The organism is Bradyrhizobium sp. WSM2793, from assembly GCF_000379585.1.
Taxonomy (GTDB): domain Bacteria; phylum Pseudomonadota; class Alphaproteobacteria; order Rhizobiales; family Xanthobacteraceae; genus Bradyrhizobium.
This window is the reverse complement of sequence record NZ_KB902778.1, coordinates 114,733-172,403: the sequence shown is the minus strand read 5'-3', so window position 1 is coordinate 172,403 and position 57,671 is coordinate 114,733. Positions and strand designations below refer to the sequence as shown.

Annotated in this window: 47 protein-coding genes and 3 pseudogenes (1 of these 50 running past the window's edge); 31 read left to right on the top strand and 19 right to left on the bottom strand. The window is 60.8% G+C overall.

Annotated elements, in window-relative coordinates; genetic code table 11:
* Together A3AS_RS47205 and A3AS_RS0113920 are read left to right on the top strand one after the other, a co-directional pair.
* On the top strand, nt 1-105 hold the final stretch of the coding sequence (locus tag A3AS_RS47205; RefSeq protein ID WP_084674828.1) for a hypothetical protein. Its footprint begins 150 nt before the window's first position; only the last 105 of its 255 coding nucleotides appear in the window; its start codon lies off the left edge, out of view; the stop codon is at nt 103-105.
* Between the two features lie 569 nt (nt 106-674).
* Nucleotides 675-1,136, top strand: coding sequence for a MaoC/PaaZ C-terminal domain-containing protein (locus A3AS_RS0113920; RefSeq protein ID WP_018318194.1), 462 nt, complete (start codon nt 675-677; stop codon nt 1,134-1,136).
* A 162-nt stretch (nt 1,137-1,298) separates the two neighbouring features.
* Here A3AS_RS0113920 and A3AS_RS44620 read toward each other — a convergent pair whose 3' ends face one another.
* Entirely contained in the window at nt 1,299-1,826 is a 528-nt protein-coding gene (locus A3AS_RS44620) for a sulfite exporter TauE/SafE family protein (RefSeq protein ID WP_157644273.1), read from the bottom strand.
* A gap of 181 nt (nt 1,827-2,007) precedes the next feature.
* Between A3AS_RS44620 and A3AS_RS43435 the strand changes: the two genes are divergently transcribed.
* The 3 genes from A3AS_RS43435 to A3AS_RS0113900 all read left to right on the top strand — a co-directional run bounded on the left by A3AS_RS43435 (nt 2,008) and on the right by A3AS_RS0113900 (nt 4,394).
* Entirely contained in the window at nt 2,008-2,718 is a 711-nt protein-coding gene (locus tag A3AS_RS43435) for a sensor histidine kinase (protein ID WP_018318193.1), read from the top strand.
* Between the two features lie 586 nt (nt 2,719-3,304).
* Nucleotides 3,305-3,433, top strand: coding sequence for a hypothetical protein (locus A3AS_RS49785; RefSeq protein WP_256375088.1), 129 nt, complete (start codon nt 3,305-3,307; stop codon nt 3,431-3,433).
* A 7-nt stretch (nt 3,434-3,440) separates the two neighbouring features.
* Nucleotides 3,441-4,394 (top strand): hypothetical protein, encoded by a 954-nt coding sequence (locus A3AS_RS0113900; RefSeq protein WP_018318192.1) that lies wholly within the window; start codon nt 3,441-3,443, stop codon nt 4,392-4,394.
* 263 nt (nt 4,395-4,657) lie between these two features.
* On the opposite strand, the gene A3AS_RS0113895 is transcribed toward A3AS_RS0113900, so the two are convergent.
* Nucleotides 4,658-5,164, bottom strand: coding sequence for a lipocalin-like domain-containing protein (locus A3AS_RS0113895; protein WP_018318191.1), 507 nt, complete (start codon nt 5,162-5,164; stop codon nt 4,658-4,660).
* A 377-nt stretch (nt 5,165-5,541) separates the two neighbouring features.
* On the opposite strand from A3AS_RS0113895, the gene A3AS_RS0113890 reads away from it, so the two are divergent.
* From A3AS_RS0113890 to A3AS_RS50005, 6 genes are all read left to right on the top strand, one after another.
* Nucleotides 5,542-6,771 (top strand): hypothetical protein, encoded by a 1,230-nt coding sequence (locus tag A3AS_RS0113890; RefSeq protein WP_157644272.1) that lies wholly within the window; start codon nt 5,542-5,544, stop codon nt 6,769-6,771.
* 21 nt (nt 6,772-6,792) lie between these two features.
* Entirely contained in the window at nt 6,793-7,185 is a 393-nt protein-coding gene (locus A3AS_RS47200) for a tetratricopeptide repeat protein (RefSeq protein WP_157644271.1), read from the top strand.
* 414 nt (nt 7,186-7,599) lie between these two features.
* Entirely contained in the window at nt 7,600-8,628 is a 1,029-nt protein-coding gene (locus A3AS_RS0113875) for an OmpA family protein (RefSeq protein WP_049814879.1), read from the top strand.
* Nucleotides 8,629-8,662: 34 nt separating this feature from the next.
* Nucleotides 8,663-8,851, top strand: coding sequence for a hypothetical protein (locus tag A3AS_RS0113870; protein ID WP_018318186.1), 189 nt, complete (start codon nt 8,663-8,665; stop codon nt 8,849-8,851).
* A 66-nt stretch (nt 8,852-8,917) separates the two neighbouring features.
* Nucleotides 8,918-10,018 carry a hypothetical protein gene (locus A3AS_RS0113865; RefSeq protein ID WP_018318185.1) on the top strand — a complete coding sequence of 367 codons (1,101 nt, stop codon included), beginning with the start codon at nt 8,918-8,920 and terminating at the stop codon, nt 10,016-10,018.
* Complete coding sequence (locus tag A3AS_RS50005) at nt 9,912-10,145, top strand: matrixin family metalloprotease (RefSeq protein ID WP_371260669.1); 234 nt, start codon at nt 9,912-9,914, stop codon at nt 10,143-10,145. Before A3AS_RS0113865 ends, A3AS_RS50005 begins: the two co-directional genes overlap by 107 nt.
* A gap of 231 nt (nt 10,146-10,376) precedes the next feature.
* Here A3AS_RS50005 and A3AS_RS0113860 read toward each other — a convergent pair whose 3' ends face one another.
* From A3AS_RS0113860 to A3AS_RS0113820, 9 genes are all read right to left on the bottom strand, one after another.
* Nucleotides 10,377-11,963, bottom strand: coding sequence for a class I SAM-dependent methyltransferase (locus tag A3AS_RS0113860; protein ID WP_049814885.1), 1,587 nt, complete (start codon nt 11,961-11,963; stop codon nt 10,377-10,379).
* A 5-nt stretch (nt 11,964-11,968) separates the two neighbouring features.
* A complete protein-coding gene (tssH, locus tag A3AS_RS0113855; RefSeq protein ID WP_018318183.1) occupies nt 11,969-14,608 on the bottom strand; it encodes a type VI secretion system ATPase TssH in 2,640 nt (879 codons plus the stop codon).
* Between the two features lie 96 nt (nt 14,609-14,704).
* On the bottom strand, nt 14,705-15,769 hold the full coding sequence (gene tssG, locus A3AS_RS0113850; RefSeq protein WP_018318182.1) for a type VI secretion system baseplate subunit TssG: 1,065 nt from the start codon (nt 15,767-15,769) through the stop codon (nt 14,705-14,707).
* A complete protein-coding gene (tssF, locus tag A3AS_RS0113845; RefSeq protein WP_018318181.1) occupies nt 15,733-17,700 on the bottom strand; it encodes a type VI secretion system baseplate subunit TssF in 1,968 nt (655 codons plus the stop codon). Before tssF ends, tssG begins: the two co-directional genes overlap by 37 nt.
* Before the next feature lies 1 nt (nt 17,701).
* Nucleotides 17,702-18,250 carry a type VI secretion system baseplate subunit TssE gene (gene tssE / locus A3AS_RS0113840; RefSeq protein ID WP_018318180.1) on the bottom strand — a complete coding sequence of 183 codons (549 nt, stop codon included), beginning with the start codon at nt 18,248-18,250 and terminating at the stop codon, nt 17,702-17,704.
* Nucleotides 18,251-18,395: 145 nt separating this feature from the next.
* Nucleotides 18,396-18,881 (bottom strand): type VI secretion system tube protein Hcp, encoded by a 486-nt coding sequence (locus A3AS_RS0113835; RefSeq protein WP_018318179.1) that lies wholly within the window; start codon nt 18,879-18,881, stop codon nt 18,396-18,398.
* 50 nt (nt 18,882-18,931) lie between these two features.
* Nucleotides 18,932-20,434, bottom strand: a complete 1,503-nt coding sequence (tssC, locus tag A3AS_RS0113830; RefSeq protein WP_018318178.1) for a type VI secretion system contractile sheath large subunit — start codon at nt 20,432-20,434, stop codon at nt 18,932-18,934.
* A 17-nt stretch (nt 20,435-20,451) separates the two neighbouring features.
* The gene (gene tssB / locus A3AS_RS0113825) at nt 20,452-20,979 is read right to left on the bottom strand and encodes a type VI secretion system contractile sheath small subunit (RefSeq protein WP_018318177.1); all 528 of its coding nucleotides are present in this window, start codon (nt 20,977-20,979) and stop codon (nt 20,452-20,454) included.
* A gap of 114 nt (nt 20,980-21,093) precedes the next feature.
* On the bottom strand, nt 21,094-22,407 hold the full coding sequence (locus tag A3AS_RS0113820; RefSeq protein ID WP_018318176.1) for an ImpA family type VI secretion system protein: 1,314 nt from the start codon (nt 22,405-22,407) through the stop codon (nt 21,094-21,096).
* A 358-nt stretch (nt 22,408-22,765) separates the two neighbouring features.
* Between A3AS_RS0113820 and A3AS_RS0113815 the strand changes: the two genes are divergently transcribed.
* The 9 genes from A3AS_RS0113815 to A3AS_RS0113775 are packed head-to-tail and all read left to right on the top strand — an operon-like array spanning nt 22,766 to nt 36,389.
* The gene (locus tag A3AS_RS0113815; protein ID WP_018318175.1) at nt 22,766-24,634 is read left to right on the top strand and encodes a type VI secretion system Vgr family protein; all 1,869 of its coding nucleotides are present in this window, start codon (nt 22,766-22,768) and stop codon (nt 24,632-24,634) included.
* A gap of 56 nt (nt 24,635-24,690) precedes the next feature.
* A complete protein-coding gene (locus A3AS_RS0113810) occupies nt 24,691-25,203 on the top strand; it encodes a hypothetical protein (RefSeq protein WP_245283198.1) in 513 nt (170 codons plus the stop codon).
* A 12-nt stretch (nt 25,204-25,215) separates the two neighbouring features.
* Nucleotides 25,216-26,592, top strand: coding sequence for a type VI secretion system-associated FHA domain protein TagH (tagH, locus tag A3AS_RS0113805; protein ID WP_018318173.1), 1,377 nt, complete (start codon nt 25,216-25,218; stop codon nt 26,590-26,592).
* Between the two features lie 47 nt (nt 26,593-26,639).
* On the top strand, nt 26,640-27,977 hold the full coding sequence (gene tssK / locus A3AS_RS0113800) for a type VI secretion system baseplate subunit TssK (RefSeq protein ID WP_026201979.1): 1,338 nt from the start codon (nt 26,640-26,642) through the stop codon (nt 27,975-27,977).
* On the top strand, nt 27,974-29,506 hold the full coding sequence (gene tssL / locus A3AS_RS0113795; protein WP_018318171.1) for a type VI secretion system protein TssL, long form: 1,533 nt from the start codon (nt 27,974-27,976) through the stop codon (nt 29,504-29,506). Before tssK ends, tssL begins: the two co-directional genes overlap by 4 nt.
* A 42-nt stretch (nt 29,507-29,548) precedes the next feature.
* Nucleotides 29,549-33,100, top strand: a complete 3,552-nt coding sequence (gene tssM / locus A3AS_RS0113790; RefSeq protein WP_018318170.1) for a type VI secretion system membrane subunit TssM — start codon at nt 29,549-29,551, stop codon at nt 33,098-33,100.
* On the top strand, nt 33,097-33,798 hold the full coding sequence (tagF, locus tag A3AS_RS0113785) for a type VI secretion system-associated protein TagF (protein WP_018318169.1): 702 nt from the start codon (nt 33,097-33,099) through the stop codon (nt 33,796-33,798). Before tssM ends, tagF begins: the two co-directional genes overlap by 4 nt.
* Nucleotides 33,799-33,804: 6 nt before the next feature.
* Nucleotides 33,805-34,581, top strand: a complete 777-nt coding sequence (locus A3AS_RS0113780; protein WP_018318168.1) for a PP2C family serine/threonine-protein phosphatase — start codon at nt 33,805-33,807, stop codon at nt 34,579-34,581.
* Nucleotides 34,578-36,389 (top strand): serine/threonine-protein kinase, encoded by a 1,812-nt coding sequence (locus A3AS_RS0113775; RefSeq protein WP_018318167.1) that lies wholly within the window; start codon nt 34,578-34,580, stop codon nt 36,387-36,389. The genes A3AS_RS0113780 and A3AS_RS0113775 overlap by 4 nt, the downstream gene beginning before the upstream one ends.
* Nucleotides 36,390-36,396: 7 nt before the next feature.
* Here the strand turns inward: A3AS_RS0113775 and A3AS_RS0113770 are convergent, their stop codons facing one another.
* Both A3AS_RS0113770 and A3AS_RS0113765 read right to left on the bottom strand, forming a co-directional pair.
* A complete protein-coding gene (locus tag A3AS_RS0113770) occupies nt 36,397-37,377 on the bottom strand; it encodes a DUF4424 domain-containing protein (protein ID WP_026201978.1) in 981 nt (326 codons plus the stop codon).
* A 96-nt stretch (nt 37,378-37,473) separates the two neighbouring features.
* A complete protein-coding gene (locus tag A3AS_RS0113765; protein WP_245283197.1) occupies nt 37,474-37,782 on the bottom strand; it encodes a hypothetical protein in 309 nt (102 codons plus the stop codon).
* 131 nt (nt 37,783-37,913) lie between these two features.
* Between A3AS_RS0113765 and A3AS_RS0113760 the strand changes: the two genes are divergently transcribed.
* The 3 genes from A3AS_RS0113760 (at nt 37,914) to A3AS_RS0113750 (ending at nt 42,257) form a co-directional block, all read left to right on the top strand.
* Nucleotides 37,914-39,647: a hypothetical protein gene (locus tag A3AS_RS0113760; RefSeq protein WP_018318164.1), complete on the top strand. Its 1,734-nt coding sequence runs from the start codon at nt 37,914-37,916 to the stop codon at nt 39,645-39,647.
* Between the two features lie 141 nt (nt 39,648-39,788).
* The gene (locus A3AS_RS0113755) at nt 39,789-41,576 is read left to right on the top strand and encodes a caspase family protein (protein WP_049814877.1); all 1,788 of its coding nucleotides are present in this window, start codon (nt 39,789-39,791) and stop codon (nt 41,574-41,576) included.
* An 18-nt stretch (nt 41,577-41,594) separates the two neighbouring features.
* A complete protein-coding gene (locus A3AS_RS0113750) occupies nt 41,595-42,257 on the top strand; it encodes a DUF4384 domain-containing protein (protein ID WP_018318162.1) in 663 nt (220 codons plus the stop codon).
* Between the two features lie 19 nt (nt 42,258-42,276).
* Here the strand turns inward: A3AS_RS0113750 and A3AS_RS0113745 are convergent, their stop codons facing one another.
* The 4 genes from A3AS_RS0113745 to A3AS_RS0113730 form a co-directional block, all read right to left on the bottom strand.
* Nucleotides 42,277-43,455 carry a hypothetical protein gene (locus A3AS_RS0113745; RefSeq protein ID WP_018318161.1) on the bottom strand — a complete coding sequence of 393 codons (1,179 nt, stop codon included), beginning with the start codon at nt 43,453-43,455 and terminating at the stop codon, nt 42,277-42,279.
* A gap of 90 nt (nt 43,456-43,545) precedes the next feature.
* The gene (locus tag A3AS_RS0113740) at nt 43,546-44,556 is read right to left on the bottom strand and encodes a hypothetical protein (protein ID WP_018318160.1); all 1,011 of its coding nucleotides are present in this window, start codon (nt 44,554-44,556) and stop codon (nt 43,546-43,548) included.
* A gap of 36 nt (nt 44,557-44,592) precedes the next feature.
* Entirely contained in the window at nt 44,593-46,473 is a 1,881-nt protein-coding gene (locus A3AS_RS0113735; RefSeq protein ID WP_018318159.1) for a caspase family protein, read from the bottom strand.
* 368 nt (nt 46,474-46,841) lie between these two features.
* Complete coding sequence (locus A3AS_RS0113730) at nt 46,842-47,498, bottom strand: isoprenylcysteine carboxylmethyltransferase family protein (RefSeq protein WP_018318158.1); 657 nt, start codon at nt 47,496-47,498, stop codon at nt 46,842-46,844.
* Between the two features lie 286 nt (nt 47,499-47,784).
* On the opposite strand from A3AS_RS0113730, the gene A3AS_RS0113725 reads away from it, so the two are divergent.
* From A3AS_RS0113725 to A3AS_RS0113715, 3 genes and pseudogenes are all read left to right on the top strand, one after another.
* The gene (locus tag A3AS_RS0113725) at nt 47,785-49,569 is read left to right on the top strand and encodes a caspase family protein (RefSeq protein WP_018318157.1); all 1,785 of its coding nucleotides are present in this window, start codon (nt 47,785-47,787) and stop codon (nt 49,567-49,569) included.
* A 21-nt stretch (nt 49,570-49,590) separates the two neighbouring features.
* The gene (locus A3AS_RS0113720; protein ID WP_018318156.1) at nt 49,591-50,151 is read left to right on the top strand and encodes a hypothetical protein; all 561 of its coding nucleotides are present in this window, start codon (nt 49,591-49,593) and stop codon (nt 50,149-50,151) included.
* 246 nt (nt 50,152-50,397) lie between these two features.
* Nucleotides 50,398-50,680, top strand: a pseudogene (locus tag A3AS_RS0113715) (transposase); the annotation flags it as partial.
* 833 nt (nt 50,681-51,513) lie between these two features.
* On the opposite strand, the pseudogene A3AS_RS49020 reads toward A3AS_RS0113715, so the two are convergent.
* Together A3AS_RS49020 and A3AS_RS0113700 are read right to left on the bottom strand one after the other, a co-directional pair.
* Nucleotides 51,514-51,709, bottom strand: a pseudogene (locus A3AS_RS49020) (hypothetical protein); the annotation flags it as partial.
* A gap of 110 nt (nt 51,710-51,819) precedes the next feature.
* Nucleotides 51,820-52,050: pseudogene (locus A3AS_RS0113700) on the bottom strand (ABC transporter permease); the annotation flags it as partial.
* A 698-nt stretch (nt 52,051-52,748) separates the two neighbouring features.
* On the opposite strand from A3AS_RS0113700, the gene A3AS_RS0113695 reads away from it, so the two are divergent.
* From A3AS_RS0113695 to A3AS_RS0113675, 5 genes are all read left to right on the top strand, one after another.
* Complete coding sequence (locus A3AS_RS0113695; RefSeq protein WP_018318150.1) at nt 52,749-54,137, top strand: hypothetical protein; 1,389 nt, start codon at nt 52,749-52,751, stop codon at nt 54,135-54,137.
* Between the two features lie 682 nt (nt 54,138-54,819).
* Nucleotides 54,820-55,866 carry a hypothetical protein gene (locus tag A3AS_RS0113690; protein WP_018318149.1) on the top strand — a complete coding sequence of 349 codons (1,047 nt, stop codon included), beginning with the start codon at nt 54,820-54,822 and terminating at the stop codon, nt 55,864-55,866.
* 650 nt (nt 55,867-56,516) lie between these two features.
* Entirely contained in the window at nt 56,517-56,762 is a 246-nt protein-coding gene (locus A3AS_RS0113680; RefSeq protein ID WP_018318147.1) for a hypothetical protein, read from the top strand.
* Between the two features lie 33 nt (nt 56,763-56,795).
* Nucleotides 56,796-57,038, top strand: coding sequence for a hypothetical protein (locus A3AS_RS50000; protein ID WP_084674825.1), 243 nt, complete (start codon nt 56,796-56,798; stop codon nt 57,036-57,038).
* A 291-nt stretch (nt 57,039-57,329) separates the two neighbouring features.
* Nucleotides 57,330-57,668 (top strand): response regulator, encoded by a 339-nt coding sequence (locus A3AS_RS0113675; RefSeq protein ID WP_018318146.1) that lies wholly within the window; start codon nt 57,330-57,332, stop codon nt 57,666-57,668.
* The last annotated feature ends 3 nt before the right edge of the window (nt 57,669-57,671 follow it).

Genomic DNA, 57,671 nt, shown 5'->3' with positions numbered 1-57,671 from the left:
AGCGCCGCACCATCGGCCGCGCCGGATCGACAGGACGATGCGCCATCCCGGCCACTCTTGAAATTTGTGTCGGCGCTTTGGCGGGTCCTCCGAAGCGCAGCTTGAGACGCGGTTTACCTGGGCAACTACGGGGCCACGAAGATCGCCTAGCAAACGCGCGCGGGGCGCAGCCAGCGTGTCGCGCCATGCGGCGGCGATGATCCATTAAGGAATACCTCTGGCCTATCGGTAGAATTCGGGCCGAAAACGGCCCTGTGAGCTTTCCGCGACGCTTATGCCCGAGAACGCGAGGTTGTGGTGCGGCAGCATGCCCGCGGCGCCGATGGCGCGAGGGTATCAAGGCTCTCCGACCTGTCGCTCGATGAGGCGGACTTTCAACGGCCTCGGCCGTAAACGGCCACTGGTGAGGTTTTCGGCCGCCGCTACTTGGCCGAGGCCGCTTGCGCAAAAATCGCAGTGAACCAGATTTGCTCATCAGCCCTCGTGGGAATCGGGCGCGTGAGGTCCGCTGTGCCCCCGATAGCAGCGGAATACCGGACCTAACGGGAGGTCCGAGTGGGCCAATAAGCGACATTCCGGGCCTCCTTGCCAAAGTCCATTTGGTGCCGCCGTCTGAACCGTCTTACAATCTACCGTGGTGTTGGATTGCGGTCATGGTGCAGGAGGATTGACCAATGACCAGCAGGTATTTTGAAGAAATCGAAGTTGGCGACAGCTTCAAGGCTGGCCCCTATTTTGTCTCCAAGGACGAAATAATACAGTTCGCAAAGCAGTTCGATCCACGGCCGTTCCACCTCGATGAGGAAGCTGCGGCTCGTTCAGTTTTTGCGGGACTGTCGGCATCCGCTGCCCACACGTTCGCGATTTTCATATCGTTAACCAACAAGTTGCAGCCTCCGCGCCGTGTCCTTGCCGGACTGGGCTGGGACGAGCTGCGGCTGCCGAATCCGGTACGCCCAGGAGACGAGCTCGATCTTGAAGTGACCGCTTTGGAGAAACGGGAGTCGAAGTCGAAGCCAGATCGGGGCATCGTGCGCAACCAGGTCCGTTTGCGTAATCAAAGACGCGAAATCGTATTGCAGGCGATCGGCAACATTCTCGTTGCGAGGCGCCCGGATGCGAAAGCAGCCACGTAGGCCTTTGTCGGCTTGGTCGGCTGTCTGCTATGGATCAAAGGCAGCCCTCGTTGGCCAGCATGAACTTGGTCGGGTCACCTGTCGGAAGCGGACACCCTTGCCCTTCAGGCTAAGGTCAGCCACGGGCCACAAGCGGACGACCGCGCCGCTAATTGATCTCGCTCAGTACACGCCAATCAGCTTTAAGCCTGCGATTAGCAGCACGAAGCCAAGTGCCTTGAGGATCATCGGGGTGCGCCACTGTATGCCGAGCGCGGTCCCTAACAACGCGCCCATGCCGGCTCCAATTGCATAGACCCATAGATTTGGCGGCAATGCCTTCACGATGGCGATATTGCCGAGCAGCCCGGCGACGGAATTGCACAGGATAAATACAGCGGCCACGCCTGAAGCGGAGCGCGTGTCGGACCAGCCTAAGAACAGCAACAACGGGGAGAGGAAGATGCCGCCCCCGGTGCCGGTGAGACCAGATAGAAATCCGATTCCGATGCCGCATAGAACGCCGACCCAGATCGGCGGGTCTTCCGGTTGAAGGTTGGATTTCAGTTCGCGGGGCCAGAGCAGCCGCACACCGCTCATCAAAAGCACAACGCCAACTAGCGGTCGGTAATACGCGCCGGGCAGTTGGATTGATCCACCGACGAACGCAAATGGGATCGCACCCACAGCAAAGGCCAGAACACGCGCCACCGGAATAGACCAGCTCGCAGGAAGCGGAACGACGTGAACGCGGATACAAGGATGTTAAGCGCAAGCGCGGTCGGACGCATCACGGCGGCCTGTATGCCGAACAGCGCCATAAGGGCGATGTAGGCGGACGCGCCTGCGTGGCCTGCTGCGCGCAGTCCTTGCCCAACGCCGCGAGCGCGAGGTGCGTCTGCTGACGGGGGACGCGGTTTCAGCCACCGTTGCGCACGAGATCAAGCAGCCACTGTCAGCGATGATTATGAACGCCAGTACGGGCCTGCGCTGGCTTGATCGCGCGACGCCCAACATCGATGAGGCCAAAGCTGCATTACAAGCAATCGTGAACAGCGGGCACCGTGCGGACGCAGTGATCGAGAATATTCGGCCACTCTTCAAGAGGGATGCGCGAATCCGGACCTCGCTCGACGTCAACAGTCTGATCCGCGAAGCTCTGGATCTCGTGCGCGACGACCTGAAGACGCATCGGGTAGCGGTTCAAATCGACTACAACCAATCGCTTCCACCGATTGAGGGCAACCAGGTTCAGCTGCAGCAGGTGCTCGTGAATTTGATCACGAACGCGATCGATTCAATGGTCAGTGATGATGGGGACCGAGTACTTTCCTTAAGATCTAAGGTATACGAGTCCGGCAGTCTGATGGTGTCGGTGGAAGACGTGGGGAAGGGCGTCGAGGCGAGCGCGATGGATCTGATATTCAAACCGCAGTTTACGACTAAAGTGCACGGGATGGGGATGGGGCTATCGATTTGCCGGTCGATCATCGAGGCGCATGGGGGGCGGCTGTGGGTGACCGCAAATCTGCCCCGAGGCGCCATTTTTCAATTCACACTTCCCGCCCACCGGGAGCACTACCATGCGCAGTGTTACTCTTGAAAGATGCAGGAGGCTGAATTGCCTATCGGGACGCTGATCTCGATCATCAGGGCTTTCACGAGGCTATAGCGCGTCTGATGAGATCGCGGTGGTTCACGGTGGAGGCTTTCCCATACGCGCTAGACCAGCAGCCGGGTGTTAAGGTGCACCTCCAGATCAGCGACCTTCCGACTGATGGAAGGTAGGGGGGACGCCGAGCCGCTGACCCGCCGCGGAGAGACTGTCGGGTTCGGCCGAGTCTACCAAGATCGACATCCCTTCGAGCCGATCAGGTAACGCATCACAATGGAAAACGAGGCGAGGGCGCTCCGCGCCGCTAGCTCCTTCCCAGTCAGCGAGTCGGGCACGGCCGAGGACGAGGTCCGGGACAACGTGACATTAGTGCTCCGATCGGCGCGCAGCCGATGACCTGCTGTTATCGATTGCATGATCAAGAAAAATGACCGTCGCGGCGCGACCCGCCCTAGGCTGGCTGAGACGGCCGGGGTCTGTGATGGCACGCACCGTTACTGGTTAGATATTCGTTGCGGTCTACAGTTATCGGACAGCTCGAATACATGGTCTGCTTAGGTACAGGAGGACTATCATGACGAACCGTTCGCTTCTGATCGTGGCAGCAAGCTGCTTCATTTTCTTTGCACCAGCAGCATATGGACGCTCGGCGTATGACGGCTCCTGGGACCTTGTCTTCGTGACGCAAAGTTCGGAAGACTGACGACTCGGTGCGTATTGCCACGGAGCTCGCGAGGGCCGCAGACGGACAGCGGCTCTGGTCCGAAAAGTACGAATTTCAGCTGCTGAACATCTTCGACATTCAGGAAGAGATGGCAAGACAGATTGCCGCCACCATAGAGCCCGAGCTGTCGAAAGTGGAACAGCAGCTGGCGGCTCGCAAGCCGCCGGAAAGCCTTGATGCTTGGGACTGCTACCAGCGTTGCCTCTGGAATCTGTGGCGGTTTACGACGCCGGGTTTTGACATTGCGGAAGAATACTTTCAGAGGTCAATCGCCGCTGATCCGCGTTTCGCGAGAGGACACGGCGCGCTTAGCTATGTGAATATTCAACGTTCTCTCTACGATGCGCCGGAAGCCAGGGGCCCTCGGCTCAAGACCGCTTTGCACCAAGCCCGAACCGCCGTATCTCTCGACGAGTTGGATTGCTTCTGCCATTGCGCGCTGGGACGCGCTCTATGCCTCACTCGGCAGAACGAAGAAGCGTTCGCCGCGATCGGCTTGTCGTTGGAGCTCAATCCCAGCTTCGCACAAGGCTATTTTGCGCAAGGCTTCAACCTTCTATGGTGCGGACGCGAGATCGAAGCGGAAACACTGCTGGACCATGCCACGATCTTGAGTCCACGCGACAGCCATCTGTGGAGCTTCCACCACACCCGTTCATGGGCACACTTTTCCTTTGGAGAGTACGATATCGCTACGGAATTCGCCCGCAGAGCGACGCGCCAAGCGAACGCGACGTATCGTGCCTTTGCGACCTTGGCCGCTTCGCTAGGACGCCTTGGTGACGAGGCGCAAGCAAGCGCCGCCTTGTTAGATTTGATGGAGCGCAAGAGTGATTACACGACCGGAACTGCCCGGAGAGAGCTCTTCTTCTGTAGGGACGCCCGATTCTTGACCAAGTACACTGAAGGACTGCTCTCGGCCGGCGTTCGCGAAGACTAGCTGCTACGCATTAAGTTGCGGCACGGACCTCAACGCGCCCCGATGTACCTGACTCGTCCAGGTATTCGTTCAAAGTGAAAGTCAAAAATATGCGTGGGTGATCCGCTCGGCAACGATCGCGGGGGAGGCTTGATCGTCTTGTCTCTCCGGGTTCAAAGACTGCCCTCGTGGCCGGCATGAACTTGGTCTGGTTAGCCGACGGAAACGGACACGCTCGCGCTCTGGGTTAATGTCAGCCAAGGGCCACAAACGGAAGTCGATTGTTAGGGCGCTGCTGCGCGCTTCCACGCGGTTCGAAGCGTCATGCCGTTCGGCGTTCGGGGATTATCGAACTTGAGTTCGTCGGCGGATAGCAGCGTGATGGTTCTCTTCTGATTGGGAATAGCAGCAACGTTCGCGTAAGTACTGGCGGCAAGGTTGACCACCATCACCTTGGTCTGCTCGTCAATGGAGTAGGTGCCGTAATACGCGATGCTCGATGCGACGATGCTCTGAGCCTCTTCGGGCGTGGCCTTGGCACGGTCGTTGGCCGCAATCTTCGGGATTTCTGTACTTGATTGAAATAGGGAGAAGTGGCCGTCGTTCGAGAAGATGATTATGCCTTTTGGAGAGGGGCCGAACGGCTCTCCTTTTTTGCCGTCGTCCATCTCACTGGTAACAGACACTAGGGACCATGCGCCGACAATGGCGTCTTTAGCCGACTTCTGCTGACCAAATGCGGTCCCCGACAGGATGAAGCCGAGTGCAATGGTGACGAAAAGCCCTTTCATCGCAATTCTCCGTTTTGTAAGTATAAATTGTCAGCCGACGCCGACATCAGCGCAAGGCCGAAAGGTAGGCTTCGGATCAAAATCGGCGGTCGACGGCGCTTCTAGCCACTTCCGGTCTTCCCGCGACAGCCGACGCTCGGAGGAGCACTGAGCTAGGCAGCCTTGGGCCAAGAGCTGGCGTCCGTCGATGTTGGTTGTTGGCTAGCGGAAGGCTCTCTGTTGCGGCCAAGCTATAAACTGTTTGGTTACGTTGTCGCGACCCGCACTGGGCAGAACATCACAAGGGCGGTGATTGCTCGTGACTTTGCTCCAGATTTCTAGCAGATTGGATCTACTCGCACAGGTTGAAATTCGCCACTTTTCGGAGGATATCCTCTATGCCAAATATGACTGCCCTCGAACGGTGTAAGCACTTCGGCGTCGCGAACCTTCAGGGCATAGCTTACATGCCGGGTCCAACTAACTACACGAAAACTCAACCAGCAGGCTCGCTGTATGAGAATTCAGATTTCTACAACAACATCTTCGAGGAACTGTGGGGCTGCCTTAACCCCAACGGCATGGGCGAACGCGGACGAAGGGACCTCTATCGCTTTCGCCAGCAATTGGGCGTTAATTTCATTCATTGCTACGACTGGGCAGCGCCTATCTCGCAAAAAGATCAAAACGGTAAACTGATGCTGCTCAGACAGCACACCGGCTTCCTGCGTGTCTGCCACGATCAGGGCATGAAGGCGACTGTTCCAATCAGCAATTACACGATGATGCTCCTGAGCCAAAACAAGATCGCCGAAGCCCGAAAGAATGTCGAGGAAATCATTAGCGAGGTCTATTCGGTGGCTGTGCCCCCCAACAGTGCGCCTATTCCCGGTGTGGGGATGTGGAAGATTTTCAATGAGTATGAATTGTGGTGGGACAAAGATCCGGCGCACGTGGTCACTGTCATGACATGGATCGCTGAATGGGAGGGTAAGAACAACATCTTAGATCAGAATGCCCTGCCGGTGATGGTGTGCACATCGTTCGGTGTGGAAGACAATATTCCGGGCGCGGGCTATCTCAAGAAGGTGCGGGACGTCCTTCTCCAGCGCGGCAGAATCGGCAACCACGATTCGGCCAGTTTCTGGAACGAGCGCATCGTGTTTGCTACCAATCCGCAAAACCCCGGCTCCTACATCCGGGACTACTTGGCCAACAGCTTGCCGAACTACTGGAAGCGTTACGACATTTCCGCTCCGCCCGTCATGTTCACTGAGCTCGGCTCGAGCATCGAGCAGACTGGAGGTGAGGCCCAGCAGGCAGAGTGGCTCTTGGAGCAGATCGCGGCATCAAAGCCCGGTAGCAGCAACGGCATGATGTTGGGCGCCTGCGTATTCCTGAACGAGGAGCGTCCATGGGAAGCCGGCGCGGAGAAGACCTTCGGCCTCATGCGCTTTGGGCCTGATAGCAGCTGGGGATTTCCAAAGCAGAATTTTCAAGCGGATACCACGTATCCCCAGTGGGATCCAAGCGGCTGGTGGTGGCCAAAGGCCGCGACATATCCGGTCGAGCAGCAGGCGCCGAAGCTGAGCTATCGATCTGTCGCAAGGGCCTGGGGGCAGCAGTAACTACTTGCTGTCGGCGGCGTCGTGCGCCGCGCCGAGCGGCACTGCTACCGGATTTCCGCTCCAGCTGCGATAGCGACATCGACCAGCACAGGATCCGTTTCGGGTCAAAATGCGAAACTCAACCTGAGTAAATCTGGTCCGCCGTGTCTCGCCAAGCTACAGATAGGGGCTGACGAGGAAGCCGTCGCGCGGTTCCGTCGCTCGGTCGAGAACAACCGAAATCATCCACGCTCGCATTTCTTTCTCGCCGCGGCGCTGGCGCATCTCGGTCGGCTAGATGAGGCGCGGTCCGCGGTCCAAGCGGGGCTTGCGCTCAATCCAAGTTTCACTATCCGCCGCTTCCGCGCCGGCGCATTGGGTGACAATCCGACCTACCTCCGAAGATCACATAGAAGCTGCAACTCCAGGCGTTGAATTTCTCCTTTGGGTCAGACTGCAAACAACTCAACCTGGGCAAATGTCGTCCGCCATACCTCGATGAACGGACGCTCGTTAGCCGAGGCACCGGTTCGTCGAAGGGGCCAAAAGGCGACATGCTGCGGCCTGTTCGGTAGGTCCTCTCGCGATGCAGGCGATACCGAATGGCTTCGCTGCGACATCGCGATGAAGTCAACGCCGCGTACGCTCATTCCGCTCAAAACCACGGAGTGCCTTTTCGCTTCGCCATCACCAGCTTCGACGGTGTCGATGGCACCTTCAAGTAGCTGACGTGGTCTCTGAGGGCGACGATGAACCGCCATAACGTCCAGGGCGACCCATCAATACGCGGATCTTGCAATCTGAGTTCTACCGTCTCGAAGTCGGTCTCTCCGTAGGGAGATAAACAACATGGCATCACCCGGGAAAATCCAGGAGTACGGATCTCAGGCACCAAATGCGATTGCGGCGAAGTTATTCAACTTTGAAGTCGGCAAGTTCGCCATAAAGCCGGAACATTCCAGTTGGCTGATCAGTGTCGTCGCTCCGAAATTACGGGGCGGAGGAAGCCTTACCATTATAGGCCTTGCGAGTCGTACCGGCAGCGACGATTTCAACATGCAATTGTCGCAGAACAGGCTGCGGGCCGTGATTGATTTGCTTCGCAAGGAAGCGCCCAACAATTTCAAAGTTGCGCTCGAGGTGGCGAAAGGGGAGCGCGCGGCCATGTATGCGGGTGAAATGGATGGGGTGGAAGACGAAAGCTGGCGTGGTGTCATCATCTCAGTGTGGAACAAACCAAACCCACCACCTCCACCTCCTCCTCCGCCACCACCGCCGCCACAATCGAGACCTCAATATTATCCGGCGGAACGCAAATTCTTCAAGCGTTGGCTTGGCTTCGGTGTTAAGTCTGGCGGACAGTTGTTGATCGGCGGCATCGAGAGCACTACCGCGTACGTCGTGAACTTAGGAGATTTGGAGACTTTTGATCTCCAGATTGTCAGCAGTCGATGGGGACTGGGTCTTGGAGGCAGCGGAGGGGCCGTTGCTGTTATCGGCTTTGGTTTCCGCGTTCCGTACGAATTGCACCGTGAACCCTTAAATGACTGGGGCGTCAATGTCGCATTCACCGAGAAGCTAATCTCGAAATCGGCACTACAATCAATCCATCACAGCAAGTACTTCATCGATGGCTTGAAAAACGGTAAGTACGTGGCGCCCACGCTAAATGCGCGAAACGCCTTTACGGCTGTTGGCTTGCTTCAGAACGTGAGAAATGCACTCCACACGCTCTACGGAGGACTCGAGGCAGCCAAGGGCTCGGGCGTCATTGTGCTCGACCTGCCGTTTTTAGGTTTGGGACTTGAGTTGTCCGCTTTCTTAACGCGAGGAACTATGTACGTCTCGAATCCTTCCCATTGGGTTGAGCCGAGTTGAAGGCTCAGGCAGTGATGCTGTTTGATGCCGCAGTTTGGTCAGAGGCGGGCAAGCCAACAAGATCACGATTGAAGACGCGATCGCCGGCATTGAGGGCTTCGCTGCCGCCGCCCGCCAAGTACTGTTAGGTCTCCCGGTCGATGTGGCCGCACAACTCAACGGTGCGGCGACGGTAGAAAGAGAAGTCGCCGCGATCGCTGCCGTGCCTTTTGAACCTCAATAGCCCCAATGAGACCCATCGGAAAGCGCGCAAGGCGCCTGGTCCGGAGATCAATGGGAGGAGCGTATCATGGCGATCATCCTGAAACCCATAAACTTGATCGGCTTCTCCATCGCGAAATCCGTTGGCCTCAAGGGTTCGAACCAGCCGGACGATATCTTCATGATCAAGACGCTGTTGAACGGCATCGCGCCCCAGGACGGCGGCGGCGATGGAACGCTCGATATCAACGATCTGACCAACACGCCGGAAGCCATGGAGCCGGTGATCGACGCGATACTCGTGTTTCAGAATGCCCAAACTGGCCTGCTGCACGACGGTCGCGTCGACCCCGAAAAGAATACGATCAAGCGCATGCGTCTGATGTTCAACCGTCGCAAGGGCGGCGGGCTCGACGTGAACGTAACGATTACGCCGGACGGTCCGATATTCGGGCCATGTGATGCGCGCGGATTCAGCGCCGCAAGGCTCAGGCTGGGCGGCGACGAATGGTCGGCATTTGACGGCCTTGCGCCGGTTCGCCAGATGGTTCCGATAGGCAAGACGCGGAAGCTGAAGTTGAAAGGGACAAACGGCGCCGCGGTGGGATTTGCCCTCGAGAGTTCCAGGGTGGAAATGCTCGAACGAACGAGCGACACCGTCACGGTAATCGGACGTTTGGAGGGTAATGCCGACTTGAGCGTAATCGTCGAAGGTCAGAGGGGTCCGATCCCGGTTCGCCTCCAGGTGCGCAAGGCATTTTCGATTCCGATCGACGTGGTCCATCTCGGTCGGGCGACGCTCGCCAACGGCCTCATGATCGCTACACAGCGCGCCGTTACCAGCGTCGTCAGTCGGATCTACGACAATCAGTCAAACCTGACGTTCACATCTGCCACAAGCCGAATCGTCGATGCCGTGACCACCGAAGGCCGGGTAGTGCCGATAGATCCGAACAAGAAGCTTAGCATCCGCTCCGGCTTCGGTCCATTGACTACGGCACAGGATTTCCGATTTGACGATCTCAAGTCGCTCGTCACCAATCCTGCGGCGATCACCATGTTCATTTCAACACAAATCATCGATGACCAAGACTCGAACATTGCCGGGCGGCGATCCCGGCAATCGAATGCTATGCTTCAATCCCGCAACGCCGGGAAGCGTGAACACCAATATTGTGCCCGCGCATGAGATCGGGCATGCCCTAGGTCTGGGCCACATCACGACAAAGAACAACACAGTGTTCCTGATGAACCCGGCCGTTCAGTTGAATAATATAATCATCCCATGCGAGACACTGGTCCAGCTCCCATCGTGACGACACGCCTACCTTTGATGTAGCAATAGTACAGGCGGTCAGATCACGCTCAACTGCCCGAACGGAGGCAATGTAGCACATCGCCAGAACAAGGCAGCTAAATACGGGAGACGTTCGGTAAGGCCGCACAAACGGCGCCCGGTAAAATTCCAAGCTCGGAAGGTCAGGCGCGTATCTCGTCGTACACTGCGGTAGTCTGGCGCCGTCGTCTTCAGTTTGATCGCTATCGCATCACGCGACCAACAAGCCCAGCTTGCTAACCATCGCAAGCGAGCGTTCGACGCTCTCTCGGGTTGACAGCCACAGCGGCTCGGCAGGGCTTCCGTCCTTGTCCTTTTGTTCGATCCGGATGGTCGACCCGAATGCTTCAGTCATTTCGGCCGTGATCTGGTCTATGGTACGAGCGCCATCGAGCAGTTGCAGGAAATACCGCGTCCGGTCGTCCTCCAACTGTACCGTTTGGTGGAGCAGGTTGGTGACCAGCGGACCTGTCTGCGACTGCTTGCGGGCCAGCAAGCTCGCCTGCGGGTGGTCGGTAACTTCCTTCAAGAGGAAAGGCGGCGAGACCAGGAAGGAGACCTCGCCGCTGCAGGCCAGGATGTACATCGCATCCGTCAGTGCCCGTTCGTCATCATTGGCTCGGCGGCCGTCCAGCAGCGCGCGCGCACCATCCAGCAGCTCACTGAATGACAGCGCCCGCGGCCAGGCTCGGCCGAGGCACAAATGTGCGGCCTTCAGAATCGGATTGGTCACTGTAATCCTGCTGCCGTCGTGGTTCTCGAACTCCATCGGGGAATCGTCGGTCAGGCAGGCCTCGGGATCGAGCGGGCTGGTCGTGCTCAGGAGGTGATATCGCCTGACGAAATCCACGTCGATCTGCCGGTTGACGGAAACGTCGTCGTGGCAGAACAAGGTACGACGGAAGCCGTTGCCGTCGACAAAGTCCTGATACTGGTCGCGTGCCATGAACTCGCTCTCCGGGAAGCGCTGCAGCGTGGCGCGGACCTCCTCGGAATGGCCGGCGAGATAGCGGCGCGCGAAATGAGAATCGCCGAGATACTGCAGGCCGTGGCGGCCGGCATCCTCGGCGACCTCGTGCAGCAGGAAGGCGGTTGCGTCGTCGTCGAGGTCGTCGTGAAACAACAATTCGTCCGGAGCTTTGAGCACACGATTGTACTGGTCCCGCATGATCGCGCCGTGCACCGTGTTGGCCTTGGAGCCCTCGCTCAGGAACTTCAGGATCGCGCGGGCCTGTCCGACCTTCTCCTTCATGCCGGTGAGGCGGCGGGTGTGATACCGCATCATGTCGCGGACCATGTCGCGAAGATGGGAGAATGGGTGCGCATTGTAGCTGACATAGCAGACCCCGCGCGGCGCCAGATTTTGCTTGAAGATCGCCATCATCTTCTCGCGCACGTGGGGCGGTACCCAGGAGTAAACGCCGTGCGCAATGATGTAGTCGAACTTCCCGAAGCTTGTGTCGACATTCATGATGTCGCAGTGCAGAAGCTTGATGTTGTTCAGACCCAAGGTCGCGATATTCTGCTGGCCGCGCGCGATCGTCACGCCGCTCAGGTCGACGCCGACGAATTCACTGTCCGGATATTGAAAGGCCATCGGCAACAGGTTGCCGCCAACGCCGCAGCCGAGCTCCAGTACCCGACAATGCTCGACCGGAGCAGGCTGCATGCCGTAAACGGTGGCGATCGTTGCGAGATGATTGGGGTGGGTGAGCCCGTAGACGTGGCCGGGGTAGTAGACCTCGTCATACGGTGTGGGGCCGGTAACGGGCTGGCGATGCTCCGACTGAATGTTCATCGCGCTCAGCTCCACGAATATGCGAACTTGTCGTCCGCGATCGAGACGCGTGTCTGCCTGATCTCTTCCTTGGCAAGCGATTTGCTGAGGAACTCGCGCGACAGCTCCGGCAGCAGGGTATTGGTGATGATGTTGTCGATCATGCGTCCACCGGAGTCCGGATCGTTGCAGCGTGACACGATGTGCTCCACGACTGCATCGTCGTAGCTGAAGGCCGCGTTGTGATTGTCGCGCAGTCGCCGTCCGATGCGGTCGAGCTGCAGCCGGGCGATGCCGGCGAGCATCTCGTCCGAGAGCGGGAAGTAGGGGATCGAGACGATGCGCCCGAGCAGCGCGGCAGGAAATACCTTGAGCAATTCCGGCCTCAGCATCTTGGCGAGTTCTTCCGGCTCATTGCGATACTTCGGATCGCGCGAAAGCGCCATGATCAGATCGGTGCCGACGTTGGTGGTCAGGATGATCAAGGTGTTCTTGAAGTCGATTCGTCGCCCGTTGCCGTCCTCCATGACTCCTTTGTCGAACACCTGGAAAAAGATCTCGTGGACGTCGGGATGGGCCTTCTCCACTTCGTCGAGCAGGATGACACTGTAGGGCTTGCGCCGGACAGCCTCCGTGAGGCGACCGCCTTCGCCATACCCGACATAGCCGGGAGGCGCTCCCTTGAGGGTCGAGACGGTATGCGCCTCCTGGAACTCCGACATGTTGATCGTAATCATGTTCTGCTCGCCGCCGTAGAGGGTTTCGGCGAGCGCCAGGGCGGTTTCGGTTTTACCAACCCCGGACGGTCCGGCCAGCATGAACACGCCGATCGGTTTCGACGGGTTGTCCAGCTTGGCACGGCTGGTCTCAATTCGCTTGGCGATCATCGTCAAGCCATGGGACTGGCCGACGACGCGGCGGTTGAGGATCTCCGGCAGCTTCAGCACGGTTTCGATCTCGTCCCGCATCATCCGGCCGACAGGGATGCCGGTCCAGTCGGACACCACGGACGCCACCGACTGCTGGTCCACATGGGCGTAGACCATCCGTTTTTCCGGATTGATGCCCTCCAGCGTCTCGAACTTGCCGCGCAGCTCCGCGCGCTTGGCGGCCGGATCCTGATCTTCCTTGGGTTCGGACAGGATGTCACGAATGCTGCGGATGTCCTTGACCAGCTCCTGCTCCTTGGCCCAGTCGCCCTCGAGGTTCGTCAACTTGTGCTTCAGTGTTGCGATATCGCTGTCGATCGCGGCAACGCGCTCGCTGTCCTCGATGCCCAGGTCGCTGTCGTTGACCAGCGCCGATTTCTCAGCTTCGCGAGCGGTGATCGCGACGCGCGTATCCTCGATCAAGGCCGGCGTCGCGCTCTGGCTGATCGCCACGCGGGCCGAAGCGGTGTCGATCAGGCTGACGGCCTTGTCCGGTAGCTGTCTAGAGGGAATGTAGCGGTGCGAGAGGTTGACGGCTGCAACGATTGCAGCATCGGAGATGCGAACACCGTGGTGCTTTTCCATCGGGCCGAGAAGGCCCCGTAGCATCACGCAGCAGGTCTCGACGTCAGGCTCGTCGATCTGGATCGGCTGGAAGCGCCGCGTGAGCGCGGGATCCTTCTCGATGTACTGGCGATACTCAGCCCACGTGGTGGCGGCGATCGTGCGTAGCGTGCCACGGGCGAGGGGAGGCTTCAGGAGGTTGGCTGCATCACCGGTGCCGGCTGCGCCGCCGGCGCCGATCAGTGTGTGGGCTTCATCGATGAACAGGATGATAGGGGTCGGTGAACTCTGCACCTCATCGATCACCGAGCGCAGCCGCTGCTCGAATTCGCCCTTCATCGAGGCGCCGGCCTGCATCAGGCCGATGTCGAGCGCGCAGAGCCTGACACCGCGTAGCGGTGGCGGCACGTCGCCGGCGGCGATTCGCTGGGCGAATCCCTCGACCACGGCCGTCTTGCCGACGCCGGCTTCGCCCGTGAGGATCGGATTGTTCTGTCGCCGCCGCATCAGAACGTCGATCAGCTGGCGGATCTCTTCGTCCCGACCCAGGATCGGGTCCATCTCGCCCGACTTGGCCTTGGCTGTGAGATCCTGCGAGAACCGGTCGAGCGGCGTCGTCCCCTTGGTGCTTGCCTGATCCGCGCCCTCGGGACCGGCGCCGACCAGCCCCGAGCCGTCCATCGGACGCATGGATTCCTCGTCGGAGCCGGCCCAGACGGCGCGGCGCTCCGCGGCCAATGCGTCGACGTTCACCTTTGCAAATTCCTGGGAGAGGTTGTTCAGCGTGCGGCGGATGTCATTCGACTTGAGCCCGGCCACCAGCAGATGGCCGGTGCGGATCTGGGTTTCGCCGAAGAAGAGCGTGGCGTAGTGCCAGCCGCGATCGAGAAGATCGATGACCGGATTGGCGACGCCCGGCATATCGGTTTCGTTCTTGCGGAAGCCGTTGATCACGCCAGCAAGGTCCGACAGCAACCGTGACCGGTCGAGCTTGTAATGGTCGACCGAGAGGCTAAGGTCGGTGCGGTCCTGCTGCAGGATATGAAAGAGCCAGTGCGCAAGCTCGACGTTGCGGTTGCCGGCGCTCTTGGCGTGGCGGAGAGCCTGTATGAAGGCGTCATAGCCAGCGCGGTTCAGTTTGCCGGTTACCGCTTCAAGGCTGATGTCGGTCACGGCGGCCCCTCCTGCTCCTTGCTCCGCGGATGCCTCGCACCTGGCGGAATTGCCTCGAATCCCATGATGTTAGGACGACAGGGGCGGCCGATAGGTTCAAATCGCCGCGGCATCCGCTGCGCTGTTCCGACGGGCCCTCAGGCGCTCGCCAAGCTGAAAGCGGGCATCGCGGCGATATTCTTCCGTGGACGTCCAGTTCGGCGAGACCCAGGTGGTCCATCCAAGTCGTCCGCTCTGGCCGAGTCTGACCGGGGCGACCTCTCCCGCTGGAATGGCGAGTTCAACCTCCCACTCCAATTCGTCGCCGATATAAAAGAAGACGGCGTCCGCCAGCGGCTCCGACAAGTTGCGGCTTTCGGTCGGCAGAAACTGCTCGTATTGAGCAAAATTCTCGACGAAGACCCGAACCCTGATCTTGTCCTCGACGCTGAACACCCGTGAGCCGAGAAGGGCGTCTCTACCGAGGCTGGCATGTGCCTGCCCGATCCGGCTGCAGTGACTTGGGTCGAACGCGAGCCAGGTGCCGACAAACTCGTCGATCTCGACTTTGACATCGAACAGCCCCTGCAGGAACCGCGTCAGCCGTGACGCGCACTTCGCCCTTGGGGCGATAAGCCCGGCGAAGCCGAGCTTCGCCATGTCCGGTACGGTGTCCCGATTGGCGAAGACGTCGGAGCCTAGGCCCGCGAAGGAGCCGACATAGGCGATGAAGCGATCCTCTGCCGGCCGATCGTGCTGCGCGATCGGCCGCGCATCGGCCCAGGCGCGAAAGAACAGCTGCAGGAAGCGCCCGTTGAGCAGGTCGAGAAATCGCGGGAAAGCGTCATCCCGCATCAGCCACCAGCTGAGACTTTCATCCGTGGTGGCAAGCGGCAGCGCGCCCTGGGGCCCGAGCAGACCCAGAAACTTGACGAGTATCCTGAGCCGGCCGTCCTGATCGTCGACCGCTGCAAGATTGGAGGCGGGGAACTCCAGATAGGGCACCTGACCGAGGTCGACATACTCCTCGCGGCGAGCGGCGCTGTCACCGATCCGCGGTCGATCCCGGTTGGCTCGCTCCAGCTGGCGCAGCGTATTGAAGAAATCGAACCGCCAGGGTTCGGACTTCATCTGGTCGATCAGCGTCACAACGGTCTCCGCGTGCCCATGCGCGGTTGCCACCGCATGATCTCGCCGCGCTCCGGCGTGGAGATGACTGTCTGGGTAAACGTGTTGAAGCCCGAATAGTCGGCGAAGAATCGCTCCAGTACGGCTCCAAGCAAGAACACGCCGCTCCCCTCGAAAGCCTTCTCGTCGAGTACGACGGTGATCTCCAGCCCGCGCGCTGCGCCGCTACCCGTGCGCTCTCGCACCCGCCGCACCACCGGCCGGCTTTCGATCGAGCGCACGCCGCGGATCTTACGTTCCGTGGCTTCGTCGTACTGGTCGGCGAACAAAGACAGCATTTCGCGCAGCGCCCCGGCGTTCTTGCCGCCACCACGCTCGACAAGGCCAAGGTAGTTCAGGCTCAGCATGTTGATCAGCCGCCAACTGACAACTCCGCTATTGGCGATCTCGCTGCGGCTGCGCAACTGAGCCACCACCGGCTCCCGTGGACGTGTGGGACCGGCGACGCACACCAGATCGAGGGACGTATCATCCAGCAGGCGGAAGTCGGCGCCGCCGTGGCCAACCGGCAGGTGCTCCGTGAGGTGCCGATTGGAGCACAGCGCCCGGACGCTGAGTTCGGCAACGGGGTTTTCTCCGCTCAGCTCACCGGGCTCGAGCAGTGACAGGAACATGTCCGTCCCGGTGTAGTCGGACGATGAGCCATACGTCTTCTCCTCCATTGTGCGGCGTCGAGGCAGGCGGCGGACGGTGAAATAGAGACCCTCGACCGACCCCTTGGTCGGGTCGACGGCAGCCGAATACAGCGGGCGCACCAGCCGCTTGTCCTTCTCCGCCGGAAGATGCGCGTAGACTTCGATCACCTGGTGCGGTTCGTATTCGAGATAGCGACTACGATCGGGCACCACGTGGTATTCGTGGGTATTCGATTTGACGGGGATGCGATCGCTCGTCTTCTCGAACAGATTGATCGCCGGCGCAGTATAGAGCTTGAAGTTGTCGGGACGCACCGCGGCGGCAAGCCGCGAATTGTGTTCATCGAAAGCGAAGACGATGTCGATCGACTTGCTGCGCAGCTGCGGCATCACACTGCGCAGTCCGGTCAGGTTGACCCCAAGGAACTTGCGTGGAAATACGAAATATTCCCGCAGCAGCTCCGAGCCTCGGAATATCCGATTATCGTTGGGAAACAGCGACTCGTTCTCATCGAAGCCGATCCGTTGAACGCAGTCGAGCGGCGCACGCGTCACCACGGGATCGCCGAAGTCGTCGAGATGGCGGAAGTAGACACCCCTGCAATTCGAGATCAATTGCTCGTAAAGCGCGATGGAATCTGACTCCGCGCCGGAGAGGTAGATCGGGAGCTCGCCCACGCGGCAGCCTGCAAACCAGGTTTCCGGTTTGGTCCGGGCCTCGGTGTCGGACGGTTCCTCATCGAGCCGGGCCGCGGTACGGTGGGTCAACGACAGTCTCAGTCCCGCTATAACATCGCCGCCGACCGGTATCCCGAGTGCCTCCAGTGCGCCGGCTGTCGAAAAGTATTCGGCGCCGCTGAGGTCGAACGGCCAGAGCACGATGTCGCGGCAAAGTCGAAATCGGCAGGCGAGGCTTCGTTCTCTCTCTCGGTACGTGGTGTCGAAATACGCGCCGCGCGCGATCTTCTTGCCGTCGCGCAGCGCCGGATCGGCGTACGGTGGCTGCGCCGCGACCAGCATGGCCGACGGAGTCGGGGCAAGATAGTTCGGAACCAGCTGTTCGAGCAGGTTTGCGGTGAATTCCGGAAATTCGTGCTTGAGCTTCAGCTGAACGCGGGCGGCGAGAAACGCGGCGCCCTCCAACAGGCCGGTGATCATCGGATCCGAGCGATCCCGGATCAGTCCGCCGAGGCGTTCCGCGATTCCGGGGAATTCCTCGGCGAAGTCTCCCGCCTGCTCGTATAGCAGTGACAGTTCACGATTGTAGAAGTCCAGAAATTCGCGGTTCATGCTAAAGTCGATTGATCTGAATATCGCCGCTGTCGAGCTCGACGTCGGCGACGAATTCCACGGGAACGTTGAGCGGTTCGGCTTTCATGTCGGCTTGAACGATGAAGCGCAGCTTGAGCTGCTCAGGGCCGACCGAGCCGTCGCGGCGGACGCGGATTGTCTTGCGATCGAGCCTCGGCTCAAAAGTCGTCAGGGTCTCGCGCAGCGCGTCGCTGAGTTCATCGTCCGTGACCTCATCGATCGAACGATTGGCAATATCGGGAAAGCCATAGTTCAGGATCGACATTCGCACGCAATCCCGGCCGGTCATGTCCAGCGTCGATTCCAGAGCGATCGTATTGAGGAGCGTTTCGAGGTCATGGGAGACCTCGCGCCGCAGCAATGATTCCGAGATCGGATGGCGTCCCGTGCTGCGCCGGCCTGCGATGATCCGTTCACCGGACTGGTCGCGCAGATTGAGCTCCTTGCGCGCATCACGTGCCTCGTGAGCCGCGCGAAAGGCTAGCATGAGCGGTGGAGAAAGCCGATCCTTTTTTGGCGAAAGCGTCATTCCGGTCCCCATGTCGGCCGGGGCAATTGGCGTCCGGCGCGACCTGTCGTGATCAAGCGGGTGAGCCAAAAAGGGTGGGCGGGATCGCGCCGCATGGCAACGGTTATCCGTTATCGGTAACCAGCGCCAGGCGTGGACCAGTAGATCAAGCCCATTCCTTGTTGGCAGGAACGTCCCAGCCGAAGGTCGGCGACGCGCCGGCGGCGCCCTTCTCCGTCTGGGTCTTGTAAGTCATCTTGACCTTCGCAAAGTTCAGACTCACGTTCTCGGTCAGACGATCTTCGCCGTGCGACCCGCCGGTCGACACGCTGGTGACCAGAACCTGCTTCATCTCGATCTTGAGATATTCCAGCGGGTTCTCGCCGGCCTTGCGAACGGTAAGGATCGCGGTATCAATATGCTTGCCGTTCGCGCAGACCTTGAACAGTTCCGGCGTGGCCTTGTCGACGAAGTGCGTGAAGTGGAGATCCTGGACGCTGACCTTGCCGGCGCCGCCGCCGGATCCGCTGTGGAATGTACCGGTCTGGCTTTCGCCGAAAGACCAGCTCAAGACATCGATTTCGTCAGGATGTTTGTCGTCCTTCGATTCGCCCTTGATCGGATCGAGTTTCAAGAAAATATCGACAGCCATAGCATAGTCCTCTCAAAAATCTTGATATTGACGGTCGTGATGACGTGACGTCAGGAGCTCGGACCCGGCAGGCGCGAGACGAGGCTGAGGCCGACGTCCATCGCTTCAAGTTGAAAGTGGGGACGGAGAAAGAAGCGTGCGTTGTAGTATCCCGGGTTCTCCTCGTTTGCTATGACCTCAACCTTCGCAGCGGCCAGCGGCTTGCGCGCTTTCTGAGCTTCTGACGACAGGGCTGGATTGGCATCAACGTATTCGTTGATCCAGGTCTGCAGCCAGACCGTCAGCTCATCCTTCTCCTTCATGGATCCGATCTTGTCGCGAACCATGCACTTCAGATAGTGCGCAAAGCGAGACACTGCGAACATGTAGGGCAGACGTGACGATAAGTTGTCGGACGCGGTTGCATCCACGCCTTTCTCGCCGAAATACTTCTTCGGCTTGTAGAGCGACTGCGCACCGATGAAGGCCGCCTTGTCGGTGTTCTTGCGATGGATCAGCGGGATAAGGCCCGCCTTTGCAAGTTCGTGCTCACGACGATCGCTGATCGCGATCTCGGTCGGGCATTTCAGGTCGACGCCGCCGTCGTCGGTCGGGAACGTGTGCGTCGGCAGGTTGATGACCTCGCCGCCGGACTGCACACCGCGGATGCGCGTACACCAGCCGAACTCCTTGAAGGCGCGGTTGATATTGACTGCCATCGCGTAGGCGGCGTTGATCCAGCCGTATTTGTCGCCGGTATGCCCGTCGGTTTCTTCCTCGAAGGCGAACTCCTCCACAGGCTCGGACTTGGCGCCGTAGGGGAGGCGACCCAGTGCCCGCGGCATGCAGAGACCGAGATAGCGTGAGTCATCCTGGTCGCGCAGACCCTTCCAAGCCGCATATTCCGGCGTGTCGAACACCTTGCCGATGTCGCGCGGATTGGACAGTTCGGTCCACGAATCCATTCCCATCAGCGTGGGTTCGGCCCCGGCGAAAAAGGGGGCGTGGGCCGCGCCGGCAATCTTGCTGAGATCGCGCATCAACTGCACGTCGGTGGGCAGATGGCTGAAGTAGTAGTCTCCGATCAGGCAGCCGAACGGCTCGCCACCCAACTGGCCGAATTCGTACTCGTAGACCTGCTTGAACAGCGGGCTCTGATCCCAGCGGGCATCCGGATAGAGCCGGAGGTTGCGATAGAGTTCACTCTTGGAGACGTTCATCACGCGAATTTTGAGATTGGCGTCCGTCTCGGAATTGAAGACGAGGTAATGCAGACCGCGCCAGGCGCTTTCGATCGCCTGGAACTCCGGTGCGTGGAGGATCTCATTCATCTGCGCGGTGAGCTTCTGGTCGATCCGCGCGATCATCTCCTCGATGGTGTCGAGGACGTCGGATTTGATGACGCTGGTGTCCTTCAACGCTTCCTGGACGAGCGTTGATACCGCGTTCTCGACTTCGGTCGCCGCGCGTTCGGTGCGAGGCTTGAAGCTTTGCTTCAGCAGGGTTGCGAACTCGTCAGTCTCGACGGTCCCGAGCTGAGTAACGGTTGCTTTCTGACCAGCTTCTTTTGCCATGGTCCCCAGTCCTTCCCTTATTTCTCAACGTCGGGTTCGGTCGGCTGGCCGGCTGCGCGCTCCTGCAGCGCGGCCATCAGTTGCGGATCGCTGAGAAGCTTCTTCAACTGATCCTCGGCGGCCACCTTGCCGTCCATGTAGCGCAGCAGGTTGGCGAGCCGTTCGCGGGCCTCCAGCAGCTTGGCCGTAGCTGGAACTTGCCGGGCGACCGCCACCGGTGAGAAGTCGGCCATCTTGTTGAAGCGCAGGCCGATGGAAATCTTCTCGTCGGGCGCATCGCCCAGACGATTAGCCACCCGTGTCGTCACGCCGGGCTGAATTGCCGCCATGCGGTTGTCGAAATTGTCCATGTCGAACTCGAGGAATTTGCGCTCCTCGACCTTGGACTTCTCGACGCCGGCGTTGTTGCCGGAGAGGTCGGAGAGGACGCCCATGACAAACGGCAGCTCGATAAGCCGCTCGGCGTCGTAGGGATCTTCGTATGTGATGTGCACGCGCGGTGCGCGGTTTCGCCGAATGAATTTTTGACCGCTGTCCGTAGCCATGGCTGCCCTCTCTACTTGGAAACCGACTTGCGCGACGCAGGCTGATAAGGCGGCTCAACTCGCGGTCGACAAGCTTCCTTATGTCCTGTTAGTGCCGCCGAGCGAAAAGCGGGTTCAATGCGATTTGTCGATTGTCTTGAGCGCCCCCTCGGGCAGGACGTCATTCAAGAGGCTCAGGAAGTCTCGCTGCGCGAGATCGCGCGCGCGGTCGACCAAAAAAGGGATCGGGCTGGACGGCTCTGCGGCTCGGAAGAATGCCGCCACCTTCACCAATAGGCCCAGAGCTTGAGTTCTGCTTTCTACACAAAAAACAATATCTTGAGATGCGTTCTCGACCGTGGACGAGGGTGTTATGGCGAGTTCCGCCATCCGTTCGATAGGCAGGTCGAAAACCTTGTCGCGCCCGATGTTGATCGCGGCGCTCTCCACGTGGGTGGGCACCAGCATCCGCATCACCTCGATGAATGACTTGCCGACCATTTCCTGCGCCTGGCGCACCAGCAACAGCGCCGGGTTGGACGGTTCCATTCGGGAGAAATAGTCCGCCGCGGCCGCAAGTGCTGCGGTGGCCTGCGCTGACGAAGCCAGCGCGCCGGTCGTTTCCAGTGGCGCTTGCGCGTCAACCGGTGCCGCATCGTCCGATAGCGCGGCCACTGCGGCCGGATCACGCTCCGTGACAACACCCGCAAGCCACGCGGCCATACCGTTTACGACTCCGGAGACTCGATCGAGGCTGATGGGTTGACCCGTGTTCAACTTTTCGTGCCAGATCGCCTTGAGGCCGGAAATTTCAGCCGCGACCGCCGAGCACCGGGCACTCACGGCCTTGAGGGTGTGGAGATCGGTATCGCCGATGATGCGCTCGATAGTCGCTAGATCGGGGCCGCCCGCGTCGGCATCGCCGCGGGTAATTTCGCCTTTTGCGACCTGATAGGCCCGGTAATTGAGGCTGCCATGCCTGCGGTTCTCGATCAGCGGAAGGAATTGGAGGGGGTTGATCACGGTTGGAAACACATCGATCGCTTCGACCGTGACTGCCCGAAGCGCATAGTCGCCGTCTTGGGCCCTCGGATGCACCGCCTCCCACTGATCCCTCAGCAGCGTGGTGGTCGCCTTCAGGCAATTCAGAAAGCCGTCGAGATCCCGGTTGAGGATGGAGAACTTGGCCAGCAGCATGTTCAGGCGCAGATCGCGGGTGCGCGCCAGAAGGGGCCGTACGGCCTCAAACTGGCCCGCAATATCGACGGCCTTCGGATCGAATCGTCCGCGCTCTCCATTGGCGTTGACGACCTCGAAATACGACATCGGCAGCAGGGATTCCGCACCTGCGAAAAAATTGAGGTACTGTATGTCGCCGGCGGCGTCGAGGTCCGGCCCGCAGGGATCTTCGGCCGCTATGGCCTGGGTGAGGGATGCTACGTCGAGCATGCGCGGATCGTCCGTCTCCTAAGCCATCCGCCCCTCTGCCGAAGCCCGTGTCGTCCAACGGATCGGGCAGGGGAGGATCACGATCTGATTGCCTTGGTAGGTCAGATCCATGATGGCGCTGGTTCATTCCCCAAACGATCATGACAGTTTCGCGTGAACCGGCAAGCTCTTGGAGGCGACTATACTTGAGGGGCGAGGTGGTTCTTTGGACGGCTGCCGTGGCGCGTCAGAAGGCCCGCCCGCCCTCGGGGCGGACTTGCCGGCCCTGTCAGCGGCAGAAGGGATTTCCGTGGTTCTTGCATGACGCCTGATCTGCACTTCTGCGGATCACGCGGACGAAGAGGGAGTTAACGCCCACATGGGCCAGCTTACCCAGGATACCCGCCTCTGCGAGCTCAAGACGCCTCTCGGCAAAGACGTTCTGGTTTTCGTCGGATACGAGGCTTCGGAAGGACTTAGCGAACTCTTCGAATATCGCATCGAGTGTCTCAGCGAGGATGCCGATCTCGACTTCGACCGCGCGATCGGTCAGCAATGTACACTGACCATCAAGCTGCACGAAAAGGAACGCGAGTTCAGCGGCATTCTCACGGAAGCCCAATGGCTGGGGGTGAAGAACGACTACTTCAGCTATCGGATCGTACTGAGGCCTTGGCTATGGCTGTTGTCGCGAACCACCGATTGCCGGATCTGGCAGGACAAGAAGGCGCCCGACATCATCAAGGAAGTCTTCAACGATCGCGGCTTCACCGACTATGAATCCAAGCTGACGGAAGAGGGCTCCTGTCCGAAGCTCGAATATTGCGTTCAGTACCGGGAGACCGATCTGAATTTCGTTTGCCGGCTGATGGAACAGCACGGCATCTACTACTATTTCAAGCACGAGGGCTGCAAGCACACGCTGGTGTTGGCGGACTCCAAATCGTCGCATAGCCCGATCAACGGCCTTGCCACGATACCCTACATTCCGCTGACGGGAGCCGATCGGCGCGGCGAGCAACACATCTACGAATGGGTCTCGGAGCGTCGATTTCGGACCGGCAAGGTCGAGCTCAACGACTACAACTACCAGAAGCCCAACGCGCAGATGATCAGCGACGCCAAGGGTAACGAGCACTACACGCGGTCGGAGATGGAATTTTACGACTATCCAGGCAAGTTCAAGGAGAAATCCGACGGCGAGCGTTACGCGAAGATCCAGCTCCAGTCCGAACAGGCCATGGACCGGCGGCGGCGCGGCAACGGCGACGCAGTCAACCTGTTCCCCGGCGGACTGACTAAGCTCGAAAAGCACCACAAAGACTCGCAGAATGTCGAATATCTCGTGGTGCGAGCCACCCATTCGTTCTCGATCGAATCCTATCGCACTGGCGGCCCGAGCGACGCCAGCCAACACGTCTATTTCGGCAGCTACGAGTTTCTGCCAAGTGATCGGCCGTTCCGCGCGCCGATGCTGACGCCGAAGCCGAGGATCAACGGCGTCCAGACCGCCAAGGTGGTGACCAAGGACGACAATTCCAGCGAGGAGATCGACGTCGAAAATCTCGGCGAAATCTATGTCCGGTTCTTCTGGGACCGGAAGAAAAAGCGGTCATGCCGGTTGCGCGTCGCCCAGGTCTGGTCCGGCAAGAAATGGGGCGGCCAGATCATTCCGCGCGTCGGACAGGAGGTGGTCGTCGAATTCCTGGAAGGAGATCCGGATCGGCCGCTGGTGATCGGCACCGTATATAACGACGAATACAAGCTGCCCTACGATCTGCCGTCCAAGAAGACGATCGCGGGATTGAAATCGGACTCCACCAAGGGGGGCGGCGGCTACAACGAGTGGAACTTCGAGGACAAGAAGGGCTCCGAGAAGATCACGGTGCACGCCGAGAAGGACCACGACGTGACGGTCCGCGACACCGAGACGCGGACCATCGGCGAAGCCGCGTTCGGTGGCGACACCCGCAAGACCACCCTCGTCAACGGCAATGACAAGCTCGACATCGAGCTGGGAGGTCAGCATATCACCATGACGATGGATCAGTCCGTCACCGCGGGCCTGACCATCACGCTCATGGCGAACGTCAACATCACCCTGCAGGTTGGCCCCAGCCAGATCATCCTGACCCCTGCGGGTATCGTCATCAACGCGCCGACTATCGCGATGACCGCGCAGGGCGCCATGGCACTAGCAGCCGGGGGACCGCTGGGCGCCCACGGCCTGCCAACTCTTGTCGGCTGACCGCTATGAGCCAGGCTCGGTTCGCTACGGTGCAGGATCTGTTTCAGGCCTATCCCATGGCGCGCCACGACGTCGGAAAGGCGGAGGTCAACAAGCCTTCGCTGGACTTCCTTCAGGACGCCACCGATGCGCGCAATTGGCACGGAGCCGTCTCTTTCTGCGCCTATCTGCTGCCCAGGCGCGTGGCGGTTGCCTGGGGATGCCGCTCGTTGCGACGGATGTTCGACCAGTTCGATGCCAACGACAGCAGGTCGCTGAATTTCGTGGAGACCTGGGTCAGGCAGCCGGACGAGCAATCCCGGAACAAGGCGCTGGCGGTCGGCAATGCCAACGATCCCGAGCAGCCGGCGACATGGCTGGCGCTGGCGGCCGGATGGTCCGGCGGAAGCGTGGTTCCGGCAGAATTTGCGCCGGTCGAGGCCAAGCCCGACCAAGCCGCGCGCGCGGTGCGAGCGGCCCTGCTGATCGCCCTTTGCCGGCTGCCCCGCGAGTCCCGGGACCGGATAATGACGGCATGCCTGGAGGATGGTATTCAATTGGCACGCGGCGAACCGCGCCCTCCGCGCTGACGAGACGATGAGATGGTGCTTCGCTTCAATATCGAGAACGAACCGAATCTTCCGGACGGCGGCCCTGTATCGTTTTCGGTCACGGGCAGGCGGTCGGTCGATATTGGCCGGGACCGTCACCTCGACTGGACGTTGCCCGATCCGACGCGGATGATTTCCGGAAAGCACTGCGAGGTGCATTTTCGCGACGGCGGCTATTGGCTGCATGACGTCTCGACCAATGGCACTTTTCTCAATGGTGCCGACCAGCGCATCCGGGGGCCACACCGGTTGCGCGACGGCGATCGACTTACCATTGGCCACTACATCATCGGAGTTTCACTGGAGCACGAGGCGGGCGGGCGCGTCCCGGACCGCGAGGCGCAACCGCGGGCTTCTCCCGTCCAGCAGCATGCCGGGTACCAGGAGCTTTGGGCGGCCGACCGCGACGTGCCGCCGCCGATCGATCCACAGCAGCTGAAGAACCCACGCGAGGCGGCGCGGCCGATCAATCCGGAGTTTCTGGATTGGGCCGCGAGCGTCCCGGCGCCGGGAGTGGATCCGTTTCGACGTCAATCGCCGACGCCTCCGCACCAGCCCGATGCGCAGGACGACATGAGCTGGGCCGCCGGCCCGGTCGCGACGCCGAGAGCACTGGTCGAGGCACCACCCGCCATGCCGACCCCGCGCCGGCCATCGGTGTGGACCGATGATGAAACAGTGCCCGTCCAGCCGCCGCCATCGCCGGCCCGGCCACCCGTTGAGCAGTCCCGCCCGGCACAAGTGGTGGGCGAAGGGCCAGCCGCGGCCAAGCCGGTCGGCGATACCGAGTTCGCGCGGCTGGTGGCACGTGCTGCGGGGTTGCCGGACAATTTCTTTGCCAACAAGACCGACGCGGAGCTCGCCGAACAGCTCGGCACGATCTTGCGCATGACCGTAGACAATCTGATGGCGCTGCTGCAGGCGCGAACTCAGGCCAAGCAGCTGACCCGCAGCACCAGCCAGACGACTGTCCAGGCCGTGGAGAACAACCCGCTGAAATTCTCGCCGACTTCGGAAGAGGCCATGCGCATATTGTTCGGGCCGCGGACGCGCAGCTATCTCGACGCGCAACGAGCCTTCGCGCAGGGCTTCGGCGACCTCAAATCGCATCAGTTGAAGACGTACATGGCGATGCAGCACGCTGTCCACGAGCTCATCGCCGGCATCGATCCGACGCTCATGGCGCGCGAGCTCGAGCTTCAGCGCGGCGCAAACTCCTGGTTCGGCTCGAACAAGGGCAAACTCTGGGACGAATTCCTGACGCGCTGGAAGGCGCATCTCGGCCGCGACAATAGCGCGCCGATCGATACTTTCATGTTGCATTTTTCGGACTATTACGACCGCGCCGACAAGGGCGGCTCAAAGTGACTATCGGCGACCACGCGGTCGCCAAACGCTGCTGAGTGGATGTAGGAATGTCTTGGTACAGCAAGGTTTTCTGGTCAGAAGGACTGTTTCTGCGGCCGCACCATCTGCAGCAGAACGATCGCTATATTGAACATTTGCTGGAAAAGCGCGTTCGCTACACAACGCCATACCCCTGGGGATTCGCCCAGCTCGAGATCGACAAGGACCTCACCGAACAGAGTAAGTTCGCGGTGCGCAACGCGTCCGGCGTCATGCCGGACGGAACGCCGTTCGACATCCCCGCGGACAGCCCGATTCCGGAAGCGATCGAGGTGCCGGATTCTGCCGCCGGCCAGATCGTCTGGCTGATGATGCCGATCGCAGCGCCAAATACCCGCGAGGTTGATGAGGATCGCACCGACAGCGCCAGTCGCTATGTTCGTACGTCCGAGACCTTCATCGATTCGACCTCGGCGCTGCGCATCGAGGAAGAGATCGACATCGCTTATCCGCGGTTGTCGTTCGAACTGCGCAAGACCAGCAAGCCGGGATACATGGGACTCGGCATCGCGCGCATTCTGGAAGTGCGCGACAAGAACATCCTGTTCGACGACAAGTTCGTGCCGCCGATGCTGGTCTGCGCCGCACATCCCATCATCGACGGCTGGCTCAATCGCATTATCGGCTGGGTCGAGACCAAGCTCGACGAGCTGGCACGTTACGCGGTCGATCCGTCGTCCGGGGGCGGGTTGCAGAGCGTCGACTATCTGGTGCTGCAGGTGCTGAACCGGACCATTCCCGTGCTGACCCATTTCCAGCGTTCGGGCAGCGTTCATCCGGAACGACTGTACGAGGAGCTGTTGAGGTTTGCCGGCGAGCTTGCGACGTTTGCCACACCAGAACGCCGTGCTCGCAACTATCCAGCGTACGATCACGACGATCTCGAGAATATCTTCACACCCCTGGTGAGCGATATCCAGGACTTCCTGAGCGCGCGGCTGGGCCGGCGGGCGATCCGCCTGGAGATCATCGAGCGCGCCCAGAACGCGTTCGTGTCGCCGATCCGCGATCGGGCGCTGTTCCGCAATGCGACCCTGGTGCTGGAGGTCGCCGCACGGCGGCCGCTCGTGGAGATCCAGAACGACTTCCCGCATTTGTTCAAGGTCGGCCCGAACACCAAGATGAACGAGATCGTGCACGCCAACTTGCCAGGGTTGACGCTGGTGCACCTGCCGACCCCGCCGCCGCACATCCGGGCCATCACCGATCACGTCTATTTCTATCTCGATCGCAAGTCGCCGCTATGGCCGGAGTTCAGCACGGCGGCCTCGATCGGGATGCATTTCTCCGGCGACTGGCCGGAGCTCGAGCTGTACCTTTGGGCTATCCTGGAAGACAGGCCATGAGCGACAGGGACAAGCCGGTCAATCCTTTCGGTCGGGGCGAGCGGACGATCATTCGTCCCAATCCCGGCGGGAGGTTGCCGCCGGCGCCCACCGCTCAGCCTCCGGCGGGCGAGGGACCCGCAGCACGCCCAAGCTATTCGCCGTCACCTGTGCCGTCTCCCGGCGCGCCCGCGCCTTCCTCGCCGTCATCCTCTTCTCCCATTCCGCAGCGCCCGAGCTACGCCTCTGCGCCGACCAGCCAGCCGTCCGAGGAATGGATATCGACGCCCGCGCAGGCACCGACGCAGCAGGGGATGCTGGCGCCTGGACCGCCGTTGCGCGTCGACGATCTGGTGGCGCCAAACGCCAATCCGGTGATGCGTGCGGCCGGCCCTTTGCTGCAACTGCTTGGCCGGTTGCGCGTGGCGCTCATGCGTGCCTCATTCGCAAGTCTGATGGAGCAGGTCGCCGACGCGATCAAGTTCTTCGAGAAGGATATCCGTTCGGCAGGGATCTCCGAGCATCAGGCCAACACGGCGAAATACATCCTATGCGCCACCGCCGACGATATCGTGCAGCACATCCCGACCGATGAGCGCCACGTCTGGACGCAATATTCCATGCTGAGCCGATTCTTCGGCGAGCGTGTGGGTGGTGTCCGTTTCTTCGAGATTCTCGACCATTTGAAGGTTGATCCGCTGATCAACTATCCAGTGCTCGAACTGCAGCATGCCTGTCTCGCGCTCGGCTTCCAGGGCATCCACCGTACGTCGGCAGGCGGGCTAGCGAATTTGCAGGTGATCCAGCGCAACCTCTACGAATTGTTGCGCCGGGTCCGTCCCAAGACGGTGAGCGACTTGTCGCCCAACTGGAGGGGGCAGGCGCTGGCCGGTCGCCGGCAGCGTCTCCGCGTTCCGGTCTGGCTGGTGGCCGCCGTGGCCGCCGCGCTATTGACGGGGTCCTATTTCGTCCTGCGGACGCTGCTGGCCAGCCGGGCGGAGAACGCTGCCGCAGTCGCTCTGGCGCTGCATCCCAGCGATCCGATCGAGCTCAAGCGCAAGGTCATTGCACCCCCGCCTCCACCACTTCCGCCGCCACCGCCGGACCGTGTTACCCAGCTGCAGCGCATCCGCAATGCGCTCGCCAAGGAGAACACCGCCTGTGCCATGACTGCGGACCAGACCGCGAGCTTTATCGTGATCAGGGTCTGTGACCTCGCGTTGTTCTCGTCAGGCCAGGCCACCATCCTCGACGGCTTCAAGCCGGTTGCGGCCCGCGTCGCAGCAACCCTCGACAAGGAGCCGGGACGAATCCGGGTCGTCGGTCATACCGATAGCTCGCCGATCCGCACAGTGCGCTTCCCTTCGAACTTCGAGCTGTCGGTCGAGCGCGCCAAGGCGGTTGCCGCCGCACTGAAGCCCGGCCTGACCGATGGTTCGCGCGTGGACGTTGAAGGCAAGGGGGCGGACGCGCCGATCGCACCCAATTCGACGCCTGACGGACGCGCCAAGAACCGGCGTGTCGAGATCTTCATCGAACGCAGCGAATAAGCAGGCTCTACGGCTCACGCGGTTTGCGACAGGTACCGATCAATGCTTGCCAAGGATATCATCCGCATCATTCTCTACGGAGTTGGGCTCAGCTCGCTCGGCGCCGTGATCTATTTCGCAGGTCCCTTCATTGCATTCGGCGACTGGCATCCGCTCGAGAACCACATCATCCGCCAGATCGCGATTCTGCTGCTGATCACGGCCGTGGCGGGCGTCGCCGGCTTCAGTTTCTTCAAGCGGCGCAAGAATGCCAAGGAGATCGCCGACGGAATCAGTGCGGCAGATCAGCCAGTCAGCGACGAGCCGGTTCTCAAGGAGCGCATGAAGGATGCGCTCGCCACCCTGAAGACCGCCAGCGGCAACAAATCGAGCTATCTCTATGATCTGCCCTGGTACGTCATCATCGGCCCGCCCGGCGCCGGCAAGACCACTGCGCTGGTCAATTCCGGGCTCAAATTTCCGCTCGCACGCGGGGCGACGCCGGCTGCGGTCGCGGGGGTCGGCGGTACCCGCTATTGCGATTGGTGGTTTACCGAGGAGGCCGTGCTGATCGATACGGCCGGCCGCTATACCACTCAGGATTCCAACGCCAAGGCCGACAAGGAAAGCTGGCTGGCCTTCCTCGACATCCTCAAGAAGAGCCGGTCACGCCAGCCGATCAACGGCGTGCTGGTCGCCATCAGCATCGAGGACGTGCTGACGCTGCCGAAGCAGGAGCTCGCGCTTCACGCCGATGCCATCAGAATGCGCCTGCTCGAGCTGCATCAGAAGCTCAAGGTCAGCTTCCCCGTCTACGCGCTATTTACCAAGACCGATCTCGTTGCCGGCTTCACCGAATATTTCGCCTATGTCGGCGAGGCCGGCCGTCGCCAGGTCTGGGGTGCGACATTCCAAACCGCTGACAAGACCCAGAATCTGGTCGGACAGATACCGGTCGAGTTCGACCGTCTGCTGGAGCGCCTGAGCGAAGAGACACTCGACCGCCTGCAGGACGAGCCGACGCCGCAGCACCGCGTGCAACTGTTCGGCTTCCCGGCACAGATGGCGCGGCTCAAGCCCCAGATCCACGACTTCCTCAACCAGATCTTCGAGCCAACGCGCTACCACGTGAACGCGAACCTGCGCGGATTCTACTTCACCTCGGGTACGCAGCAAGGGACTCCCATCGACCAGCTGATCGGGTCGCTGGCGCGTACGTTCGGCGCGGAGGAGGTCGGTTCCGGATCCTATTCAGGGACGGGCAAGAGCTTTTTCCTCGCCGATCTCATTTCCAAGGTCATCATCGGAGAGGCCGACTGGGTCTCGACCGACCGTGCGGCGGTGCGCCGCGCACTGATTCTGAAAACGGCAGCGTTGTCCTTGATCGGTCTGGTCTCGATCGGGCTGATCGCAGGATGGCTGACCAGCTACAAGCGCAATTCCGACTTGATCGCGCAGAGTATGCAGGCGGACAACGAATATGCAGCCGCCGGAGCGCCTCTCATCAAGCAGACGCTGATCGACGATCATGAGCTCGACAAGGTGTTGCCACTGCTCTATCGGCTGCGCAACGCCCCGGCGGGCTACGGATCGCGCAACGAATCGGTGCCCCTGTCGGCCCGTTACGGGCTCAGCCAGCACGCCCGGCTGATGTCGCCCTCCAAGGCGGCCTATCATGCGGCGCTCGAGCGCATGTTCAGGCCACGCCTGCTGTATCGTTTGGAGGAGCAGCTCAACGCGCGGGTCAACGAATCCGCGTTCGTCTACGAGGCGCTGAAGGTCTATCTGATGCTCGGCGGCCTGCAGTCGCCGGACCGCGAGCTGATCCGCTCCTGGATGCAGCGCGACTGGCAGGACAACCTCTATCCCGGCGCAACCAACGCAGAAGGACGGCGCCTGCTCGATGAGAACCTCACGGCGATGTTCGACCTCGAGACGGAGCAGCCCCCGCTTGTCGAGCTGGACGGCCGGCTGATCAAGCAGGCGCAGAATTCGCTAGCGCGCCTGAGCGTGTCGCAGCGCGCCTACGAATTCCTGAAATCCGAGGCTCGCTCATCGACTGCAGGCGACTGGATCGCCGCCCGCCGCGGCGGTCCTGACATGGCGGTCGTGTTCGAAACCACGACGGGGCAGCCTCTGGACGCTGTGCGGGTGCCCCAGTTCTTCACCTATAACGGCTTCCAGCAGAACTTCGTCGCCCGGCTGCCAGGTTTGTCGGAGCGCATGAAGAAGGAACGCTGGGTTCTGGGCGATGCCGGCCAGCAGTCGGCCATCGACCAGCAGTACGACAACCTCGCCGGCGACCTCTTGAACATCTATTCCAACGAGTTTGTCACGACTTGGCGAACCGCGCTGGGCAGCTTGCGTCTGAAGAAACTGCTCGCCGACAAGCCGAAATACGAGGTGCTAAGGGCGGTTTCCGCGCCGACCTCACCGATGCGGCAAATCCTGGAATCGGTGCGTGACGAGACGATGCTGACTAAGGAACGGCCGAAGCCGGCGAACGCTGCGACGAACCCGGCCACGCCTGCTGTGGCCGCGCCGCCACTGTTCACCAACGCCCAGGATGGACCACCCGGGACGACGATCGAAGCGCAGTTCAAACCATATCATGCGGTGCTGGAAGGCGACAGCACCCGCCGGCCGATCGACTCGACCATCGCCAACCTGAACGATATCGCACAGAATCTGACGCTGATCATCGAGAACCCGCAACTGACCGCGCAGGCGACCGCTTCGCTTCAGAGCCAGGTTGCGGCCCTGCGCAACAATGCCTCGCGCATGCCGCCGCCGTTCTCCGACATGCTGCGCGCGACCGCCGCGGAGTTCGAGGGCAGCATTGCCGCCTCGACTGCCGGACAGATCCTGCAGGCGCTGCGCGATCAGGTCACGCCAGTTTGCCAGCAGACGGTGACCAACCGGTATCCGTTCGTCCGCGGCAGCAATCAGGAGGTGCCACTCGCCGACTTCGCCAAGCTTTTCAGTCCGAACGGCGTCATGGACAAATTCTTCACCCAGTTCCTGGCGTCTTACGCCGACACTTCGCGATCAGATTGGACGTGGCGGAAGGAGAGTCCCGTCGGCCGATCGTTCTCGCCCGACACGCTGAAGCAGTTCCAGAATGCGGCCTATGTCCGCGACGCCTTCTTCCAGACCGGCGGTGGCGTGCCCGCGGTGTCGTTCGCGATCCGGCCGCCCGGGGCATCCGGACCGGGCGTGACGGTCAAGACCGAGATTGGCGGCACGACGATCACCAGCCCGGTCACGCCGGGCCCGCCCACGGCTTCGTCCATGTTCGGCGGGCCGCAACCTCCGCCACCACCGCCGCAGCCTCAGAGCAACGCACCGACCACCGTCCTCTGGCCGGGTCCGTCGCCGCGGACGGCAATTTCGGTCAGCAACGATTTCGGGCCGCCATCCGTGCTCGAGCGCATCGGTCCCTGGTCGTTGTTCCGGATGCTGGAGGCTGGATCCTTGGTGGTGAAAGCGGAAACCGCCAGCGCGACTTTCATCGTCGCGGGGCGCGAGCTCAACTATCAGATTTCGACCGGGTCGTTGCGCAATCCCCTCAACCTGTCGGTGCTCCGCGAGTTTCGTTGCCCGACCGGAATATGACCATGCGTTGTGGGCTATTCGGCAAGATCGGCGCAAAGCGTGATTTCATCGCGATCGCCACCCCGCGCAGCTTCCTGGAAGCCTGGGAGCCATGGGTGCAGTCTGCGCTGTCGGCCAGTCGTCATCAGCTTGGCCCGGGCTGGCAGCAGGCGTTCCTGACCGCACCGGTCTGGCGATTCTGGCTTGGCGCCGCCATCTGCGGCACGACGGTGGCGGGGGCAGTGATGCCTTCGCTCGACGGGGTGGGGCGGTATTATCCATTGACGCTGCATGCGGTGTCGGACGAAAGCGCCTTACTGCCGCCGCCGAGCGTCGATCCTCAGGATGAATGGTACGGGCAGGCGGAGGCGTTCCTGCTTTCGACCCTGGATCAAACTTCAACCTTTGAGCAGATATCGGATGCCCTGGATCGTCTCGCGGTGCCGCGACCGCAGGCGCCGATCGCCGAAGACTCGCAAATGATCGCACTGGGCGCAACAACCGTCGGAGCGGTTTCCGCGGATGACGCATTCACCAAGTCCTTTGCCGCGCTTTCCGCTGCCAGTCCGCAGATCTATGCTGCGGCAAGTTTCTGGTGGACCGCGGGTGGCGAAGGCTTTCCATCAATGGCGCTCGCTTGCCGCGGATTGCCTGATCCATTTCATTATTCCACACTGCTGACCGGCGATCTCGGCCGTACAGCATCCGGGACGGGGTGACGGGCGATGATGCATGTCCCTTCCTTGTTCGATGTCGGTAGCGTCACTCATGCCGGACGGGTGCGGACGCGAAACGAAGATTCGTGCCTGGTCCGGACCGATGTCGGCCTGTGGGCCGTCGCCGACGGTATGGGCGGTCACGAAGCCGGCGATCTCGCCAGCCGCATCGTCGTGCAGTCGCTTAACACGATCGGCTTGCCGGACTCGGCCGCCGACTTGTTGGCGCAGTGCGAGGAGCGGCTGTTCCACGCGAACCGGCAGATCCTGTCGCTCAGCAAGGAGCGGCAGGGCGCCACCGTCGGCACCACGGCGGCGGTTCTGCTCGTGCGCGACGGCTATTATGCCTGCATATGGGCGGGCGACAGCCGGGTCTACCTGGTCAACCGGGGCAGCATCAATCAGGTATCGCATGATCACAGCGAGCTGGAGGAACTGATTGCCGGCGGCGCGGTGTCGCGCGAAGACGTCAAGGACTGGCCGAGCAATGCCATTACCCGGGCTGTTGGCGTCGCCGACGATCCGGAGTTCGAGGTCGTGACAGGTCCGGCCGAGCCGGAAGACGTCTTCGTGATCTGCAGCGACGGCTTGACCAAGCATATGCAGGACGACGAGATCCTGCAGCACGCGACCACGCGGCACTCCCAGGCGGCTTGCGATGACATGCTCGCTTTGGCTCTTGATCGGGGAGGACTCGACAACGTGACGATCGTGGTTGTGCGGCTGCTGGTGCCGCGATCCTCAGAACCGACAAGATCGCCGCTGGATCGGGAGCCGCAACCATGACCGTCAACGATCCATTCCCGTCGGGCTACCGCGGTGTGCTGCCCGGCACCCGCCTCAACGGCATATACGAGATCGAAGCGGTGATCGGCGCGGGCGGCATGGGTGAGGTCTACAAGTGCCGTGAAATCCAGACCGGATCGCCGGTTGCGGTGAAAATGCTGCTGCCCGACATGGTCGACAACGAGGCCGCGCTCGCGCTGTTCCGGCGGGAGGCAGCGGCGCTTCACAATCTCCCGCACGACGCGATCGTTCGCTACTTCCTGTTCACCGTGGAGCCCGTGCTGCAGCGACCGTATCTCGCGATGGAGTTCGTGAACGGCCGTTCGCTCTCGAACATGCTCGACGAAGGGCCATTGACTTTCGAGGCGCTGGTCAGGCTGATGCAGCGCGTTGCATCGGGGCTGGAGGCCGCCCACGAGCACGGCATCATCCATCGCGACGTTTCCCCGGACAACATCATCGTGCCGCTCGACGATGTGAGACGCGCCAAGATCATCGATTTCGGTATCGCCCGATCGACCCAGATGGGCGACAAGACCATCATCGGTTCGGGCTTCGCCGGCAAGGACAACTACGCGTCTCCGGAACAGGTCGGCCTGTACGGCAACGAGATCACGGCGAAGTCCGACGTCTACAGCTTCGGCCTCGTGCTGTTCCATGCGCTGACCGGACAGAAGCTCGACATGGGCGGAAGCCAGTTTCAACTGGTGGAAAAGCGCCGACGTGTGCCTGATCTCGGTGCGATAGACATGCGCATCAGGCCTTTGCTGGAGCGGATGCTGCAGCCCGATCCGGCGTTGCGTGCGACCATGGCGGAGGTCGCCAAATGGACGCCGACAGGTCCGCCTCAGACATCCACCGCGTCGCTGTCCGGCTTCGATCCGCTGGCGCCGCCGGAAAGCGCGGCGCCGGCCTGGCAGGACAGGGCGCCCTCAACCGCGCAGAAGAGGCCGCGCAGTCTCTGGCTCTATGCTAGCGCAGCCGCGGTGCTGCTCATGTTGGGCGGGGGTGGATATGCCTTCTATAAGCTGGTCTGGTCGGCGCCTGGCGTGGCGGGCTTGCCGCCGCCTCCGAAACTCGCGGGGACAATGTCGCCGCCGAAAGTCGAGCCCTCCGCACCACAGCCCGGCGGTCGGGAGCCGGTGAAGTTGTCACCACCGCCGGCGGTAACGCCCACTCCGCCAGCCGAGGGGCAGGGACGAGCCGAGCGCATCCGCAAATATGTAACTCAATATTCCGGCGGCGATTGCTTCTTCATTTTGCCGGTTGCGGTCAGTCAAACCGCCGCCGTGATCGAGGGCTTCGGCGCCTCGACGGCCCCGTTCGATACGTTCGACAAGGCATTTCGGCGGGACCAGGGATTTGAGGCTTCGGTCGGCGTCAGGCAGGTGACCCAGGCCCAGTGCCCGGCCGTCAAGTTCTTGAGCCAGGTGGGAAGCGATCAGGTGCGAGTACCGCGCGTCACCCTGTCAGCGACGGAACTGAAGGCTGGCGAAACTCTCAACGGTACCATCGAAAACTTCGCCAATCGTGTGGTGGAATTGCTCGTGGTATCGGATGGCGGTGAGGTGCAAAGCCTGTCTTACCTTCTCAAGCCGGGTATTGACTCGCTGTCGTTTTCGCTCCCGGTCCCGCGCGCGAGCGGTCCGCAACTGATCTTGGCCGTAGCGACTCCGCAGGTTCTGGACTCGTTGCGCCAGCCGCGACCGACGGCTGCCGACACGTTCTTCCTGCAGGCGCTGAGTGACGCCCAGCGCAACCACGTGACGATCACCGCAGCCGCCCGCTACGTGATGCTTACGAACTGATCGGCGCTCAGAATTTTCCAATCACCAGGATCTTCAGGTCGGTATCCGGCTTGAAATCGCTTGCCGTATATTCAGGCGTGATTCCGGTCGGGGACGCCTTGAGCCGGCCCTGGCAGAAGCTGACCATGCGGTCGCTGCCACCTGGGTCGATGGTCAGCTTGAACGCCCGGATCGGCCCGGCCCAATTCGCGCCGGTCTTGAGCACGTATGAAATGCGCCGCTCCTGCAGCTTAGCGGTGTTGGCCGTGCCGTCGCCGGCGCGCTTGTCAAGCTCGGCAAGGAACCCGTCCGTGACGCAATAATCCTTCCGGTAACGCGCGACTTCCGGGCCGAGTGCGTTGCTGCGGCGCAGGCCCAGGCGCAGTATGGTGTCAGCACTGGAGCCGACGCTCGGCCGATACTGGTGTTCGACGACAACGGTGCGCGAGGGCGGAAACACCTGCTGCCGCACGGCAGACGTCCTGGTGACCCAGCTTGGAGCATATTGCTGACGGCCGTTGTCGCTCATTCCGGCAGGCATCAATAGTCCCTCGTCCACAAGTCGGGTTCGGATTGCTGCCGGGAGGTCGGTCACGCGGATCTCGCGGCTGCCAATGGGCAACAGCGGCAGCTTGAGCTGGCGGAGCAGTGCGCTGACATCCTTGTCGCCAATCATGGCGCGCTGATCAATCGTCAGCGGCGCTGGGCTGCCGTCGATCCTGGTCTCGAAGTCGACGAAGTTCACCGGGTCGTTCGACGGCAGCGCAATGTTATCGGCCTCCGACAGGTCGATGTCGGGCAGCGGAAAGGCCACAGTTAGCGTAACCGGCTTGTTGGTGACGTTGGCGAACTGATAGCGAACGATGATCCTGTCGAGTGCGATACGCAGGTCCTCGCTCTCCATGGCCACATCGCGGGTGCGAACCAACTGGAGCCCTCCGATCGACAATTCGGCGGCCGAGTCGTTGGCCTCTGCCGGCCAGTTGGTCGCAACCAACAGCGCGACCATCAAGGCTCGGACCCGCAACGACGCGCGGGGCAGCGGTCCATTCAGCATGCTCGTCTCCATACGGCGTCGCAACATGTGCCGGTCCGCGGCAATGAATCAGTCGAGGGCCCGGTAAAGATCGCCCCATTCGGGCTTCCAGACGCCGTCCGGATCGCACACCACGATCGCGAGCTTCACGTCATTGGCCAGCCGGATCGCGCCGCGAAAGGCGTCCTGGGCCGGCAATGGGGCGCTGACTTGGTCATTGGACAGCCGCCCGCCGCTGCTGGCAGCCGGCATCACAACCGATCCGGTGGCGCCGTCAATGTCGCGTTTCAGGACCAGCGTAATGGCGTCGGGCTGGATCTCGTTGACCTGCTCAAATCTATTTTTGGCCATGGTTTTTGCACCGCAAGCTGAAGACAATGGACTATCACCGTCCGGTGATAGAATTGAACGCGATTGAGATTGCTCACCACTAATTGACGCGCCGCATCAACGGCATCTCGGATTAGTCGATCTGGCGCGACAATCGGTTCGGGCACATCGAGGCGAACATGTTTCGTCCAACGAGTTGGATCTGGGTCTTCATCGCCGGTGCGAGCATTTTCGCCACCGGGACGCACGCCGAGGACACCGTCGTGCGGAGCTTTTCGGGCGGCTCGGCTGCCTCCATGGTCGGCATCGTCCCGGCCGGAGAGGACGTGGAACTGGCAGGCCCGCAGGCGCTCAGTGCCGACGGGCGGGGCAACCTGTTCGTGCTCGATCAGGTCAACGGACGCATTCTCCAGTTCGACCCCAAGCAACCGAATTCCGATCCTGACGTCCTCAAGATGCCGAGGGATGTCCAGCCGACCGATCTCGTCGTTCATAACGGCGACATCATGGTTTGGGACGGCGGCGTCCGCACGTTGAAGGCGGCGCCAGACCAGTCCACGCGCGGGCTCGGTGGCGACGAAATCCAACTTGAGGAAGTCTCGAGCCGCGGCACGGACGACCAGGTCGCCATCTCCGCCTTCGCCCAGATGGGATCGCAGCCACCCGGCAGCGCGACCGCGCTGCTCGACCAGAACACCCGCGCGGCCGTCATCAAAACGGGCCGGCAGCCCGACCGGCAGTACGTCGCCTCCCGCAGCAAGGGCTCGGTCATCGCCGATATCATCCCGGACAGGGGCAATTCCAGCGTGCGGATCGAGATCCAGACCATGGTTACCAACGAGACCATTGGCGCACTCGGCCTGCGCGTGCGTGACCAGCTCGGTACGGTCGAGTTCCTCGAGATCGACAATAGCGATCGCTTCTATGTGTTGGCCGAAGACATTCCGCCGTCGGGAAAGGACGCATCCACTTTCGTCGTGCGCTATGCCGCCAACGGCCGGCTCGAGGGAATCTACGAGTTGCCTCTCGAGAACACCCCGCTGACGAGGCGGTTCGTCACGGTCTCGGGTGACGGCGACGTCTATTTCCTGCGAACCAAGCCAAACGGTGTCGATGTGGTTGGCGTCGGCTTCCGCCCCCTGCGCAACCCGTCGTTGATCGACGCACGGCCGTCGCGGACGGCAACCGCGCAGCCGTACAACAATAGCAAGTTCAATGCGACAGCGGCGGTACGGCCGTCAAATCGCCAGCAGGCGATCGAGACCGCGTTTGCGTTCGAGGGTGTGCAGTGGAAGCTAACGCAGGCGAACTATGGCAACGATCCGGACAGCCAGTGCAGCGGATTCAATCGCATTCGTCGCCCATGGTACCTTCAGGGCAAGGTAAACCAGGAGGTGCGCGGCGTACCTTATTGCTGGGGCTGTCACGGCTCGCTCGCAAACTTCCGGCAGCGCATCGAGAGCGGCACGTTGGCCGGGAATGTCTGCACCCGCAACGCGCCGCGGCCGGATGTGGCGGGCGTCGACTGCTCGGCGTTCGTCAGCGCCACGTGGGGACTCTCGGTCCACTACACGACCGCCGCCATTCCCGCGATCGCTGCGCCCGTGACGAACCCCTGGGCGTTGAAGCCCGGCGATGCACTCAACAAGCCCGGCTCCCATGTGATGTTGTTCCTGCGGTTCACGCCGGATCGCAAGGCGGAGGTGATGGAATCCTCGACCGGCGGCTGCAACGGACGCGTTTGCCGCAATATCTATCCGTTGGCGAGCCTGCTTGCGCGCGGCTACAATCCGGTTCGCTTTCGTGCCTTCGCCGATGACCAGACAACGGTTTCGGCTGACGCCTACCAGGACTCCGATGCGCCGACGAGCCGCAAATCGGCCGCTGCGAAAACCGCGACCAAGAGGCGATGAACCATGTGTGTCACTGGCGCTACAGATGGGTAGGGAATGCTGTTCGCAGGCTGGATCGGGGACGTTCGGACGAGGATGTCGCCGCCACGTCCGGCCGGCGCGGTTCGGGAACCGGCTTGCATGACATCGAGGTGGATCACGATGCGAAGGCCCAGAGGATTTGAGTACTGGATCTGCTGCGCTGCCGCCATCGCGCTTGCTGCGGTGATCGGTCTGCCGCTGCAGCGCGCCCAGGCAGCGGAAGCACTGTCGATCAGCAATCCGGATGGGGCGGCCGTGCGCGCGCTCGTGATCGGAATCGACGATTACCAGCACGTCCGCAAGCTGAAGGGCGCAGTCGCTGACGCTGGAGATCTCGTGTCCAGCCTGAAGAGGATGGGAGTTAGCGATGTCGTCGAGTTGACTAATGCCCAAGCGAACAGGGCGAGCGTCTTTCGTGAAATCAGTGCATTGGTGACGCGCACAAAGAACAACGACCTCGTCTTCCTGTCGATCGCCGGCCACGGCACGCAGGAGCCTGAGCGCGTCAAGGGCTCGGAGCCCGATGGGATGGAGAACGTGTTCCTGCTGCCCGGCTTCGAAACCACGCCAAAGGGGTCCGTCGAGCGCATTCTGGGGAGCGAGTTCAACCATTTCATCCGGCAGTTCGAGCTGCGCGGCGCGAAGGTGATCTTCGTTGCGGATACCTGCCATGGCGGCGGAATGGTGCGCGATATCGACCCGCGGGCTGCGGAGATGAGCTTCCGGCAGGTGCCGCGCTACACGTTGCTTGTCGATGAATTGAAGCCGTTATCGGACAGCAACGATCCGAAGTCCGAGCTCGATCTGGACCACACGGCGTTCCTCGCCGCTGTTGATCGCTACACCAAGGCGCCCGAAGTACGGATTCCCGGGATCGATGGGCTGCGCGGGGCTCTCAGCTACGCGGTGGCGCGGGCGGTGGAGGGCGGCGCGGACATCAATCGCGATGGCAAGGTGACGCTAAAGGAACTCTTTGCCAATGTCCGGCAGGTGGTCTATCAGCTCTCGGACCAGCGCCAGAACATCGTGACCATATCGTCACCGGCGCAGGCGCCGGAGACCGCCGTCGCCTTCGAGCTGACGCGAGGCGTGGTGCTGATTCAGGGGCCGGCCGCGAGGACGGCCTCCAGTCAGGCTGCTGATGGACAGGCGGCTGCCCCGCCGGCTGCGACGAAGGCGCCGGCGCTGCCGACGCTGACCGCTGCACCCAATACGGTTGCACCCCTCGCCGCTCCGACTGCTGCAGCCCCGACCGTCGCTGCACCGGCGTCCCTCCGTCTCACGGCACCGATCCGTCTGGCGGCGCTCGACGGCAAGATGAACTATTTCGCCGGCGTGACGCCGAAGGACGCCACCGTGCAGGCCGTTCAGCCGACGGACAATCCCGACCTGATCTGGGACCCCGTCTCTCATGACGTGATCGCCTGGGGCGATGTCGTCGCCTTTGGGATGGACGTAGCCAATTTGCCGACGGTCGTGGATCGCACCGCGGCAATGCGCGAGCTCAAGCGAATGGCGACCCGATCGCCGCAGATCATGCGTATTTGGCCGGATGATCGACAGCAGCGCGCTGGTCAGACCATCGAAGTCGAACTGTCCGACGTGGCTTCAAGGGCATTGCTGCTGTTCAATGTATCCGGCGACGGTACCATCCAGATGTTGTACCCGGTGGGTAAAGACGCGGCAGTGGCCAAATCGTCGAACTTGCGGCTGCCACTCCGGGTGGGTGAGCCGTTCGGTGCCGAGCAGATCGTTGCTGTAACCTCGCAGCGGCGCATGGTCGATCTCGAGACCGTCCTGATTCAGCTCAATCGGCGACGCGCCTCAGGGCAGTTGATCAAGAACCTCGAGCGCTACCTGCCTGCGGACGCGCGGATCGCCTCGATCGGCTTTTTCAGCGCTCCCTGACACTTGTTTGGGGGAGCCATGTGGCGATCGGAGCTGATCCGCCGTAAACGAGTATGCTTCGCGTTCGCCCTGCTGCTGGCGGGAAGCGGGGCCGCGCCCGCGGCGCCGCTGTGGCCGGAATCTCTACATGCGAGCCTGGCGAGCGCACCATGGTTTTGGCACATCCAGGCGACGCGCGGACAGTCCAGCGCCGCACAGAGCAATGCTGCAAGTGTGTCCCTTGAGATCCTGCCCAGCCTGACCGTCAACGTTGGAGGCAAGGTGTCATTCGGCGTGACTGCGAAGAAGGCAGGCTATCTCATTCTGGTGGATGTCGATGCGGACGGACGGATGTCCCAGATCTTTCCGACTCCCGAATTGTTGGAACAGTCGGACGGCCGCGACATCAATCTCGTCAAGCCAGGCGTGCAATTTGTTGTGCCGACCCCGTCAGGGCGGCAACGTGGCTTTGAATATGTCGTCGCGCCGCCGACCGGCTCGGCCCTCATGGTTGCGATCCTGAGTGAACGGCGCGTGCAATTACTCGATTTGCCGGATCTCCCGCGCAAACTACAGAATCAAGCCGATACGTTGAGCTACCTGTCGGCGTGGACCAGGGAGTTGCGTGTCCCGGACGGCGGCAGCGGAAAACTGGTGCCGAGCAATTGGTCGTTCGACGTCAAATCCTATTCCATCAAGTGAGCCGCGGCTGTGGTCTGTCTCAGAATTTGAACCCGAGCGTGAGCGTGCCGGCTGCTTCCATCTTGCCGTCGGCCGAGCAGCTCCCGTTGAGCGCAATTTTGACACGTCCGAACTTCGCGATGTCGACGCTGACTCCAACGCGGGAAAAGTCGTTTGGCGAGCTCGGGATGGTGAAATTGACGTTGTCGAGCGCCCAGAAGGGCAGTTTGCCCTGCAGGTTGGTCTTCCAGAGCAACTCGACGAAGATGTGCCGCAGCGCGTCAGGGTCGACGATGATGGTGCCTTTGCTGTCCGTGACTACGAAGCCCATCTCGTCGATATGGACGTTGCAGATCCGGTTCGACACGGCACAGTGCACCGAGGTGAGATCCGGCAGGTTCTGTGAATCGCCGAACCGCCCGGAAGTCTTGGGATCCATCGCTGGTCCGGTACGCGGATCTGGTGTTGCGACCGGTCTTTCCTCGGGAAATGTCTGCCAGATTTGCCGAAAACCGATGCCGTCGGTGGCCAGGAATGAGGCCATGCCGAAGAAATGACCGCGGCCGGATCTCTCTCCGCGAAAAAAGACATTGTTGCCGGCGGGATATTTCAGGTTCGTTAGCGCATCGAGAAGACGGTTGTGATCCTTGGCGACGAAATTGATGCCATCGAGCACGAGCCGCCCCGCCTCCAGGTGCGAGCCGATGTGATCGTCGAGATCGATGCCTAGACCCTCCACCCGCCGGTGGATCTTCCTGAATACGTCGGTATCTCTCGCGGTGACCACCCGGGCCCGTCGCAGGGCGTCGAGACGTCGCTCCTCGTCTTTCTCCAGGATGTAAATCCGACAGAGCCCGGGCCGGTCGATCGCAATGTCGAGATGCACGTGCGGAGCCTTGCCCGTCTGCGTGAAGCCGACGCTCTTGACGCCGGCCTGCAGCCACGGATCGTAGCCCGGCATGTTGATCTGGTCGGAGCCTAGCCGCGGTGCCTTGCCGGCGGCATCGAGCAGTTGCCGCCAGTTGTCGCACATGAAATCGAAGCCAAGCGGATTCCAGTACGGCACGAGGTCGCGAATCTTGTAGAATCCGTAAAGCTGAATGCCGGCTTCGCGCAGCTTCAGCGCGACCTTGTTCACGTCTGCCCGCATCGCGGCGCGGTCCTGAGCCGAGTTGCCGGCTCTCGGCGCGGTGTTCGGATCGAAAGGTGGTTCCGTCATGTCCTGTATCTCCTTGCATCATCACAGCCAAGGTTAAGCAGCGAGCCGGTGACTGGCGAATTCGTGCCCGCCGAAGGGGCCTTTGCGACGCTACAGCCTACTCAGGCGGCTGTAGAAACCGCCGCGGGCAATCATGTAGTGAATGTCCTTCGGAAAGGGGAAAGCGCCGCGAACGTTGGCAATCGCCTGTTTGAGGAATTCTCCATTGCGCGACGCCGGCTTGTGGCCCAGTGGAGGTTTGTCGACGACCTGAGGGATCATGAAGCGGTCGACGAAGGCCGGATCCAGATCATTGACCCTGACCATCTGCCCAAAGGCCGGAAATGAATCATAGTGACCCACGCTCACAGTGAGGTTTTTGAGAGCAGGGCGCTGTGACGTAGGGCGATTGCCGTCGAGCGTTGCGAGTCCGCGTCCGACCAGGTCCAGCTTCACCGATTGCGAAAGGGTGGTCGGGCCATAGACAATTTCGAGCACGCAGGTGCTCTGGCCCGACAGCCATTGGTACCAGAACGTGGCGTCATCCGGTTGCGCTTTGGCGCCGTAGAGGCAATCAAATCCCCAGCAGGCCGACAGGTTCGGCTGATACTTTCCCAGGCTTCCGACCAGGTTGCGCATGCCGCTCCCGCCGCCGGAATGGCAGGCGATGATGAGCTTGCCGATCTGGAGCTGGGGTATGCTCCGGGTGCCGTTGACGGTGCTGGCGACAGGCGCCACGAACTTGGCAAGAGCCCCGAGGATCTCGTCCAGATAGCGTTCGCCCCATTTGGCAGAAGCCAGATCCTTCACGCTGTAGTTCCCGGCAAAGGTGTCACCGACGGCATATTCGTAGCCCAGGAATGGCGCGATAAGCACGACATCCTTCCCCGAATCCCGGACCTGTTCGCGCAGACGCGCAGGATCGTTCCGGAACAGGTATTCATGATCCCTGACATAGAAACCGTGTAGCCAGATTACGACATCGAACTTGGTGGCGGCGGTTGCGTGCTTCAGTGGAAGATAGACCGCCGTCGGCCTCATGCCGGGCGCCTGCCGTTTCGTGAAGAGCGTCACACCTGGAAAGGTGCCGAGATCTTTCTGCTCCAGCTCGCAGGTTGTCACTCAGGTCACTCCTTCGGACACCTCTTTTGCTTGGCGCTAGTTGCAGACCTCGACATTTCCGGTGTTGCCGCCGGGACCTCCACCGCCCCGGTATTCGAGGCGGCAGCCACGATTGACCTGACGGCAAAGATGCTGATCACAATAGATGCCACTGCTGCCCTTGGCAGTCGCCTGTCGCCGTGGCGCGGGGGCCTCCGCAGCCGGTGTGAACCTCTCGCGGGCCGGGCGATCCGCGCGGGCTGGGCGCTCGCCTGTATTGCGGTTTGCAACAGGCTTCCTGCCGCGCCGCTTCTCGCATTCATTGTCGTCATTGAGGAACGAGCCCTCGGCGCAGGTGATCCTGCTGCACTGGTCGCCATTAGCCTTGTAGCCGCGTTCACAGATCAGCGGACAGACCCGCGACGATTTGAGCTTGATTGCGTCAAGTGCATCGAGACTCGCAAGCTTCGCGTCGAACTTGGTTCCCGCGTGACGGTTGAAGAGCGAGAGTGAGCGCTGCGAAGCGGCATTCCATTCGCCATCGACGGCACTGGTGAAGCATCCGACGCGGCTCAATTCGCTCTGTACCGACCTGGCGAGATCGGCCTGAGGGATATCGGCCCTGGCCGGATCGGCCTGCTGCGGCCCGGCGCTCAGAGCGGCGACCTTCGTGTCTGTGTCACTCTGAGCGGCCACAGCGGCTGGAGGCGGAGTCACCGTGGTGGAATTCTCGATGGCGGCCTTGTTCCGAGTGAGCGCGGTGCTGATCGATCCCTCGGACGTGGTTCGCTTCCGCTCGGCATCGGCCGCTTGCTCTTGCGCCGCGAGTTTTGTTCGTTCGGCCGCAATGCGGGCGTCCTCCGCAGCCTTCAGATCAGCGGCCGCCTTTTCCTGCTGTGCGCGCAGGGCGCCTTCGGAGGCAAGCCGGGCCTGCTGCTGTTGGGCTTGGCGCGCCTTTTCGGTCGCCGCAACCCGTGCCTCCTCCGCCTCGATCTGGTTGAGCTGAAGTTTGGCGAGACTTGCGTAATATCCATCTGGATGCTGGGTCAGGAATACGCCGAGAGCGGCCTTATTGTTGAGCTGCAGCGCCAGTTCGTAGTCACGGCGAACCTCCGACTGGGGGTTGGCCGCCGCGGGCGTGGGCTCCACGGCCTTTGGAGCAGGCACGAGCGCAACGTCCTCCCCGCCCAACGATCCGTAGACGTAAGGCTCCTGCCGGTTGCCCGTGGCTTGCAAGACGTCGTCCCGGATGAACCCAAAGGCCCTGCGCAGGTCGAGGCCCGGCTTTGCGATATACTTGACCAGTGCGGCCGCGTACGGGCTGTTCTGGCTGTTGCCGTCGAGCGCCGTCAACCCTGCCTTCGCGGCGAAGGCGATCAATGTATTGGAGACCGTTGGCTCGACCCTGGCGAGCCCGCGGCTGATCGATCGCGAGGCGACCGTTCGCTTCATCGTGTCGGCAAAAGGATTGTTGCGGCACGCGTCGACGATCACGACCCGTAGCTGCCTTGCAGGCTCGATCGCCAGCAAGACACGGTCGAGCGAGAACGCCTCGTCGTAGATGTCCGTATCACGTTCAAGCCTGGCATCGGTTGGGATCAGATAGTTCGTGCCATCGATCTCGATCCCGTGGCCCGCGTAGTAGACGAGTGCGATGTCGGCGTCGCGCGCCTGATCTGCAAAGTCCCTCAGGGCTCGCTTCATGTCCATCGCTGCGAGGTTGAGCCTCGAGTCGACCACGTCAAACCCTGCGGCTCTCAACGTCCCAGCGATGGCGCCGGCGTCGTTGGCCGGGTTGGGAAGCAGGGGAGCGTTTTGATATGTGGCATTGCCAAGCACCAGCGCCACGCGCTTTGTCGCGGAAGCCGGCTGAGCAGTCAGGAACAGCGAGGCAGCAAGAAGAAGAGCGTACAACTTGATCTGCGTGTAATTGCTCATGGCGCGACGTCCAACATCAGCCGAAGAATGGTAGCATCAAACAAGTTGGCATAGCCGCGCAGAATGCTGACTAAACTCATAGCTCCTGGCGACGGCCTGGTTCCGTGCAGGTAACAGTCTCGAGCCCGATCCATTACTGATGTTGGTCGCGTATTCCAGTGAACGCGTTCAAAGGCCTCGGACGATTGCTGGGGGCGGCGAGCTAGGCCCCGCCGGCGCTCTTCGCACTCCGGTTCTTTGATGTAAATTGTTGATATGTCTACTTTTACTAGTCTGTTCCATCGCTTGCCTGAAGCGCTGAAGGAGGCCGAAAGTCGGTTCGGATCGAAGTCCGCCGGTTGCAGATCGAGCGGATGTGAAGTGTGGTGTCAGGCGTGCGGATCGATCGCCTGGGCCGGTGCCTGGCCCCGGCCTATTGGCCAATTGCGGCACGTGGGGATCAGAAAAGGAGTTGTCGTGCGGTAGGCGGCATATTCGGGAAATGCCCGCCTCATGATCCGCTCTTCGTTGATCATCCGCCGGCATTGGATCATCACAATCACGATGGCGATGAGGACGGCAAGCGGTGAAAGGACCTGGAGTGTCACGCCGACGAGGGCAATCCCCTCGCAGAGATAGAGAGGATGCCGGACGATCCGATAAGGCCCTTCCGTCACAAGACGCCTGGCCTCCGCTTGAATGCTGAAGGATCTGCCGAGCCAGCGGAGCACCACGATGCAGAGCGAGGTACCCCCCAAGACCAACGTCGAGGACACAGCCGACCAGACGGGGCCGAGCTCTGCCTTCGGAAGAAATGCGAGGACGATGCTCAAAAAAGTACCCAGCAAGGCTGAGACCCGCGTCTCGATGCCCTGCGATTTCATGATCGGCGCCAGCCGGGTGATGGTTGTCAGCGCGACGAGGCCGAGGAACAGGATGTTGGCAATTCTGGCCGCAAGCGCAAGCCAGTCGCGGATATTGTCCGGCGGAAGCAGGTGAAGGACGCTGGCGGCGCCCAGAAGAGCAGACCCGCCATAGACGATCACGACAACTCCCCTGGCGGTCCAATCCAACAAGGCATTCCCCCGCGCTCGGCAATCTCTTTCCGGGCTGTTCCCGCCTGATCGAGCTTCGCGTCAGTCACGGGAGTGATCTCGCCTGTTCGAAACCTGCGTCATTAAACGGCAGGCTTGCGGTGAGGTCAATTGACCGACCAGCAAGCGGGTCACGCCATTCCTGTGGGTTCCACAACCGGATCATGAGATCGCATTGAACCGCTGCTGTCGTGACGACACAAATGATGGAAGAAGAACATTTAAAAGTAGTACTGCCATGCATTTGCACCGATCTGTGGCATTGCGCCGTACCCTGTTTCTTCTCGCTGCGCTGATTGTCTGTGAGCCGGCATGGGCTGCGAACCGTGTCGCGCTCGTCATCGGCAACTCGGCCTACAAGAACGCCGCAGCGCTTGCCAACCCAGCCAATGATGCTGCGATCGTTGAGGAGACGCTGAAGAGAGCGGGATTCAGCGTCGTCCAGACCCGCACGGATCTCCAGGCATTGGAGATGCGGCGTGTGCTGCGTGATTTTGCCGATGTGGCGCGCGACTCGGATGTCGCCGTCGTCTACTACGCGGGCCACGGGATCGAGCTCGAAGGTACGAACTACCTGATCCCCACGGATGCGGCGCTCGAGCGCGATACAGATGTGTACGACGAGGCCTTTTCGCTCGAGCGAGTGCTGCTGGCGATCGAGCCGGCACGGCAGCTGCGGCTCGTGATCCTCGATGCTTGCCGTAACAATCCTTTCGCCGACAGGATGAAGCGGACGGTCGGCTCGCGGGCTGTCAGCCGGGGCCTCGCCAGGATTGAGCCGGCGACCTCGAATACGCTGGTTGCTTTCGCTGCCAAGGCTGGCTCGACGGCGTCCGACGGTGGCAGCAAGAACAGTCCCTATGCCTCGGCACTGGTGAAATATATCGCTACTCCAGGCATGGACCTGCGCAGGGTGTTCGGCTTCGTCCGCGACGACGTCATGAAGGCGACCGGCAACAAGCAGGAGCCCTATGTGTACGGTACGCTTGGTGGCGATGATGTGCCGCTCGTGCCGGCACCGGCCAAGGAAGCGGCCGCCGCAGCGCCTCAACCGGCCCCGCCACCGCTGCCTGCAACTCCACCGGTCTCGGCGCGTGCCGAAATTCGGCACGATTACGAGCTCGCGCTGCAGATCGGCAACAAGGATGCGCTGAACTACTTCCTTGCCCAGTATCCGGAGGGCTACTACGCAAATCTGGCCAAGCTGCAGCTCGCCAAGATCGATGCGGAAGATAAGCGCGCCGCCGCAGCGGAAAAGGCGCGCCAGGCCGAGCAGGAGCAGGCGCGGCTCGTCAACCAGGGTGCCCAGCAGACACAACTGGCCAAAGCCGCCTCGGACTTGAAAGCAGCGCAGGACGCTCGTGCCGAGGCGGAGAAGGCCAGAGAAACCGCGCAACAATTGGCCGCGCAGGCCGAGCAGCGTCGCCGGGAAGCCGAAATAGCCGTCGCGAGAATTGGCGCTCAGGCTGGGTCCGACCCATCGCATGAGGCCCCCCCGAACTCGGATGCGAAAGTGGCCGCGCTGCCGGCTCCACAGACGTCCGCGCCGGCAGGGCCGTCCAAGGCCGAGCTTGCAAAATCGGTGCAAGCCGAGTTGCGCCGCGTCGGTTGCTTTAGCGGACCGGCCGATGGCGACTGGGATGCGGCCTCACGGCGTTCGCTCGAGTTGTACAACAAGAATGCCGGCACCACGTTCGATGCCAAGGCTGCGAGCACTGAGGCGCTCGACGCGATCAAGCTTAAATCGGCGCGTGTTTGCCCGCCAATTTGCGGATCCGGCCAGAAACGCGATGGAGATCGGTGTGTCAAGATCACCTGCGCCGCGGGCTACATTCTGAATGACGACGATGAGTGCGAGAAGCGCAAGGCCCGTCCGACACCATCCGCAAAGATCCAGCGCAGGAACAGGGACCGCGAAGAAGCTCCGGCACGGCCTGCAAGGCCGCCGAAGCCCGAGGCTAACGCGGGCGGAGGCGGCGGTGGTGGTGGCGGAATCGGCTTCATACCGTTCTTCCTGCCCTAAGAGTGCTCGGTAGCCCGGCGCATGTCCATTCCACTTAGACTTTATGTCACCCCATTCGCCAACAGGGGCGTCCTCGAGCCTGCGCAATGGGACTGCGACACAGCGAAGAAGGCGCTCGATGTCGTCAATACGATCTGGTCGAAGGCGAAGGTCGCCTTCGTGATCAGCGATTGCATAATGGAAAAACCGCTCGACATGGCGCCGAGCAGGCGCAGCAGCGATGAGGTCCTGCTGGGCGTTCTCACTTCCCGGCACGACGCGGACAATGCGGTCCACATTTTCCTGGTCAATTCGATTGCAAGTCTGAACGCCGGCGGAGGCTCATTCCCGAATGGCTCTCCCGAGCCCGCGAGCTTCGTCCAGTGGTATGGCAATGACCACGCCAATGGGCGCGCCTGGGCGCACGAACTCGGCCATCTGATGGAGCTCGATCACGTCGAGATCGACTATTCCAACGAAAAGCAGGCGGCGCAGCGCGTCAAGAACCTCATGGTGAAGGGATTGAGCGCGGGAAGCGACTTGACCAGCCAGCAGATCAGCACGGCCAAGGGCTCAAAGCTCGTCAAGAGATTTGGCGGTTAGGCCCCATCGGATTTGACCATCCTCGCTGCGAGCCATGATCTTCCCAAGGGCTCACGAATCGCTGATCCCTCGCAAGTGAATCTTCGACAACTAGGAGAAGGGCGCTTCCCCGCCCTTTACCCTCAGAGCCCCCGCCCTACGAATTCGCCGTAAGTGGCGCCGTTCTCCATTTTCATGTGAAGGCACCTTTCAAGACTTCAATCGTTCGTGCTCGATAAGCTCGAGCTTCGCATGCGTGGGGCCATCGATAAGGCCGAGATCGACGTGTTGGCTTATATGAGCTTCCCTGCGGCGCACCGCGCCAAGCTGCACTCCAATCCGCTCGAACGCGTCAACGGCGAGATCAAGCGGCGCACCGAAGTGGTCGGTATCTTCCCAAATGAGGATGCCATCACACGTCTGGTCGACGCTATCCTGCTCAAACAGAACGATGAATGGGCGGTCCAGTGCGGTCGCTACATGACACTGGAAACGATCGCCCCGTTGGAGCAATGATCCCGCCCTCAGCTTGCCGGCAATCGCCGGCTGACCGATTCGGCCCATGCCAGCGAATGCGGTAATTCCGCTCAGCTCCACCACACTAGGGGACACGATCGAGGACGACATGAGCGGCCCGACCACTCACACCTTGATGTGTCTCGAATCCGGACGTCAGAGCCAAATTCAGCTGACACAGAGTGTTGATCGGTCGACCATGCCGCTCAGGGCAGGGCAGTAATTGACCTGCGAGAGCCAGGATCACGTGCACTGGCGGTCGTGCGCGGCTATTAGACGGCCAGATCTTGATCTGTTGCGAACCGCGCGCGCTTCTTGTTAGACTTCGAACCTATGGTAGTGGCACACCGCGATAAACCATGGGGTAGTGGCTGAGACTCTCTTGTTAAGAGGCCGCAACACCTTGATTTTCTCCGATGGCGGGCCAAGCCGGAGGTCTGCGGCCGGACGAAAATCGATCCAACATCGATAAGCTCTACCGTGCGACCCGCTGCGGTCACGAATTCGGACCCCAGCACGGCGAACGCGAACCAGGATGGTTCGGCGGACGTTTGGCTGACGGCCTAGGCAGCGAGAGCGTTCTGCGAGCGCACGTCACCTCGGCAACTGCAGGCCACGGAGCAGGCCGACGGCATGCTGGTCGTCGGTTAGTCCCTCATGGTCTATTCGGAATTTCGGTTCGCCTAGGCCGCAACCTCGGTTCGGCATTCCGATCGCTGCCTCAATCTGCGCAGACGGATCTGTTGCCGCGCAAGGTGGAAGATCGGTGCGAAAAGGGGTCTCTCGTTCCTTCTTTGACCGGCCGTCAGCCGAACGAGAAACTGACTCGGTTCTCCCTTGAAATGACTCGATTCATATCTGCGGGCTCACCGCCGCCGAGATCGAGAACGGCATGCTGAGGAGCCAAAGCGCGGCGATTCCGCCGGTCAGCGCCAACGGCACGGTGCTGAAGGCGAGGGCCGGGTCCCGCGCCGAGCGCCCCGAGCAGAAGCAGAAAGATTAGGCCAAAGACAGCGGGCACCACGAAGATCGGCCGCTGCCGCGCGACGGCGAAGTTTTCGAACTAGCTGCCCCAGGGCGCGCGGCCAAGCCTTACTTGCCGGCCACATTGCCGTAGTTGAGGTCCGCGCCTAGGACGCGGGCACCGCCAGCAGTGATCGTGCAGGGAACTCTTCAGCGGGAAATTCGATCGAGACGTAGTCGGTGGCGATGATCGGTCAGCAGGTGTGCGCCGCCCAGGACAGCGGTCAGCGTTCCTAGCCCGGTCCCGCCAGCAATCAGGAACATGATCAGCAATTGATATTTTACCGCGTCGGCCGGCTCGACGCCCGCGAGAATCTGGCCTGTCATCATCCCCGGCAGGAAAACAAGGCCGATCGCCGCCATCGCTCGGAATCGCGGTGTACCGGTTTCTGCACATTCTTCATCGGATCGATACCGTGCTTCTCCGTATTTCCATGTACTCGATGGCGCGGTGGAGTTGCAGGACACGGGCCAGTCGCTCTTACTGTTGGCTACCGAAGAAGCGAGAAGACCCAATGGGGCGGCCTCATTCTTACTTCGGCGATTGCAGTCCCGGCGAGGCCAGCCACCCTCTCAGGTGAGAAGCAGCAGCCTTAGCTCGTCGAGCTTGGCGAACAATTCGATCTCTGCCGGGCAGAATGCTTTGGGCGTCCTCCCGCAGATCCTGTGCCGCCTCCACGAGCAGCTCTTCCAAAGTGGTATTCTTGAAAGCTCAGCATTGTGTTGCTCCCTCGAATGCAAGCGGGAGCGCCATCATTCGGATATGGGATGCTGTGGAAGAAATCGGCCGGCGGCCGAGTCCGCTTTGGCTCGTTCAGTTGACCTCCAAACATCTATGTCGGACGTCAGCGGTGGGCCATTCGCGACATTCTAGCGGTGCGCCGACGAATTCCGGTCTACCCCAATAGGCAGACATAACGCATTCGTGAACCTCGCCACAGGGCGACAGCTGTCCTTGCGAATGAACGCAAGGGACGGCAGGGGCGACCAACCCTACAGCGGGAAGACTTGCCACAGCGCCTGCCTCCTGCTGCACGTCAGGACGTTCGAGGCAACATTCCCGTTCCGGGAGGCGCGATATGCTGCAGTTGAAAGACAAGGTCGGACGGTTCGCGACGACAGGGCGCAGTTGCCAGAACTGGAAAAAGGATCAGGAGCTGGTCATTTCGCTGCTCAACAAGATCGCCATTTCCGACGGCGGCGCCGAGAACACGCTTAAACCACAGATGGTCGTGACCGGTTATGCCAGCGACGGCCTTTACAACTCGATTCTGTACTTCCAAAAGAAGAACTTTCCCGGCACGCCTGACGGCTATGTTCGGCCTGCCGGCCCGACATTCAGTCGGCTCGTTGAACTGTCGACGATGGCGGCCGCCAAGCCCGCCCCGCCAAAGGGCCAATGGGACGCAATCGCGACTCCTTCCGTCGATGCTGCACTTCGCAAAGGCCTCATCGACGATTCAAAGCTGGACTACGCAGAGGTCGTTGATGTCATCCGGGCTACCGTCGCAGACGGCATGGTCACCGCATTCGAGCTGGACGACCTAACCACCATTGCGAACACCTCCAGAACGCTCTCCCCCACCTCGAAAAAGCTCATCACGCTCTTCGTCGGAGAAGAATACAAGGAGAAGCGCGGGATTGGACCGTACGACCTCAATTCCGACCAGAAAAAACTAGCCGCGGAAATGGTCTGCGATTTCCTGAAAAACACGAGGACGACGTTCTTTCCGAAACTCGACCCACACCGCGTCGGCATAGGTATTCTCAGGCGCATTGCGAAGCCAAGCCTCATCAATCAAGATCAGGGAAGTCTGTGCGGGCCGTCCGCCCTGATGTTCGGCTACGCGTCCGACAAGCCAGGGTCTTACGCGCGGTTCGCCATCGATCTCTATCAGAAGGGGCAGGCGAACCTTGGCCGCCTGCTGATCAAGCCGGGAAAGGATGTGAGGAACTTCACGCCACCCTGGTCGCTGGACCACGTCGACTGGCTGACATGCGCCTCCATACGCGATTCGGAGAACTGGTTCCTCGATTTCGACGACACAGGCAAGATCAGCGATCTTGCGGGTGTCACCCTGCCCAGCGAAATGGAGCAATGGTTTCGCAAGGCAGGATACCGAGACGTGCGCGAGAATACCAACATTTCGCGATTCAACAAAGACATCGACGATGTAAGCGAAGCTAACCGGTTGCTCGACAGCGGATATCGCGTATGTCTTTTCATAAGCGCCAATATGATCGACTATGACGACCAGTCCGATAAAGGCTCCGCGTTTACGATGCACTGGGTCGTGCTGCGCGAGAAGATACAAGTGATGAACGGGTACGTGAAGGCGAAGGTCTTCTCATATGGCGATGGAGACTACGTGATACCGCATCCGCAGGAAAAAACCGGTGCCGTCAAGCCCCTCGCCGTTCGGGACTTTCTTATGAATTTTTATGGGTACGTTGCTGCCAAGGGGTGACCGGGGCCAGAAGCGCCGAAGGCATGACGATGCTGGTCGCGCACGAGATGGCCTTCGCCGGTGTCTCGACCTGCGTCAGATTCATGAATGCGGCATCATGGCCGAGGATCGGCACGCCCGAGGAAACCATCCGCCAGCTGCGCAGCGAATGCGCTGGCTGTCATCTGCATGATCGGTCCGCTCCAACTTGCTTGCTTAAACCAAATTGGCCGCGCGTTGCACATTGGGCAGGACGCTCTCTCAGAACGGTAGAAGCCAATTGTGCGGGCACGAGTGACAAACCGCACGACAGGCGGCGTCAGCCGCACGAATTGTGTCAGCAGCCGCGACCTATAGTGTGCGCCGCAGGATGGCTTACCCGTTTGCCCCAGCCCGCCGACAGCTACAGAACCTGGAACGATTTTTTTGAAACTTAGCAGATGCGGCCCGGATGTCTCTTGAAGGTCGAGAGCGTCGTCGTCTGCAATAGACGGTCGCCCGTCAACTTCCGCTATGCTTTGTTAGCGACCGAGATCGCCAGGGGCATTGCGGAATTTGGGCAAAGGCTTCGAACCTCCGGCCGACCTGCGCCCACCAACACATACCCACGGGCTTTGCCTATACCACGAGCAATGCAAAGGCGCCTGGCGTCGGGAGATGTTCCTGCCATGTCAGCTACTTTAATCCAACGCATGTGGTCATTATGGCGATCAACTGGAATGATGTGAAAAGTCGCAGTATACGCGATGCATTCAGAGTCGCCCTAAGCGACGATAAGCAGCTCTCTCACGCTGAAGTAGTCGAGGTTCTTCGCAGCGCGATGAAGGATGGCTATCTTTCGGAGAAGGAGATCGATGACTTGCAGGTGATAGCAAATACGTCCGAGACCATTATGGGTCGTTCAAAGGCGATGCTATTATACCTACGTAAAGCGGCGGATCTTGTTTATGGATACGGGCCGATCATCGTCGCAACGGGTCGTCAGAAGTACGCTGCGGACCTCATTTTCAACTTCATGAAACGCATGGGTCAAATCTACTTCCCGAAGCTGGATCGGGATGAGGTTGGGATCGATTTGCTGTTGAGGGTATCAAACCCGAATATTTTAAACCAAAGAAGCGCGGGTATCTGCGGGCCAATGGGATTCCTGTATAGCCTAGCCTTCGACTCTCCCGCAGCATACGCGAAATACGCCATCGACCTCTACGAGAACGGCAAAGCTATGCTCGGCCATTTGAAGATCGATCCGAGTTCCGATTGCCGGCAATATTCTCCACCTCGCCCAATGAGTCCTGCGGACTGGTTGACCGGCGCGAGTCTTCGAGATTCGGAAAATTTTTGGTTCAACTACAGTTCTATGGGTGATGACGATAGCGGTACGCGTCTGAACGAAATGGCTCAATGGTTTGAAAAGGCAGGTTATACCGATGTGCATTGTGAGAACAATCTATTTTACAACTTGAAGATGAACGACATCGAGGTCGTCAATCGATACTATAACGCCGGGTATCGCACCGTACTAAGAATCAATAGCAAACTACTAAAAGCCGAAACGCAGAACGAAAAGTCCAAAAAGGGCAATCACGTTGTGATCCTTCGCTCTCCGATTTCGATCATCGGTAACGCAATCAGTCTGAAAGTTTATACGTGGGCGGAGATATTGAGGCCAATCCCGGCGCCAAATACGCAAATGTCGCCAAGTGGCTTCCTTGAGCACTGGTATGGTTATGTTGTTGCCCGGCCGTATTGAGACGCTGCGACCGACGGGCGTGGGAGACGCATCCGTATAACGTATCACTCACCGAGCGACTTCGCCCCAGGGCTAGGAGCAGAACATCTCGCCTTGTTGCGGAGATGACGCGAACACCACGCAATCGGCCCACAGTATGGCGGCATGAGCGCTTTCGGTAACCAAAGTCCCCTCGACGGCCACAGCCAGCTCTCATTCTTTGCAGAGCGTTCTGTTCTGGGGGAAGGAGGTCTCAAACTTCCTCGCGGGGTACGAGCGAGTCAGCGGTTGGAATAGCAGTACATCACGAAAAAAGCTGAACTAAATTTTTTCGGCAGGTGTTGCGTTCATGGATAGCGTAGAGCGGTGCTTCGCCGCAGTGACCACAATCGGTTTTGTTGTGACCGTCGTCGGAATGATGTTGTTGCAAACGATCTAAGGTTCTAGCTCTGCGCGAATTGCAGGCCAGCTCGCGGCGATGGGGCCGGGCTTTGGGCTGTAGGTCCGCCGCGCTGCGCTCAAGATTGCTCGGGGACAGCAGTCCCGAACGTTCGCGGGCAGGCCGGCGGCGTGCCCGTACCCTTAGGAACCGCGCCCGCAGCGGATGCTTACCCTCGGCGATCCTAATAGCGGGGCTTCAAAAACCCCAGCAAAGTCAGTACGGAGCGGACATGCTTTTTTGGTTTTCGGCGCTGACGCTCATGGCCGATGCGCTAGAGGTAATGGATGTGCGGCTGCGGCAGATAGCCAAAGGCAACGGCACGTCTGATGAGATGTTTCTCATGGTGACTGAAAAGCTCGACGCGGCTTCAGCGGTCGGTGCGATTTTCATCCGCGGCGGCAGCTGCGGTGACGTCCTTGACCATTACAGGAAAATTGTCGCAGCGAATGTCGAGCGGCTGTCGGCCGGACGATAGGAACGCCGCCGTAGCCGCCGCGTTTCAGATCTTATGAAACGGTTCTTCTTCGATCTTGCCGGCTCTGTTTCCGCTCGTGACAGAGTAGGACATCCATGCGTATCCCGCCGCGAGACAAAAGAGCACGCCAAATTCATCGCACACCGCATCGGCGCCGAGAAACCGGAACTCTCAAAGCGCGGAAATTACATCCGGGTCCGGGATGAGAACGGCGCTGAGATTTACGAAGTCCGGATTCATTTAGAGCCCTACCATCGCTCCCGTTACGCGGCTTAGCGGCGCGCGGTTTTCTTCTTTGACCGTCCTCTTAGGTACGTTTTTTCGAAGTCTTCTTTTTCTCGACACGGGTTACTACTGAGACGGCCCTAGTGTTCTCAATTGGGCTCGCAGCACACAGCCAGGGCCTTTGCTCTAGGAACAACGGCTGCGGCCGTCCGGTTGGGCTACTGGTGGGCTATTAGTATTGCGCAAATCGGGGCCCCGGCGTCCCGTTCCTCTTCCTCCGGCGGCGCTTGGGGAAGTCGCGCAAATCGCCGGTAAGACTGTCTAAAGGAGGACTGATTGCGAGTGCTTGTTGTGGAGGATGAAGACCTGATCCGCGACGTCATTGTGGACATATTGGAAAGCCACGGGCACGATGTGCTGGAAGCGGAAAGCGGAGAACGCGCCCTCGAATTGTGTGCTGAAGCCTCTCCCGATCTGGTGTTCACCGATGTGATGTTGTCGGGGTCCCTGACGGGTTGGGACGTCGCAATAAAATGCAGGGACAGCCGTCCGAATGTCCCCGTCATTTATGCTACCGGCTACGCCCACTCCGCTACGCGCCCGGTTTCAGGCAGCATAATGCTTCAAAAACCATACCGTCTCGAGCGGCTTCTTGAGTCGATTCGTTCGCTTACGGCATAGTGT

Excerpts from the sequence above, each read along its gene's own strand:
- tssM (WP_018318170.1), top strand. The coding sequence starts at position 29,549 with ATGCTTGCCAAGGATATCATCCGCATCATTCTCTACGGAGTTGGGCTC.
- tssB (WP_018318177.1), bottom strand. The coding sequence starts at position 20,979 with ATGGCTACGGACAGCGGTCAAAAATTCATTCGGCGAAACCGCGCACCG.
- A3AS_RS0113895 (WP_018318191.1), bottom strand. The coding sequence starts at position 5,164 with ATGAAAGGGCTTTTCGTCACCATTGCACTCGGCTTCATCCTGTCGGGG.
- A3AS_RS0113820 (WP_018318176.1), bottom strand. The coding sequence starts at position 22,407 with ATGCTCGACGTAGCATCCCTCACCCAGGCCATAGCGGCCGAAGATCCC.
- A3AS_RS0113720 (WP_018318156.1), top strand. The coding sequence starts at position 49,591 with ATGTCCATTCCACTTAGACTTTATGTCACCCCATTCGCCAACAGGGGC.
- A3AS_RS0113875 (WP_049814879.1), top strand. The coding sequence starts at position 7,600 with ATGGCATCACCCGGGAAAATCCAGGAGTACGGATCTCAGGCACCAAAT.
- A3AS_RS50000 (WP_084674825.1), top strand. The coding sequence starts at position 56,796 with ATGAAACGGTTCTTCTTCGATCTTGCCGGCTCTGTTTCCGCTCGTGAC.
- A3AS_RS0113780 (WP_018318168.1), top strand. The coding sequence starts at position 33,805 with ATGATGCATGTCCCTTCCTTGTTCGATGTCGGTAGCGTCACTCATGCC.
- tagH (WP_018318173.1), top strand. The coding sequence starts at position 25,216 with ATGGTGCTTCGCTTCAATATCGAGAACGAACCGAATCTTCCGGACGGC.
- tssC (WP_018318178.1), bottom strand. The coding sequence starts at position 20,434 with ATGGCAAAAGAAGCTGGTCAGAAAGCAACCGTTACTCAGCTCGGGACC.
- A3AS_RS0113865 (WP_018318185.1), top strand. The coding sequence starts at position 8,918 with ATGGCGATCATCCTGAAACCCATAAACTTGATCGGCTTCTCCATCGCG.
- tssK (WP_026201979.1), top strand. The coding sequence starts at position 26,640 with ATGTCTTGGTACAGCAAGGTTTTCTGGTCAGAAGGACTGTTTCTGCGG.
- A3AS_RS0113860 (WP_049814885.1), bottom strand. The coding sequence starts at position 11,963 with ATGAACATTCAGTCGGAGCATCGCCAGCCCGTTACCGGCCCCACACCG.
- A3AS_RS0113770 (WP_026201978.1), bottom strand. The coding sequence starts at position 37,377 with ATGGTCGCGCTGTTGGTTGCGACCAACTGGCCGGCAGAGGCCAACGAC.
- tssE (WP_018318180.1), bottom strand. The coding sequence starts at position 18,250 with ATGACGCTTTCGCCAAAAAAGGATCGGCTTTCTCCACCGCTCATGCTA.
- tssF (WP_018318181.1), bottom strand. The coding sequence starts at position 17,700 with ATGAACCGCGAATTTCTGGACTTCTACAATCGTGAACTGTCACTGCTA.
- A3AS_RS0113775 (WP_018318167.1), top strand. The coding sequence starts at position 34,578 with ATGACCGTCAACGATCCATTCCCGTCGGGCTACCGCGGTGTGCTGCCC.
- A3AS_RS0113890 (WP_157644272.1), top strand. The coding sequence starts at position 5,542 with ATGCCAAATATGACTGCCCTCGAACGGTGTAAGCACTTCGGCGTCGCG.
- A3AS_RS49785 (WP_256375088.1), top strand. The coding sequence starts at position 3,305 with ATGACGAACCGTTCGCTTCTGATCGTGGCAGCAAGCTGCTTCATTTTC.
- A3AS_RS0113760 (WP_018318164.1), top strand. The coding sequence starts at position 37,914 with ATGTTTCGTCCAACGAGTTGGATCTGGGTCTTCATCGCCGGTGCGAGC.
- A3AS_RS0113755 (WP_049814877.1), top strand. The coding sequence starts at position 39,789 with ATGCGAAGGCCCAGAGGATTTGAGTACTGGATCTGCTGCGCTGCCGCC.
- A3AS_RS0113735 (WP_018318159.1), bottom strand. The coding sequence starts at position 46,473 with ATGAGCAATTACACGCAGATCAAGTTGTACGCTCTTCTTCTTGCTGCC.
- A3AS_RS0113920 (WP_018318194.1), top strand. The coding sequence starts at position 675 with ATGACCAGCAGGTATTTTGAAGAAATCGAAGTTGGCGACAGCTTCAAG.
- A3AS_RS0113725 (WP_018318157.1), top strand. The coding sequence starts at position 47,785 with ATGCATTTGCACCGATCTGTGGCATTGCGCCGTACCCTGTTTCTTCTC.
- A3AS_RS0113690 (WP_018318149.1), top strand. The coding sequence starts at position 54,820 with ATGGCGATCAACTGGAATGATGTGAAAAGTCGCAGTATACGCGATGCA.
- A3AS_RS0113695 (WP_018318150.1), top strand. The coding sequence starts at position 52,749 with ATGCTGCAGTTGAAAGACAAGGTCGGACGGTTCGCGACGACAGGGCGC.
- tssL (WP_018318171.1), top strand. The coding sequence starts at position 27,974 with ATGAGCGACAGGGACAAGCCGGTCAATCCTTTCGGTCGGGGCGAGCGG.
- A3AS_RS0113750 (WP_018318162.1), top strand. The coding sequence starts at position 41,595 with ATGTGGCGATCGGAGCTGATCCGCCGTAAACGAGTATGCTTCGCGTTC.
- A3AS_RS0113815 (WP_018318175.1), top strand. The coding sequence starts at position 22,766 with ATGGGCCAGCTTACCCAGGATACCCGCCTCTGCGAGCTCAAGACGCCT.
- A3AS_RS0113810 (WP_245283198.1), top strand. The coding sequence starts at position 24,691 with ATGGCGCGCCACGACGTCGGAAAGGCGGAGGTCAACAAGCCTTCGCTG.
- A3AS_RS50005 (WP_371260669.1), top strand. The coding sequence starts at position 9,912 with ATGACCAAGACTCGAACATTGCCGGGCGGCGATCCCGGCAATCGAATG.
- A3AS_RS0113680 (WP_018318147.1), top strand. The coding sequence starts at position 56,517 with ATGCTTTTTTGGTTTTCGGCGCTGACGCTCATGGCCGATGCGCTAGAG.
- A3AS_RS0113745 (WP_018318161.1), bottom strand. The coding sequence starts at position 43,455 with ATGACGGAACCACCTTTCGATCCGAACACCGCGCCGAGAGCCGGCAAC.
- A3AS_RS0113835 (WP_018318179.1), bottom strand. The coding sequence starts at position 18,881 with ATGGCTGTCGATATTTTCTTGAAACTCGATCCGATCAAGGGCGAATCG.
- tagF (WP_018318169.1), top strand. The coding sequence starts at position 33,097 with ATGACCATGCGTTGTGGGCTATTCGGCAAGATCGGCGCAAAGCGTGAT.